This is a genomic window from Nocardia sp. NBC_00508 (assembly GCF_036346875.1).
In the GTDB taxonomy this organism is placed as follows: domain Bacteria; phylum Actinomycetota; class Actinomycetes; order Mycobacteriales; family Mycobacteriaceae; genus Nocardia.
In genome coordinates this window covers 5961250-6018124 of sequence record NZ_CP107852.1, presented here as the reverse complement: position 1 = coordinate 6018124, position 56875 = coordinate 5961250, and the positions used below count along the sequence as shown (strand labels likewise).

Sequence of the window (56875 nt, the reverse complement as noted above, 5' to 3'; positions counted from 1 at the left end):
CTCGATATTCCAGCGGCACCGCGAATGCGGGCGTCGCGCTTTCCGCCTACCGTCTCTGGTTTCCGCTCGTCCTGAACGTCTACCGGCCGCCGACCGGTCCGGTGCCATGATTCGATCGAGACGACCGCACCGGCGCCGATCGGGCGGAACGGGAGGTGTCCTTCAGGTCGACGCCTGAACCACCGTCCGGCAATGACGACGGGGCACCGAGAACGCGATGTCGGCGCGTGCCCGGTGCCCACTTCTGCCGCAGGGACCTCGATCAGCTGAGGCCGAAGTCGAGTCCGAACATCAATTTGAGCCAGTTGGCGAATACGCCGAGGCCCACACCGAGATCGATGCCGAAGGAACCCATCGATCTCATCTCCTTCCACGATCGAATCTGCGTATCCCCGACCCTCATTACTTATCGCTGGTCAGGGCACCTCTGTTGCATCGATAACCGGCGCTGAGCTTGTCGGTCACCGCATCGCGCGTCTGTGCGCCGCCGCCATGATCGGCTTGGCGATCGGCCCGACCGCTCCCCGTTCCGGCACACGCGAACTTGCCGACAGCCGCCGCCCAGGGCTGATCAGGAGATCGCGGGCTCGGGACGCGCGCGGCGTTGCAGCAGCCCGACCATCGGCTCGACCACTCGCGCCGTGATCGGGCCGAGCACCGCCATCAGCAGCACGTAGGTCGAGGCCAGGGCGGTGAGCTGCCCGTCCATCGCGCCCGAACTCACCGCCAATCCCGCGATGACGATGGAGAACTCGCCTCGGGCGACCAGTGCCGCACCGGCCCTGGCCCGGCCCATACGGCGGATGCCCTGCCTGGCCGCGGCCCACCATCCGGTGGCGACCTTCGTGACCAGAGTGACGACCGCGAGCGCGATGACCCAGCCCAGCACGGGCGGAATAGCCCGCGGATCGGTGTTGAGCCCGAAGGCGACGAAGAAGATCGCCGCGAACAGGTCGCGCAGCGGCTCGAGCAGTTTCGCCGCCTCGTGCGCGGTCGACCCCGAGATCGCGATGCCCAGCAGGAACGCCCCCACCGCCGCCGAGACGCTCAACGCCGACGAAACGCCCGCCACCAGCAGCGCTCCGCCGAGCAACGTCAGCAGGAAGACCTCGCGGTCGGCGCTGTCCACGATCGCCGAGACGTGGCGGCCGTAGCGCAGTGCCACGATGAGCACCAGCGTGATCGTCAGCAGCGCCAGCCCCAGCGCGCGCATCCCGCTGACCCAGCTCAACCCGGCCAGCACCGTGGTGAGGATCGGCAGGTACACCGCCATCGCCAGGTCCTCGAACACCAGGATGGACAGGATCACCGGGGTCTCGCGGTTGCCGAGGCGGCCGAGATCGTCGAGGACCTTCGCCACGATCCCCGAGGAGGAGATGTAGGTGACGCCCGCCATCGTGATCGCTCCGGGGATGCCCCAGCCCAGCATCAGGGCCACCAGCGCGCCCGGTGTCGCGTTGACCACGATGTCGACGATTCCCGCTGCCCAGGAGCGGCGCAGGCCGGTCACCAGTTCCGTCGCCGTGTACTCCAGGCCGAGCAGCAACAGCAGCAGCACCACACCGATCTCGCCGGCGACATGTCCGAATTCGTGGGCCGCCTCGAGTTTCACGACACCGCCCTGCCCGAACACCAGCCCGCCGACCAGATACAGCGGAATCGGTGACATACCGATGCGTCCCGCGACGCGACCCAGCATGCCGAGGGCGAAGAGAACCGCTCCGAGCTCGATCAGGGCGAGCGCGGTGTCCGTCACGTCAGCCGTGCGTCAAGATCTTCGCGGCGGCATCGAGACCCTCCGGGGTGCCGACGACCACGAGCAGGTCGCCCGCGGTGAAGGTGAAATCAGGACCTGGCGAGGGATGCAGCTGTCCCGCCCGCATGACCGCGACGATGGAGACCTTCGTGCGAGTGCGCATCTGGGTCTCGCCGAGGGTGCGCCCGTCGTAGGGGGACTCGTCGCCGATCGGTAGCTGACGAGTGGTGATCCCGGGCAGGTCGCGGTGATCGTCGTTGAGCTTGGCGACCAACTGCGGCGCGCCGAGCAGATTGGCCAGCACCGCCGCCTCGTCGGTGCTCAGCGGGATCTGCGCGGCGCAGGCATCCGGGTCGTCGAGCTTGGAGACGATCAGGTCGATGTCACCGTCACGGTGGGCGACCACGCCGATTCGGCGACCGGAGCGCACTTCGAAATCCTTGCGGACTCCGATGCCGGGTAGTGCGGTGACGTCGACGTTCACGCCTTCCAGATTAGCCGGATGTCCGAGTTGGTAAACCGTTCGGTCATCACTTCGGCCGATGGCGCGTCGCGTGCCCTGTGCTGTGATGGAGGCGTGCGGCGGTGGTCGGAAATCCCCGAGGGAACGCGGGACGCGCTCGGCGCGGTGATCGCGTTCGTCGCCGGCACGGTGCTGTACCTCACGGGACTGTCCACGATGACCGAGCGCGGCACGCTACTGTCGCTGTGGGTGCGGTTCGGCGTGCTGCTGGCGCTGTGCCTGGCGACGTATTTCCGCCGCCGGAATCCGATGGCGGCCATGCTCGGCGGACTGGTTCCCTTGGCGGTGGACACCTGGCTCGGCGCGACGGTACCGGTGTGGATCATCTACGCCGACCTGATCTATTCCGCCGTGCTCTACGCCGGGCGCCTGGCGTCGCGAATCACGATGCTGTGCTGGTCGTTGTTCTCCACGCTGGTCGTGGTGCTCACGCTGGCGCTGACCGGCGACCTGCGCGCGGTCTCGCTGGCGCTGGTGGCGGTCTTCAGTTTCGTGGCGACGCCGATCTGGTGGGCGAACTCCGTACGCACGCACCAGCAGATCGCGGCGGCCGAGCGCACCCGCGCGCAGGCGTTGACCCTGGTCGCCGAACTCGACCGGCGCGCGGCCATCGCGGACGAACGCACCACCATGGCACGCGACCTGCACGACGTGATCGCCGGTCACCTGTCGGCCATCGCGATCCATTCCGAGGCGGCGCTCGGGGTGCTGGCCCGCCGCGACGCCGACCCCGCGTTGGCCGGAATCATGCGGTCCATCCGTTCCAACAGCGTCAACGCGCTGCAGGAGATGCGCACGATGATCGGGTTGCTGCACAGCGACGGCCGCGCCGCGGACGAGGTGGCCGCGCCGCGCAGGCTCGCCCAGCTGTCGATCCTCGTGGATGCCGCACGGGCCGCGGGGATCTCGGTGCGGGTGCGCGAGTCGCTCGACGGCGCGGCGCTGCCGAGCGCCGTCGACCAGGCCGCCTACCGGATCGTCCAGGAGGCTTTGACCAACGCCATGAAACACGCACCGGGACAGGAGGTCTCCATCGACGTGCGGGCCGAGGACGAGGAGTTGCGCCTCTCGATCCGCAACCCGGCCGCGCCGGCGCGGCCACACCATGCGGCGGCGGACGCCGGGCATCGCGGTCTGGTGAACATGCGCGAGCGTGCGGCCGCGCTCGGCGGAAGCTTCCGCGCCGGGCCGGATTCCGGCGGCTGGGCAGTGCTGGCCCGGCTGCCGCTCGGATCCGCGAGCGCGTCATGACGATTCGAGTGGTGATCGCCGACGACCACGCGGCGATCCGCGCGGGGCTGCGGATGATCCTGGACGTCGAGGACGACATCGAGGTGGTCGGCGAGGCCGCCGACGGCGATATCGCGGTGGCGCAAGCCAAGGCGCTGCGGCCGCAGGTGGTGCTGATGGACGTGCGGATGCCCGGCATGGACGGGATCACCGCCACCGAACGGATCACCGCTGATGGTTCGGCCAGGGTGCTCATCCTGACCACGTTCGACCTGGACGAGTACGTCTTTCGCACGCTGCGCGCCGGCGCGGCGGGGTTCGTGCTGAAATCCGCGTCGGGGCAGTCGCTGGTCGAGGCCGTGCGCGCGGTCGCGGCGGGTGACGGCGTGCTGGCCCCGGAAGTGACGAAGGCCGTGATCTCGGCGTTCGCCGCATCGAATCGGACTGCGGTGCGACAGGTTCCGGCCGGGCTGGACGAACTCACCGAGCGGGAACGCGAAGTGCTCGACTGCCTCGGCGACGGTCTGTCCAACGCGCAGATCGCGGGCCGGTTGTTCATCGGCGAGACAACTGTCAAGACGCACGTCTCGAGAGTGCTGATGAAACTCGGTGTGCGGTCACGGGTTCAGGCCGCGATCCTCGCCCGCGAAATCCGCGGCCGATGATCACTCGGCGAGTGGGGCGAATGTCCCGTCCGCGCCGGGCTGGTAATCCTCCACCGCGGTGACCGCCGCCACCGGCAGCGGACCGTAGAGATGCGGGAACAGCATCGACTCCGGATCGGTCGGCACACCGGGCTCCCATTCGATCGGCGAGCCCACCCGGCCGGGGTCGATGCGCAGCAGCACCAGATCGCGCCGTCCCGCGAACAACCGGTTCGCGGGCAGGTGCACCTGCTGCGGCGCCGAGAGGTGAATGTACCCCACCTCGCGGAGCGAGGGCGCGCGGTACTCCCCCGTTTGCCGGGCGGAAAGCCACTCCCCCGAAGCACATAGGTGAACAAGCGTGTGAGTGTCGTAGGTCACGGGTAATCTCCCGGTAGACAACTGGATCGGCCGATCGAGGAAGTGATCGAGTGCACTTCGGCAACCTGACCTGTGGCGTTCGCCCGTAGCGAAATCCCTGGTCGTGTTATCGAAAACACACTGGATAACTCGCGGGAACAAAGTCCCCCGTCCCGAACGTCTGACAGAGTAGTCATACCCCTGCTGGGAAGTAGCGGTAGCGAGCTCGTGGTGAGTGACCACGGGCCCCACACCAGGTGAACGGTCGTCGGGACCGGGAGCCAGGACGGAGGAGTCATGCCAGGAACCCTGACAAGCACCCCACTGACCGCGGTCGATCGTTGCGACCGTTGCGGGGCCGCGGCCCGAGTGCGTGCCGTACTTCCCGCGGGTGGAGAGTTGCTCTTCTGCCAGCACCACGCGAACGAACACATGGATCGGCTGCGTGAGCTGGACGCCGTGATCGACACGGAGTCCGCTCCCACACCCTGATCCGCTCCTCGCGTCCTGACACAACAGCATCGGACAACAGAACACCGTTACCACCGGCAGCGGGCGACCCACAGGTCGCCCGCTGCCGGCGTGTTCGGCGAACGCTCAGTGGGCGGACAAGGTGCCGAGGATGCCGTCCAGCAGCCTGGCCAGCCCGTAGTCGAAGGCGCGGTCCGGGTCGGCGGGCGCCTGGTACAGCTCGCCGACCGCCGCACCGACCCGCGACGCAAGCGGGAACTCGGTCGGCGGCATGACCTCGGTGAGCAGCGGGCCGTGCACCTCCCACCAGCGCGCGTCGCTCATCCGGCGAGTCTCGCGGGCCGCGGCGACCGACATGCGCGCGTTGCCGGTCGCGAACTCCGACAGCACGGCGATCACCCGGTCCATCGCCACGTCCGACAGACCGATTCCGTCGACCGCGGCGAGCTGCCGTTCGTAGCGGCGCATCCGTCCCGGGCCGAGCACCAGACGCCAGGGAGGTACCTCGAGCAGCCAGGGGTGCGCGATCAGCTCCGCCCGAACCTGGCGGGCCAGCGCCGCCATGCGCTCGCGCGGCGGCTGTTCACCCGGAATCGCTGCGTCCTCCTCGGCCACTGTGTCGACCATGAGGACGGTGAGCGCGTCCTTGCTCGGCACGTACGTGTACAGACTCATCGGCCGCAGGCCCAGCCCCGCGGCGACGGCGCGAATGGAGACCTTCTCGTAGCCCTCCCGATCCGCGAGTGCCACCGCTGCCGCGACCACCGCGTCGACGCTGACCGTCTGCTTCGGGCCGCGCGCCGCCTGGCGCGTGGGCAGCTCATGGCGCCACAGCAGGCTCATCACCTGTTTCGCCTGTTCGACGGAGGCTCGCTCGCTCACGACCACGCCTTGCTCACACTCGGCTCCGTGTGCGCGTGACTGCGCGCGGTGCTGGACTCACGCGCGGACGCCCGACGGCGTCCGCACGACGCCGGGCCTCAGGTCGGTCGCGCGCGAGAGCGCGCTGTCTGTCCGGTTCACTCGCTCCCTCACGGCGCTCCACGGAACAAATCCAGTACAGTGTACGTTGTCATCGTACTCCGTACGGCATACGTTGATTTGAGGGGCCTGCTCTGTCCAGCACACACGCCACTTACCTGCCCGATCGGCACATGTTCGCGCTGTGGACATGGGCAGGACGCGGGGCCGGACCGGCGCCGCGCGACCACGGCGACCGCGAGACACTCGCGCTGGCCCTCCCGGTCGGCGCCGACGGCGGACTCGAGGTCACCGATGTCGACGTCACGCTGGTCGACCCGGAAGATTTCGTGGATCTGGCGGTCGAGCACCCCGGATGTTCGATCCTGATCTGGCAGGACATCCTGCGTGCGGTCCGCGCCGACCCGGGCACGGAAGCATACGACCTTCCCGACCTGCCGATAGCCGCCCATGCCGTGCCGGATGCGTCCGCCACCTCCATCGTGTCGGCGCACCGCGCAGTGCGGGTGCTGCGTGACACCGAGGCCGTCGCGGCAGACCTGCGTGCGACGCTGAAGGCGCGGCTACGGCCCTACCAGGCACGCGGGGTCGGCTGGCTGCGCGAAACCGCCGACGCGCACGGTGGCGCGGTGCTCGCCGACGAGATGGGGCTCGGCAAGACCGTGCAGACCATCGGCTTCTTGCTCGACCGCGCCGAGGCCGGCCCGCAACTGGTGGTCTGCCCGACCTCGCTGGTCGGCAACTGGGCGCATGAGATCGGCCGGTTCGCGCCGGGACTGCGCGTGCTCCCGTGGCGCGGCGGCGAGATCATGGCCGACGCGGCCACCGTCGTCGTCACCGGTTACCCGACCTTGCGGCTGCACGGACGCCTGCTGACGGGACGGCGCTGGGCGACGGCCGTCTTCGACGAGGCGCAGGCGGTGAAGAATCCGCGCACCCAGGTCGCGAAGGCGGCGCGCGCGATCGACGCCGCCGCGACGATCGCGCTCACCGGTACGCCGGTGGAGAACCATCTCGACGAGCTGTGGGCGTTGCTGAACCTGGCGGCGCCGCGGTTGTTCGGGCACCGGACCCAATTCCGGCGACGATTCGTGCGGCCGATCCAGGACGGGTCGGCGACCGCGGCGGCGCGCTTGCGCGACACCATCGAACCGGTCGTGCTGGTACGCAAGAAGAGCCAGGTCGCGGCGGCGCTGCCCGCGAAGATCCACAGCGACCTGCTCTGCGACCTCACCGCCGAGCAGGAGCGGCTCTATGATCAGCTGCTCGCCCGGGCCGTCGACGACGGATTCGGCGCCGGCATCGAGCGCCACGGCCGCGTGCTCGCCGCGCTGACCTCGCTCAAGCAGGTGTGCAACCATCCCGGGCTGGTCACCGGCGAACTCGGCGAGCTGGCCGGCCGATCCGGAAAGCTCGACCTGTGCACCGACATCCTGGCCACCAATCTGGATACCGCCAGCCCGACACTGGTCTTCACCCAGTACCGCCGGACCGGTGAGCTGCTCGTACGCCATCTCGCCGAACAGTTCGGGGTGACGGCGCCGTTCTTCCACGGCGCGCTCGACCAGGCCGAACGCGCCGAGATCGTGTCCCGGTTCCAGGCCGAGGACGGGCCGCCGATACTGGTGCTGAGTCTGCGCGCTGCGGGCACCGGCCTCACGCTGACCCGCGCCGCCGACGTCATCCACTTCGACCGCTGGTGGAACCCCGCGGTGGAGGCACAGGCCTCCGACCGCGCCCACCGGATCGGCCAAACCCGCACGGTGACCGTCACCACGCTCACCTCGGCCACGACCGTGGAAGAGCACATCGCGGGCATGCACGACCGCAAGGCGGCGCTGACCGACCTCGGCGACGCCACCGGCATCGCGGCGCTCTCCGCGCTCGGCGACGATCAGCTGATCGAGGTCCTGCGTCGTAAAAGGGAGAACTGATGGCGGACAACGAATTCGGCTACACCGCATGGGGTATGGACTGGGTGCGCCTAGCCGAGCCGCTGCGCCAGACCCGACCGGATCCCCTGCTCCCGCGCGCCCGCAGCATCGCACGCAACAACGGCGTGCAGGCCACCGTCGAGGGACGGGTCGTGCGCGCCACCATCCACCGTGGTGGCCAGGCCTCGTCGACCCACCTGGAGGTGGCGCCGCTGACCAGGACCACGATCACCGCCATCGCCGCGATCGTGCCGGACCCCACCGTGCTGACCGACGACATGCACCGCGCGATCGCCGCGGCCGGAATCCCGCCGGCCCCGGTCCTGGCGGGCACCGACTGCTCGTGCACGGCGCGGTCGGCGCGATGCGTGCACGTGCTCGCCGTCTGCTACGAGATGGCACGCAGGGTCGATGAGAACCCCCGGCTCGCCCTGGAGATCCAGGGCTATTTCGCCGCGGCGCCGCAGGATTCGCACGTGTCCGCGCCACCAGCGCGATGGACGCTGATCAGCGCGCTCGATCCGTCCCGGTTCTTCACGACAACGCCGAGATGAGCGGCCCGGCGCGTCGAGCATCACCTCGTCGGACGCGCTCACCGCGGCCGTCTGGCCCGGAAGCGGAAACTCGATGCGCCCGTATCGATCTCGACGTCGGTGAAGCCGATCCGGCACAACCGGTCGGCGGCGGTCTCCGGCGGCACGGGCACGCAGGTGTCGCCGAGGTGCATGAGCCGGAACAGGCGGCCGTCGAGCCCGTCGCTGCCCGCGAACAACCCGCCGGGTCGCAACACCCGCATGGCTTCGGCGAACAACGCGTCCTGCCTGCCCGCCGTCGGCACGTGATGCAGCATGGTGAAGCAGACCACGGAATCGAAGCGCCCTGGCGGCAAGGGCATCTCAGCGCCGTCGCCGTCGATCACGATGATCGCCCGGCCGTGCCGGACACGGAGCCGGGCGGCCAGCGCCGGGTCGCCTTCGGCGCGCCGACCATGTTGCGCGTGACCCGACTGCTCCATGAGCTTTTCGACCTGCTCACCGCAGCCGACACCGGCCAGGAGCGACGGGGGCGCGCCGAGGCGGTGGTGTTCGACCTGTTGGAGCCGGTCGAGGTGATTCCGGTCGGCGCGCATCCGCCCGGCGATCCCCGAGCACGGCAGGTGGCCGACGCGCTCGCCGCCGATCCGGCCGACCCGCGCACGCTCGCGGAGTTCGCTGCCGCCGTCGCCGTCAGCCCGCGCACACTGGCCCGGCTGTTCGTGTCGGAGACCGGTCTCGGCTTCGGCCAGTGGCGCACGCAGATCCGGCTGGCCGCCTCGCTGCCGCTGCTCGCCGCGGGGCTGCCGGTCGCCCGGATTGCGGGCCGCGTCGGTTACGCGACACCGAGCGCGTACGTCGCGGCGTTCCGGCGGGTGGTCGGGGTGTCGCCAGGGCGGTATTTCGCCGGGTGATCAGGCGTTGGTGCCGCTGTCCACGGTGAGGAACGCGCCGGTGATGCTGCGGCCGGACGGACCGGCCAGGAAGGCCACCGTGGCCGCGACGTCGTCGGCGGTGCCGAAGCGGCCCAGCGCGGTCAGCTCGCGCTGCTGCGCGGCGTGGTCGCCGTCCTCGGGATTCATCTCGGTATCGGTGGAGCCGGGCTGCACGAGATTCACCGTGATCGCGCGCGGACCGAGTTCACGAGCCAGTGCCTTGGTGAAGCCGTTGAGCGCGGACTTGCTCAGGTTGTAGAGCGCAAGGCCACCGAAGGGCGCGTGCTCGGCCAGGTTGGTGCCGATGCTGATGATCCGGCCGCCGTCGGTCATGTGCGCGACCGCCGCCTGCGCCCCGACGAACGCCGCGCGGGCGTGCACGTGCAGCGCGTTGTCGATTTCGGCGACGGTGAACTCTTCGAACGGCTTGGCCGGGAAGATTCCGGCGTTGTTGACCAAGATGTCCAGGCCACCGAGTTCGGACGCGGCCCGGTCTACGGCCGCACGCACCGCGGTGGCGTCGGCGCTGTCGGCTTGGATCGCGATGGCTCGGCGCCCGAGCGACTCGACCTCGCCGACCACCGTTTTCGCCTGTCCCTCGGCGTGCTGGTAGGTCAGCGCGACGTCCGCGCCCGCGCCCGCGAGACGGCGCGTGATCGCCGCTCCGATTCCGCGGCTACCGCCGGTCACCAGCGCGACCTTGCCCGTGAGGTCCGACATCGGTACTCCTCCAAGTTCTGTGTCGATCAGTACATAAATAGCCAAGCGCATCGGCCGCACCGGTGTCAATGGGTATATTTAACGATCGACACAGAAAGGTTCCGCCATGGCCGAACGAGGACGACCGCGCGCGTTCGACCGCGCCGAGGCGTTGCGCTGTGCCATGGAGGTGTTCTGGGAGCACGGCTACGAGGGTTCCTCGATGAGCGATCTCACCGCCGCGATGGGCATCAATTCCCCGAGCCTGTATGCGGCGTTCGGCGGCAAGGAGGCGCTGTTCCGCGAAGCCATCGACCTTTACGGACGAACCGACGGCGGCTACACCGATCGCGCCCTGCGCGAGGAGCCGACCGCACGCGGCAGCATCGAGGCGATGTTGCGGGACAACGCAGTCGCGTATACCGAGGAGAACAAACCGCACGGCTGCATGGTCGTGCTCGCGGGCTCCACCTACACCACGCGCAATACGAACATCCGCGACTTCTTGATCGGCAAACGCCGCGAGACCACCGACGACATCCGTCGACGCCTCGATCGCGGTGTCGCCGACGGCGATCTGCCCGCCGGCACCCACACGGCGGCCCTGGCGAGTTTCTACACCACGGTCCTGTACGGCCTGTCCATCCAGGCGCGAGACGGCGCTTCCCTGGCCGAACTCAGCGCGTCCATCGACTGCGCCATGGCCGCCTGGCCCGTCCCCATCTGAGGCTGATTCCGCTGCGGCACGGCTACTTCCGGCGCAAGGCCGCGATACGCTCGCCGAGTTGTTCCGCGGTGGCCAGCGCCGTCGGCGGACCGCCACACTCGCGACGCAGCTCGCCGTGGATCACGCCGTGCGGTTTACCGGTGCGGTGGTGATGCATCGCCACCAGACTGTTGAGTTCGCGGCGCAATTCGCCGAGCCGGTCGGCCGTGGCGACACGTTCCGCGGCGCTGGCCACCTGTGGACCGGGCTCGGGCGCCAGCGCGGCCGCACCGCGTTCGCCGACCTGCCTCGACTGCCGCTCACGCAGCAGCGCGCGCATCTGCTCGGCGTCGAGCAACCCCGGGATGCCCAGGTAATCGGCTTCCTCGTCACTGCCGGCGAAGGTGGCGGTGCCGAACGAGGAGCCGTCGTAGATCACCTGGTCGAGTTCGGCGTCGGCGGCCAGCGCGACGAAGGACTTGTCCTGCTCGCCCGGCTCGTCCTTCTGCTTGTTGGCCTCGACCAGCAGATCGTCTTCCAGCCCGTTCTTCTCCCGGTGCGGCTTGCCGATGACATGGTCGCGCTGCAGCTCCAACTGCGCGGCCAGATCCAGCAGTACCGGCACCGACGGCAGGAACACGGTCGCGGTCTCGCCCGGCTTGCGGGCACGCACGAAGCGCCCGATCGCCTGGGCGAAGTACAGCGGCGTGGCGGCGCTGGTCGCGTACACACCGACGGCCAGGCGCGGCACGTCGACACCTTCCGACACCATGCGCACCGCGACCATCCACGGCTGGGTGCTGTTGCCGAACTCCGCGATCCGGTTCGAGGAGGACGGGTCGTCGGAGAGCACCAGCGCCGGCTTCTCGCCCGAGATGTGTTCCAGCAGTTCGGCGTAGTCGCGGGCACGCTCCTGATCGGTGGCGATCACCAGCCCACCGGCGTCGGGCATGCCGGAGGCGCGTTTCTGCCGCAGCCGGATGTCGGCGGCGCGCAGCACGGCCGACATCCAGTCACCCGCCGGGTCCAGCGCGGTACGCCAGGCCCGGGCGGTCTGCTCGGCGTTCAGGGGTTCACCGAGGCGTGCGGAGTACTCCTCGCCCGCGCTGTCACGCCAGTGCGCCTCACCGGAGTACGCCAGGAAGACCACCGGCCGCACGACGCCGTCGGCGAGCGCCTCGGCGTATCCGTAGGCGTGGTCGGCACGGGACTTCGGGAAGCCGGACTCGTCGGGTTCGTAGACGACGAAAGGGATTTGGCTGTCGTCGCTGCGGAACGGCGTACCGGTCAGCGCGAGGCGGCGGGTGGCATCGCCGAACGCCTCAGCCGTCGCCTCACCCCAGCTCTTCGCGTCGCCCGCGTGATGGACCTCGTCCAGAATGACGAGCGTCCTGCGGTTTTCGGTGCGCACGCGATGCCGGAAGGGATGCGCGGCCACCTGCGCGTAGGTGACCACGACACCGTGGTAGTCCCCCGAGGTGCCTCCGGTGGCGTTGGAGAACCGTGAGTCCAACGCGACCCCGGCGCGAGCCGCGGACTGCGCCCACTGATGTTTGAGGTGTTCGGTCGGAGCGACCACGGTGATCTGGTCCACGGTGCGGTCGGCCAGAAGTTCCGCCGCGACGCGCAGCGCGAACGTGGTCTTTCCCGCCCCTGGGGTGGCGACCGCGAGGAAGTCCCGGGGTTTGGTGGCCAGATATTTTGTCAGCGCACGTCGCTGCCAGGCACGAAGAGAGCCGCTGACGGCGGTGCTCGCTGCTTTCGAGTCGCCCGGCGCACTCGCTTCTCCCGCCACAGCGGCGCCACCCGACCCAGTCACGCAGACACCCTAGCGGCCCGGCCCGGCGTGTCGCCAAACCGGCGCGACAGGCGCGACGGGCATCACACGGCCACCAGCCAGGACGCTGGAAGTTCACCCGACGCGCATCGACACGTCGCACCCGCACCCCGATGCGGATCGATGAAGTGCGCGATGCTGTATGCACGATGACCGATCACCGCGCCCGCCCGGGCGATCCGCCGCGGACCGACGCACCGACGGACCGCGCCGTCATGGTGCGCGCGCGGACCTGGGCGGACCGGGCGGGCGCCACGGCGGCGCACGCGGGCAGGCACACGGTCACTCTGGTCGTACGGGTGGCGACGAAGGCTTGGAAAGACTCGATATTCGCCAAGTCGGCGGCGGCGGCGTTCTGGCAGACACTCTCGCTGGCGCCGCTGTTACTCGGGGTGCTCGGCAGTCTCGGTTACGTCGGCGGATGGTTCGGACCGGACACGGTACAGATTGTCGAATCCAAGATCATCGTGTTCAGCCAGGAGTTGTTCCCCGCGAGCGTGGTGTCGGACCTCATCGAGCCGACGCTGCAAGATGTGCTCGGCCGGGGGCGCGGCGCGGTGGTCTCGGTGGGCTTCGTGCTCTCGCTGTGGGCCGGTTCGTCGGCGATGGCCACCTTCGTCGACGCGATCGTCGAGGCTCATGACCAGCAGGACGCGCGGCATCCGGTGTGGCAGCGCATCTTCGCGCTGCTGCTGTACATGCTGTTCCTGGTGGCGGCGGTGTTCATCCTGCCGCTGGTGGCGCTGGGACCAGCGCTGATCGGGCGGGTGCTCCCCGCCGCGTGGCGGGCGACGGGACTTCAGCTCCTGGACTTCTTCTACTACCCGGGCGTCGGCCTGCTGCTGATCGTCGGGCTGACCACCCTGTACAAGCTGGCGCTGCACGCCTCGCTGCCGTGGCACCGTCTCTTCGGTGGCGCGCTGGTAGCCGGGGTGTTCTTCATGACGGCGAGTGAGCTGCTGCGCCGCTACCTGTCCTGGGTCACCAGGACCGGTGTCACCTACGGCGCGCTGGCGACTCCCATCGCGTTTCTGCTGTTCACGTTCTTCCTCGGCTTCGCGGTGATCCTCGGTGCGGAGTTCAACGCGGCGGTGCAGGAGTTCTGGCCCGCCCGCGCGACGCGCATGGAGCAGGTGAAGGAGTGGATCGCCAACCAGGTACGCGGCGAAGGAGGCGTCGAGGCGCCGGCCGAGGGCGAGGCCGCCGCGGACCCGGACAACGCCGGACCCGGCCGCTCCCTGGCCACCGTCGACCGGCGAGGAGCGTCGCCCTCGTCCCTGGAATAGGGCCGGACCTCACTCGCCCTTGCGGAGGCCGTCGTAGACCTTCTTGCACTCCGGGCACACCGGAGAGCCGGGCTTGGCCGAGCGGGTCACCGGGAAGACCTCTCCGCACAGCGCGACCACGTGGGTGCCCATCACGGCGCTCTCGGCGATCCTGTCCTTCTTCACGTAGTGGAAGAACTTCGGGGTGTCGTCGCCCGTCGTCTCGTCGGTCGTCGTGTCCGGGCGAACAATGGTGTCGGTGCTCACGCATTCCATGATGCCGCATCGCTGGACCAGCGGCTGACCACGGTGGCGCGGGCCGCCCCCGATGCCGAGAACGTTTGCCGGGAGCCCGGCCCGTGCGCGGATGGATCCCTAGTGGGAGACTCAGGAGTATGCAGCGCAACGGCGACTCCCCCTCCGCCGACGGCCGCGACCGCGAAGAGCAGCCCGACCTGACGATGCCGACGCAGCCCAGCGGTTCCGCCGGATATTTCCCAGGCAGTGACGACAAACACCCGGCATTGATCACCGAGGCGGCGCCGTCGCTGGAAGATCAGCACCGCGCTCGGGTGCGCCGGTACACGATCATCATGGCGTTCCGCATCCCCTGCCTGGTCCTGGCGGCCATCGCCTACAGCACGTTCGGCAGTCCCCTGCTGTCCATCCTGATCATCGTCGCGTCCATCCCGTTGCCCTGGATCGCGGTGCTGATCGCCAACGACCGCCCACCCCGCCGCAAGGACGAGCCCAGCCGGTGGGACCGTCCCCGCACTGCCCTCGAGTCTCGCCCGCACAACGCCATCGACGGCTGAGGCCGCCCCCGCCGCTGAACTCACCGAATGTCAGGACGGTTGCGGGGCGCGGCGCACCACCGCCGACATCATCGCTGCGGTGCCACACAACGCGCCGGCGATATACCACGCCAGGTCGTAACTGCCTTGGAGGTCACGGATGACGCCCGCGCCGGTGGCCGCCACCGCCGAGCCGATCTGGTGCGAGGCGAACACCCAGCCGAACGCGACCGGGCCGTCGGCGCCGAACAGCTCGCGGCACAGCGCGACCGTCGGCGGCACCGTGGCCACCCAGTCCAAGCCGTAGAAGATGATGAACACCCACAGACTGGGCTGGGTGTCCGGACCCAGCAACGCGGGCAGGATCAGCAGCGAGAGGCCGCGCAGCGTGTAGTAACCGATCAGGAGGTAGCGCGGGTCGACCCGGTCGGTCAGCCAGCCCGACGCGATGGTGCCCGCCACGTCGAAGATGCCGACGACCGCCAGCAGGCTCGCCGCGGTGGTCGGCGGCATGCCGTGATCGTGTGCCGCGCTGACGAAATGGGTGCCGACCAGCCCATTGGTCGATGCGCCACAGACCGCGAAACCGCCTGCGAGCAACCAGAATCCGGGTCTGCGCGCGATCGTGCCGAGCACGGTCAGCGCACGCGAGGCGCCACCGGCCGCGGGCACGCGCAGCCCGGCCGGACTGTCCGGCTCGGCCCCGTAGGCCCGCGCGCCGACGTCGCTCGGATAGTCACGGATGAACAGCAGCACCAGTGGCGCCACAGCCAGCGCGGCGACGGCGACGATCAGCGACGGCAACTGCCAGCCGTGCGCGTGCGCCAGCGCCGACACCACTGGCAGGAAGATCAACTGCCCGGTCGCGCCCGCGGCGGTGAGCACGCCGGTGACCAGGCCCCGCTGGCGCACGAACCACCGACCGGTGATGGTCGCGACGAAGGGCATCGACATCGACCCCACCCCGACACCGACCAGCAGGCCCCAGGTCAGGATCAGATGCCAGGGCTGGGACATGAAGACCGTCAGCCCGCTGCCCGCGGCGACCAGCACCAGCGCGCAGGCCACGACCCTGCGGATGCCGAAGCGGTCCATCAGCGCCGCGGCGAAGGGCGAGATCAGTCCGTAGAGCAGGAGATTCAACGAAACGGCGGTACCGATGGTGCCGTGCGACCAGCCGAACTCCTCGTGCAGCGGATCGAGCAACACGCTCGGCACCGACCGGAAGGCGGCGGCGCCCAGCAGCGCGATGAAGCCGACACCAGCGACCAGCCATGCCGGGTGCAGGCGGTGGCGGGACGCGGAGTCGACGGGAACCGGGGTCGGCGTCTGCAGTTCGGTCACCCGCTGAGCCTGCCGGAACGTTGCGTCCGCAACGAGTGGCTGGAATGCCACATACCATCAAATTCGTGCCATTCGACGGGGCGTCGCTATGTTCTCGACAACGTGCGTGGGGGTCCCTAATGTGCATCGAAGCCGTCCGCACGATGATCACCCACTTCGGTATGTTGCGGGGAACGAGACAGGAGCGAACATGATTCGGTGGATCTGGGTCTTCCTGGACCGCCCGACGCAGCGCTTCGACGACTGCGCGAAATTCTGGTCCACGGTGACCGGGACCCAGCTCTCTCCCCGGCGCGGCCCGGACGACGAGTTCCTCACCCTGCTACCCGACCCGGCGCTGTTCGCCGCCGCGAGCATCAAGATGCAGGCGGTGACCGGCCTGGGTGGCGTCCATCTCGATCTCGACGTCGACGACATCCCGTCCGCCGTCCGCACCGCGCTCGACCTGGGCGCCGAACTCGTCGCCAACCATCCTCACTACGCCGTGCTGCGCTCCCCCGGTGGCCAGACGTTCTGCCTCACCCCGAGCGGCCGAGCCACGAGCACGCCCGCCCCCGCCATGCGGGCGCCCGACGGCACACTGTCGCGCCTGGACCAGGTGTGCCTCGATATCGGCCCCGCCGATCACGAGGTCGAGACCCGTTTCTGGAAGTTGTTGACCGGCTGGACGTTCCAGCCCGGCAGGCGGCCGGAGTTCACCCGGCTACGCTCGGAGGAGCAGCTGCCCGCGCACCTGCTTCTGCAGCGCCTGGGTGAGAACCGCCCGACCAGCGCGCACATAGACCTGGCCGCGGAGGACATCGAGGCCACCGCCGCCTGGCACGAATCGCTCGGCGCGACCGTGGTGCAACGTCGTGAGCACTGGATCGTTCTGAGCGACCCCAGCGACGCGCTGTACTGCGTGACCGCGCGCGACCCGAACGGTATCTGAACCGCTTCCGGCACAGCACTACTCGCATCCGCGGCGCGACCTACCGTTGCCGACACGCCCCCGGCAGGCTCAGTGCGCTCGCGTCCACTGGCCTTGTGACTCGTTGCGGCCCAGTGATTCTCTTCCGGCCAGCCGGCGTGGATCGCCGATCAGCGCGCTGCACGGGTCTGTCGACTGTGGCGCGGCCTCGGCCGAAGCGCGCGGTGCTGTGACACGAGGGCACCTGGTCTATGCCAGGTGGTCGCGGTGGCAGAGTACCGATGTGCCTGCGAACCGATCGACCACCACCGGATCACTGCTCGCCGCGCTGTGCCCGGACCTGCGAACCGCCCTGACCAGGGTCGGCTACGACGCCGACACCCTGCTCGCGGTGCTCGGCGACGCACACGCGGCACTGGGCCGCTCCGAGCCGGTTCCGGTGCGCAGGGCGGCACGCGACGCAGGCGAACTCGGTGCCCTCATCCGCCTGCTGCTGCTCGGCGACGCGCTGCCCGCACGGGAGGTCGCCGCCGCACTCGCGCCGGTGGATGTGGACCACGCGGTCGCCGCGGGGCTGCTCGACCGCCACGGCGACACTGTGCGGGCGGCGCTGGACCTGCGGCCGCTGGACGCGGGTGCGGGCACCCGATGGATTCTGTCCGATCTCGACGACGCGATGCGCAGGCGCACGCTGACCGAGGACCACGTGCTCGGCGTCGGCCACGCCTCACTCTCGCTGCTGCGCGCAACACCCACCGGCCCGGTCGGCACGGTGCTCGACCTCGGCACCGGTTGCGGAGTGCAGGCGATACACGCTGCCTCCTACGCCCAGCAGGTCACGGCCACCGATGTCAACGCCCGCGCGCTGTGGCTGGCCGAAGCCACGGCAGCACTCAACGACGTGGACATCGAACTGGTCGACGGCTCCTGGTTCGAGCCGGTCCGGACCAGACGCTTCGATCAGATCGTGGCCAATCCGCCGTTCGTGGTCGGCCCCGCTCGCATCGAGCACACCTATCGTGACTCCGGCCTCGCGCTCGACGGTGCAAGCGAACTGGTGATCTCCCAGGCAGCCGACCTGCTCGCACCCGGAGGCACCGCTTCGATGCTGGCCGCATGGGTGCATGTCGACGACGAAGACTGGCGTGGGCGCGTCTCGTCCTGGTTGCCGGCGCACGGTGTCGACGCCTGGGTGGTGCAGCGCGACGTCGCCGATCCCGCCCTGTACGTCGGCACCTGGTTGCGTGACGCGGGCCTGGACCCGCGCGATCCGGCGGCGCAAGCCCGTGCGGAGCGCTGGCTGGACGCCTTCGCCGCCGCCGATGTCGAGGGCATCGGGTTCGGTTTCGTCTACCTGCGCGCCATCGACGGTCCGACCGAACTGCTCGCCGAGGACCTCACGCACGGCTTCGACGACCCACTCGGCGAGGAGGCGGTCCGGTATTTCGAGCGCTCGGCCTGGCTGCGCGCCGTCGCCGGTGACGAGAACCTCGCCTGGTCCTCCCGCTTCGTGGTCGACCCGGCGACCGCGCTGGAGCGCGTGTATCTGCCCGGGGCCGACGGCTGGGCGCCGGAGGTGGCGCGGCTGCATCGCGGCGACGGCCCGCGCTGGCAGCACGAAGTGGACGAGACCACCATCTCGCTGCTGGCGGGAATGCGAGCCGACGGCCTGCCGTTATATGAGCTGGTCGAACTACTGGCGCTCGCCCACGGTTGCGAGGAGGTGACCGCCGAGTTCGCGGCCGACGCGTTGTCCGTCGTCACCGGACTGGTACGTCACGGATTGGTACGGGCCGTGTAACCGTACGGCAACTGCGCGGCGGCCGGCGCCGGTCCCGGCCGGGGGATCGCTCCGCGACGCGGTGCTTCTCAGGAACTTCTCAGACGAGATGGCAGAAAACTGCAGCTCAGAGCGGTTTATGTGCGCCGTAACGGGGAACTTTCTTCCTGTCGGGTCCGTTGATCGGAGTGAGACACCACCGACAGGAGGCAAGTCATGACAAGCCCCGCCACCACTCGTGTGCGCCCCAGCGATTCGGACCTCGACGCCCAGAGCCCCGCCGCCGACCTGGTACGTGTGTACCTGAACGGGATCGGCCGGACCGCGCTGCTCACGGCTGCCGACGAGGTCGAGCTGGCCAAGCGCATCGAGGCGGGCCTCTACGCGCAGAATCTGCTGGAAACCGGTAAGCGGCTGTCGACCAGCCGGAAGCGGGATCTAGCCCTCGTCGTGCGCGAAGGTCAGGCCGCCCGGTCGCATTTGCTCGAAGCCAACCTGCGCCTTGTTGTCTCGCTCGCCAAGCGCTACACCGGCCGCGGAATGCCGCTGCTCGACCTCATCCAGGAGGGCAACCTCGGGCTGATCCGGGCCATGGAGAAGTTCGATTACGCCAAGGGCTTCAAGTTCTCCACCTACGCCACCTGGTGGATCCGGCAGGCCATCACTCGCGGCATGGCCGACCAGAGCCGCACCATTCGCCTGCCCGTCCACCTGGTCGAGCAAGTGAACAAGCTGGCCAGGATCAAGCGCGAACTGCACCAGCAGCTCGGCCGGGAGGCCACCGACGAGGAACTGGCCGTCGAGTCGGGTATCCCGGTGGACAAGATCTCCGATCTGCTCGACCACAGCCGTGATCCGGTGAGCCTGGATATGCCGGTCGGCAACGACGAAGAGGCGCCGTTGGGCGACTTCATCGAGGATTCCGAGGCCACCTCGGCCGAGTCCGCCGTCATCGCCGGTCTGCTGCACCACGACGTGCGCAGCGTGCTCGCCACCCTCGACGAGCGCGAACAGCAGGTGATCCGGCTGCGTTTCGGGCTGGACGACGGCCAGCCGCGCACCCTGGACCAGATCGGCAAGCTCTTCGGCCTCTCGCGCGAGCGAGTGCGTCAGATCGAGCGTGAAGTCATGTCGAAGCTGCGCAAGGGCGAGCGGGCCGACCGGCTCCGCGCCTACGCCAGCTGATCGTCCCCGGCGCCGGTAGCTCGCAGACAGCTCCGGCGTTCGGCTCGGTGCCCCCTCCGCGGAGGGCACCTTCCCGCGCCGACCGGTGACCGTGCGTGCCCCTCCGGGCGTCGCACGAGCCGGTCGGCGGTGTCGTATCTGCTCTGCCCGCCTCGCCGAAGCGACCTCAACCCAGCCGACGCGGACCGGTGTCGAAACGGCTCGGTTCCGGGCCGATGCGGCCACGGGCGTACAGGATCTCGGCCGAGCTGGGTGAGGCCAGTACCGGGTCGAAGGATAGTTCGCGCATCTCCGGTAGGTCGTCGAAGAGGGCCGAAATGCGCTGGGCCAGCTCGGCGAGGGCGGCTTTGTCGACCCGCGGGCTGGCCGGAGTACCCGACAGCAGCGGGGCAGCGCGCGGTGCGTCGATCAGCGCGGTGGCCTCGTCGGCGGTCAGCGGCAGCGCCCGGTAGGCGCGGTCGCCGAGGAGTTCGATGATCAGGCCGGACAGGCCGAACTCGATCACCGAACCGAAGGACGGATCGTCCTGCACGCGCAGGATGCAGCCGACGCCCTTGGTGGCCATCTTCTGGATGTGCAGCACCGGATCACCGCACAGCTCGGCCAGATCGGTGTACCCCTGTCGCACCGCCTCCGGCCGCCACAGGTCGAGCCGGACGCCGGTGAGATCCGCCCTGCGCCGCCACAATTCGCCGGTCGCCTTGGCCGCCACCGGGTAGCCGAGTTCCTCCGCGGCCGCGACCGCCTCGTCGGCGGTGCGCACCTCGCGAAACTCCACGACCGAAATGCCGTAGCAGGCAAGCAGTTCCACGGTCTCCAGATCGGTGAGCCGGCGACCGCCCGATCCGGCCATCCAGTCCGCCACCAGCTGGCGGGCGCGGTCGGTGTCGATGCCGTGCGGCCGCACCACCACGGACACCGGCCTGGTCCGCCATTCGGCGTAGCGCCGCACCCGGGCCAGTGCCCGTGCGGCGCGTTCGGGATCGGGATACGACGGAATCGACCCGTGCACCGCGGTGGCGCCCGGGCCGCGCACGGCGAGCAGGTTCGGAATCCCTTGCTCGGCGACGAACGTGGTGAGAATCGGTTTCTCGGCCTCGGGCACGGCGGCCGCCGCCGCGCGGATCGCGTCGGCGAATCCGGCGGTCGGCAGTGCCACCGGCGGCGCGAAAACGACGATCACGGCGTCGACCTCGTCCGACCGCAGGACCGCGACCAGCGCGTCCAGATAGGCGCCCGGCGTGGCCTGCGGGCCGAGATTCACCGGATCGCCGACCTGCAGGCCCTCGCCCTTGGCCGCGTCGACAGCCAACCAGTTGAGCGCCGTGCTGTTGCCGACCACCGCCAGCCGCTCGCCGCGCGGCAGCGGTTGATAGCCGAGCAGGGCGGCGCAGTCGAACAGCTCGGAGATCGAGTCGACCTGCACGATGCCTGCCTGCGCGAACAGATCCCGCACGATCGACCGGTCCATGTCACCGGCCTGCTGTGCGACCGAGCGGCCACTGCTCACCGCGACGATCGGTTTGGTTCTGGCCACCCGGCGCGCGATCCGGGAGAACTTGCGCGGATTGCCGAAGCTCTCCAGGTACAGCAGCACTACGTCGGTGTCCGGATCGCTGTCCCAGTACTGCAGCAGGTCGTTGCCGGAGACGTCGGCACGGTTACCCGCCGACACGAACGTCGACAGGCCGAGTTTGCGCGCCGCCGCCTCGCCGAGGATGGCCGCGCCCAATGGTCCCGACTGACAGAAGAATCCGATCCGTCCCCGTCCGGGCAGTACCGGGGCCAGGGTCGCGTTCATGGACACCCCGGGGTCGGTGTTGGCGATGCCGAGTGCGCTCGGTCCGACCACCCGCATGCCGTGACCGCGGGCGGCGGCGACCAGTTCGCGTTCGGCCGCCACACCGTCCCGGCCGGTTTCACCGAACCCCGCGGTCAGCACCACGAGTCCCTTGACGCCCTTGGCCATACAGTCGTCCAGGACCGACCCGATCGCCGCGGGCGGCACCGCGACCACGGCGAGATCGACCTCGTCGGGGATCTCCCTGACCGTCGCGTACGCACGTACCCCACGCACCGATTTGCGGTGCGGGTTCACCGGGAACACCGGCCCCTGAAAAGCCCCGGACAGCAGGTTCGCCAATACCGCTCCGCCGACCCGCCCGGCCGCCGGGGTGGCGCCGATGACCGCGACCGACCGCGGCGCGAGCAGATTGCCCACGCTGCGTGCCTCGGAGGCACGTTCGCGCGAATCACGGACCGACAACAGCGCTTCGGTGGGGTCGATGGCGAACTCCAGATGCAGCACCGACCCGTCCCTGCTGCGCTCGACCTGATAGCCCGCGTCACGGAAGACCGTCACCATCACGGTGTTCTCCGCGAGTACCTCGGCGACGAAAGTTTCGATCTTGTTCTCGGCGGCGGCGCCGGCCAGGTGCTCCAGCAGAATCGAACCGAGCCCGCGCCCCTGATGCCCGTCCGCCACCACGAACGCGACCTCGGCCGCCCGCGGCCCCACCCGGTCCAGCAACTCGTAGCGGCCCACCGCCACGATCGCCTCGCCCAGTTCCAAGACCAACCCGACTCGGTCGCGGTAGTCGACATGCGTGGTCCGGTACAGGTCCTTGGGCGAGATCCGCGGATACGGACCGAAATACCGCAGATACCTGGTGCGGTCGGACAGCGCGCTGTGGAATTCCTGCAGGCGAGCGGCGTCGTCGGGCGTGATCGGACGCAGCCGCACGACGCCGCCGTCGGAGGCCAGCACATCGGCGAACCAGTGCTGCGGAGGCGGAGCGACTGGGACGTCGGTGTCGGGGAAGTCAGTCACGAGGGTCCTCCGGATCGAGGCCCAGCAACCCGAAAGTCGCTCGGCGGGTGGCCAGCACGGCCATGTCGACAGCGCGTTGGGCGCGGTCGAGCCGCACGTCCCCAGTCTCCCCGGTGCCGCCGGGACCATCCCATGGACGGTAAGCAACGTCACCGCCATCTCCCATGGTGCGCGGGGGATCCGCCTGCGGAGCCTGGGCGCGGATTCCGTCGATCCAGTCCCCCGGTATCGGTGTCGCGGGGTCGATGCTGCGATCCAACGCGGTGGCCAGCAGGTGCGTCCACGCTCGTGGCACCACCCGGACCAGGCCGTATCCGCCTCCACCGACGGCGAGCCAGCGCCCTTCGGCGTACTGGTCTGCGAGGTCGCGCATCGCGCGGAACGCCGCGCGCTGACCGTCGACGGTGAGTTCCAAGTCGGCCAGCGGGTCTTCCCGATGCGTGTCCACCCCGCACTGGCTGACCACGATCTGTGGACGGAACGCGGCAACGGCACCGGGAACCACCGCATGGAAACCACGCAGCCACTGCGCATCCCGGGTGCCCGGCAACAGCGCCAGGTTGATCGACGTGCCCTCCGCCGCGCCCGCGCCGGTTTCCTCCGGCCAACCGGTGTTGGGCCACAGGGTCGCCGGATGCTGATGCAGCGAAATGGTCAGCACGCGGGGGTCGCGGTAGAAGGCGCGCTGCACACCGTCGCCGTGGTGAACGTCCACATCGAGGTAGGCGATGCGGTCGAAACCGTGGTCCAGCAGCCAGGAGATCGCCACCGCTGGGTCGTTGTAGACGCAGAACCCGGCGGCCGAATCGGCCATCGCGTGGTGCATGCCGCCGCCGATGCTCACCGCACGCTTGGTGCGTCCCTCCGCGATCTCACGGGCCGCGGTCAAAGTGCCGCCGACGATCGTCGACGCCGCCTGATGCATGCGTGGAAATACGGGATTGTCCGGCGAACCCAAGCCATAGGGCGGCGCGGCGGGCGAACCGACCGGCGGCACGGCGTGTTCGACCGCGTCGAGGTAGTCGGACGTGTGAATACGCAGCAGGTCCTGGCGTCCCGCGCCGGCGGGTTCGAGCAGCTCGACACCCTCGAGCAAGCCGAGACTTTCCGCCAGCGCCATGGTGAACTTCAGGCGGGCCGGTTTCATCGGATGCTCCGGGGTCCAGGCGTAATCCAGAAAGCGATCGGTCCAGACGACAGTTGCCGGTCGGCTCGTCCCGGACGACGCCGGCGCCGGAGCTTCGCCGCGCGGTGCAGTGGCCATACTCGCAACGCTAGCGGGAAGCATGGGACCCCGCGGAACGTTCCTATGCAGTACAAATACAAGCAAGTGCGACCACGGCTGTCTGCCGTGCGCCGAGCGGGTACCCGCGGCGCCGCCGGAGATGTCGTGCGCAGCGCGGAGCGACACGATCCGGCATACGGCGGTGTCGGCGTGCGTGGGTAGAATTCGTGCCGACGAAGGGGTTAACAGGTGAAGGATCTGGTCGACACCACGGAGATGTATCTCCGTACCATCTACGACCTCGAGGAGGAGGGCGTGGTGCCCCTGCGCGCCCGGATCGCCGAGCGCCTCGAGCAGAGTGGCCCGACGGTGAGCCAGACGGTCGCGCGGATGGAGCGCGACGGGCTGCTGCTGGTCGCCGGAGACCGTCATCTGGAGCTGACCGAGAAGGGTCGCAGCATGGCGGTGGCCGTCATGCGCAAGCATCGGCTGGCCGAACGGCTGCTCGTCGACATCATCGGACTCGACTGGCAGAACGTGCACGCGGAGGCCTGTCGCTGGGAGCACGTGATGAGCGAGGACGTCGAACGACGCCTCGTCGAGGTCCTCAACCACCCCACCACGTCCCCGTACGGCAACCCCATCCCGGGTCTGGACGAACTGGGCGTCGTGCCGCCCGCCGCCACCGACGAGAAACTGGTACGGCTGTCGGATCTGCCGCAGGGGCAGGTGCACGCCGTGGTCGTGCGCAGGCTCGCCGAGCACATCCAGACCGACCCGGAGGTCATCGGCCGGCTGCGCGAGGCGGGCGTCGTGCCGGACGCGCGCGTCACCGTCGAGAACAAGCCGGGCTCGGTCGTCATCACCGTGCCGGGGCACGACGGTTTCGAGCTGTCGGACGAGATGGCGCACGCTGTCCAGGTGAAGCTGGTCTGACGCGTGAAACTTCTGGTCACGGGTGGCGCGGGCTATGTCGGCGGCGTCTGCGCACAGGTTCTGCTCGAAGCCGGGCACGAGGTCGTCGTGGTCGACGACCTGTCCACGGGCAACGCCGACGGCGTGCCCTCCGGCGCCCGCTTCGTCGAGGGCGACGTCGCGGTGGCCGCTCCTGCGTTGCTGGCGGCCGAAAACTTCGACGGTGTCCTGCATTTCGCGGCACAGTCGCTGGTCGGCGAGTCGGTGCAGCAGCCGGAGAAGTACTGGCACGGCAACGTGGTGAAGACGTTCGAGCTGCTGGAGGCGATGCGCCGCGCGGGCACTCCGCGGCTGGTCTTCTCCTCGACCGCGGCCGTCTACGGGGAACCGGAGCAGGTGCCGATTACGGAGGACGCCCCGGCCCGGCCGACAAATCCGTACGGCGCGTCGAAGCTGGCCATCGACCATGCCATCACCTCCTATGCGATCGCGCACGGGCTGGCGGCGACCAGCCTGCGGTATTTCAACGTCGCGGGCGCCTACGGTGGTCTCGGCGAGAACCGGGTGGTGGAAACGCATCTCATCCCGCTGGTGCTGCAGGTCGCGGCCGGGCACCGCAAGGCGATCTCGGTCTTCGGCACCGACTGGCCCACCCCGGACGGCACGGCGGTCCGCGACTACATCCACATCCGCGATCTGGCCCAGGCCCATCTGCTGGCCCTGGCGAGCGCGGAAGGCGGCACCCACCGGATCTACAACCTCGGCAGTGGTACCGGATTCTCCGTGCGCGAAGTGATCTCGGCGTGTGAGCGCGTCACCGGTCTGCCGATCGCCGCGCAGGACGCACCGCGCCGTCCCGGCGACCCGGCGACGCTGATCGCCTCCAGCGAGCGCGCCATCGCCGAACTCGGCTGGCGGCCCGAGCACAACGACCTCGACGAGATCGTCACCGACGCCCGGGCTTTCCTCCAGTCGCTCGGTTCCCGCGCGCACAGCGCACAGTAGCCGGCGCCGCACCGCCCGAGTCAGCCACACACCGGCTCGGGCGGGCGCAACCACACCGGTCCGGCCGAGCCGACGCCGCGGTGCGGGCAACGGGCTTCCGGACGAAGCGTGGATTACGCGACCCTCGGTGCGGTAGTCCGAAATCTCGTTCCGGTAATGACGCGCCGCCGACTCGGCACCCCACACGCCCAGCGTGTTCACGGCGCCGGCGTGCCGAGGTCGACGCCCAGGTCCGCGGCGGTCTGGTAGCCGCTGCGGGCCAGTCGCCGCAACTGTTCCGGACGCATCCCCAGACGCAATGAGGTATCGAGCAACACCGCCATCGAATGTCCCGGATCCGCCTCGAGCGCGGCCTCCAAGGCGATGCCCGCCAGCGGCCCGTCACCGCGAACATATGCGCTGTAGCCGAGCAGCGCCGCCGCTTCGGCGCGATCCGGACCGGACAGTGCGCGGGTCAGCGCTCCCCACAGCGCCTCAGCCGCGGCGGCATGATCGCCGACGGCCAAGGCGAACATCGTGTCCCGGACGGCCCGATCACGCAGGGCGGCAGCCAGTTTCGCGAGTTCGGGCGCCATCAGCGCCGTGCCGGACGCGACGTTGGCGATCTGCCACAGCACGTAGTCGAGCGCCTGCCTGCTGTATTCGTTCGGATCACCACGACGCGCGGCCCGCGCATAGCGCTCCCGGGCGAGGGCAAGCGCATTATCCAAGTGTGCCGCCACTTCGGTACGCGCCGACGGATCCACCACGACCAATTCGGCGAGTTCGGAGCGGGAGCCGCGGATCGGCCTGCCGTCCAGCACATGGGTCAGTGCGACCATCGAGGAGGCCGGATCCCGGAGCGCTCCCCGCTGGTCCGGCCCCGCCAGCGTCCACCAGCGCTGCCCAGCGGCGATCTCGCGTACTACCCATACCCCGGCGAGCGCGATGTCGGACATCGCCAAGCGTCTACCCAGTGCGCCGACCAGCACGTCGAATCGTCCGGCGGCGCAGCGATGGCGGTCGGGGTGGGCTTCAGGTTCTTCGGCGCGATCGTCGACCAGGACCGCCAGTACTTCGGCCCGCTCGTGTCCGCAGATCCGGGTGACGGCCGCGGCCAGCGTCCCGGACCGCACCCGCCGTCCTTCGGGCGAATCCAGGTCGAACCGCACCACCGCGTCGACCACCGCGGCGTGCCCGACTCCATGACGCAGGACCAGCACCACCACCGACCGCTCCGGAGTGAACCCCAGCATCGCTGGTACGGCAGCAATCAGTTCGCCCGGATCGTCCACGCACACAGCGTGTTCCGGCACATCCCGGACGAAGGGCGGAGGCTCGTCGCGACACCGGGCTTGTCGAGCCGGATCGACGTGGGTAGGCCCATCGGCCGCCACGGTTGCCCTGGCTTCCGTTGTCTTCGACAACGTCCTCCGCGCAACGGCATCGACAGAGCCGGGTCGTGCGGCACCGGAAGAAGCGGGGCAGGTCGACGCACGTCGGCTACGCAGGCCCGGCCGGAGCGCGCTGCGCCGGTCCGCGGGCTCGGAATCGACCGGTTCAGGAGCGGGAAAGGGTGTCGCGGAAGTGGTCATGCGCCGAGTCTGCCGGTCCGCGCTCTCGATCAACCGGCGACGACCTGGCGGTTTCGGCCTGCCTGGGGAATTCGCTTCGTGTTGTGCACGATCCGCCTACGTGGCCGTAGCGACCGCGATCGATGTCGGTGGAGGCTGCTACCGTGCCGCCGGGGCCGGTCCAGGATCAGCCGCCACTACCCCTGTCGCACCTTTAGCACGGCCGTCGAGAACAGTGCGTCCAGCGAAGCAGTATCCGGTTCCCCGTCGTCGAAGGACATGTACGTCACCGAGATTCGCACATCCCCGAGCTGGGCGAGGAGTGTCCGCATGGATTGGGTCAGCCCGGGACCGCCCGACTCCGGCCGCACGGTCCTGCGCAGCGCCACGGTATCGTCGGCGTCGGCCGGTGGCGGCGCATCCATCTCGGTCAGCACCGTGGTCGTGGCGCCCGCGCGAGTCACCCGCACCGATCCGCAGTGCGCCAGCCTGGCGCGCAACGATGCCAACGGCTCGTCGGTGCGTGCCAATTCGACGGTCAACGTGGCCCGCGTGGCCTCGTCCGTACCGACCGCCATCGCCGTCCGATCAGGTCCGAAATCCTGCTGCGGCGGTACGCACCGGGCGGGCTGCACACTGGCACCGCGTCCCATGCCGTCCAGATCGCCTGCCGCCTGGGCCACGGCCTCCTGCGGCAGCACCACCGCGGGATACCCCGCGGGGAACTGCTCCGGATCCGGCAGCAGCGTCGGCAGTTCGGCGCTCACCTGCCGGGTCACCGTGGTCGGCGCCGACGAAGCGGGGCGTCCCGGCACCGTCGACCCGCACCCGGCGAGCAGGATGGCGCACACGACGGGCATCGTCCAGCCCAGTCGCCTGCGCGTCGAATCCGCCATCGTCACGCACTCACTGTGCCAAACTCCCGGCGCGCAGCCGGAGATGCCACGCCGCCGGGCCGGGAATGCGCGGGCCGCCGATGCTGTTGCCTCGGAGTACGGGTCGGTGTCCGGCCGTGCACGCTGACCGTGATCGGCATAGGGGACAATGGACAGTGGTCCCCGTCTCGGCCGACTGCTCATCCCGCACTACCACCACTGGTGGCGAACGATCGGGCAGGCAACCACACTGGCGCGTGAGGTGCGCGTCCGAGCCGCAGGAACCGCGCAGGAAGGAGTACGCGATGGACTACGAGTCGCGAATGTACGAACTGGAGTTCCCCGCTCCGCAGCTGTCGTCCGCCGACGGCGCGGGCCCGGTCCTGGTGCACGGACTGGAAGGCTTCACCGACGCCGGACACGCGGTGCGCCTGGCCACCACGCACCTGCGCGAGAGCCTCGAAAGCGAACTGGTCGCCTCGTTCGATGTGGACGAGCTGCTGGACTACCGCTCGCGGCGCCCGCTCATGACGTTCAAGACCGATCATTTCTCCGAGTACGCCGAGCCGGAACTCAACCTCTGGGCGCTGCGCGACACCGCGGGTACCCCGTTCCTGTTGCTCTCGGGCCTGGAACCGGACCTGCGCTGGGAAAAGTTCACCACCGCGGTGCGCCTGCTCGCCGAACAGCTCGGCGTGCGGCGCAGCATCGGGCTGAGCGCGATTCCCATGGCGATTCCGCACACCCGCCCGCTCGGGGTGACCGCGCATTCCTCGAATCGCGATCTGATCTCCGAGCATCAGCGGTGGCCGGGCGAACTCCAGGTGCCGGGCAGTGCCTCGTCACTGCTGGAGTTCCGGATGGCCCAGCACGGCCACGAGTCGGTCGGCTTCTCGGTGCACGTCCCGCACTACCTGGCGCAGACCGCCTACCCGGAGGCCGCGCAGACCCTGCTCGAGAACGTCGCCGACAACGCGGGCCTGGAATTTCCGCTGGCCGCGCTCGGTGAGGCCGCCGCACGCGTGCGCGAACAGGTCAACGAGCACATCGCGGGCAATGTCGAGGTGGAGACGGTAGTGCACGCCTTGGAGCGGCAGTACGACAGCTTCGTCACCGCGCAGGAGCGCCAGTCGAGTCTGCTGGTCGGTGACGGCGAGCTGCCCAGCGGTGACGAGCTGGGCGCCGAGTTCGAACGATTCCTCGCCGAGCAGGGCGGCTACAACGGCGACGACAAGGACGAGCAGGACTGACCTCCGGCGCGGTCGGAGTACCGATCGCCCCTGCACGAGCCGCCGATAGCGAGGCCGTAGGGTGGTCGGAGTGGATCTGACCGAACTGCTCGACATCCCGGGGACCGACGCCGATGCGCTGTACGAGTCGTTCGGGATGTGGGCCGCCGAGCAGGGCACCCCGCTGTATCCGGCCCAGGACGAAGCGCTGCTGGAGCTGGCGTCCGGATCGAACGTCATCCTCGCCACGCCAACCGGTTCCGGAAAATCGCTGGTCGCGGTCGGCGCACACCTTTTCGCCCTCACCCAGGGCATACGCACCTACTACACCGCGCCGATCAAGGCGCTGGTGAGCGAGAAATTCTTCGCCCTCTGCGAGGTGTTCGGCGCCGAGCGCGTCGGCATGGTCACCGGTGACGCCGCGGTGAACCCGGAGGCGCCGATCATCTGCGCCACCGCGGAAATCCTGGCCAATCTGGCGCTGCGCGAGGGCGCGGACGCCGCCGTCGGCCAAGTCGTGATGGACGAGTTCCACTTCTACGCCGATCCCGACCGAGGCTGGGCGTGGCAGGTCCCGCTGCTGGAACTGCCCCGGGCCCAGTTCCTGCTCATGTCGGCGACGCTCGGCGATGTCGACTTCTTCGCCCGTGACCTGCAGCGCCGGACCGGCCGCTCCACCGCGATCGTCGCGGGCACCGAGCGCCCGGTGCCGCTGAGCTTCTCCTACGCCCGCACCTCCATCACCGAGACCCTGGAAGAACTGGTCACCACGCACCAGGCGCCGGTCTACGTGGTGCACTTCACCCAGGCCGCCGCGCTGGAGCGTGCGCAGGCGCTGACCAGCGTGAACTTCGCCACCCGCGCCGAGAAGGACGCGATCGCCGCGGCGCTGGGCGAGTTCCGGTTCGCGGCGGGCTTCGGCAAGACGCTGTCCCGGCTGATCCGGCACGGCATCGGCGTCCATCACGCGGGCATGCTGCCGAAATACCGCCGCCTGGTGGAGCGACTCGCCCAGGACGGGCTGCTGAAGGTGGTGTGCGGCACCGACACCTTGGGCGTCGGTATCAACGTGCCGATCCGCACGGTGCTGCTCACCGGTCTGACCAAGTTCGACGGCGTGCGTACCCGACGGTTGAAAGCCCGTGAGTTCCACCAGATCGCGGGTCGCGCGGGCCGCGCGGGCTACGACACCATGGGCACGGTCGTGGTGCAGGCCCCCGACCACGAGGTGGAGAACACCCGGCTGCTGGCCAAGGCGGGCGACGACCCGAAGAAACAGCGCAAGGTGCAGCGGCGCAAGCCGCCGGAAGGCTTCGTCTCTTGGAGCGAGGACACCTTCGACCGCCTGGTCACGGCCCAGCCGGAGCCGATGGTGTCGCGCTTCGCCGTCACCAACGCCATGCTGCTGAACGTGATCGCCCGGCCGGGCAACTGTTTCGACGCCATGCGCCACCTGCTCGAGGACAATCACGAACCGCGGCCGGCCCAGCGCAGGCACATCCTGCGCGCCATCCGGCTCTATCGCGCGCTGCGCGACGCCGGGGTGGTCCAGCAGCTGCCGGAACCGGACGCGCACGGCCGCCGCGCCCGCTTGACCGTCGACCTGCAGCGGGACTTCGCGCTCGACCAGCCGCTGTCGCCGTTCGCGCTGGCCGCGCTGGAGCTGCTGGACAAAGACTCTCCGAGCTATACCCTCGACGTAGTGTCGCTCATCGAATCCACGTTGGAGGATCCGCGCCAGCTGCTGATGGCCCAGCAGCACAAGGCGCGCGGGGAGGCAATCGCCGAGATGAAAGCCGACGGCATCGACTACGACGAGCGGATGGAACTGCTCGAAGAGGTGACCTGGCCCAAGCCGCTGGCCGAGCTGATCGAACCGGCCTACGAGACCTACCGCGCCGGGCATCCGTGGGTGTCGGAGTTCGCGCCCGCGCCGAAGTCGGTGGTGCGCGACATGATCGAGCGCGCCATGACCTTCGCCGAGCTGATCTCCTTCTATGAGCTGGCCCGCTCGGAGGGCGTGGTGCTGCGCTACCTTGCCGACGCCTACCGCGCGCTGCGGCGCACGGTGCCCGAGTCCGCGCGCACCGAGGAACTCGACGACATCACCGAGTGGCTCGGCGAGCTTGTCCGCCAAGTGGATTCGAGTCTGCTGGACGAATGGGAACAGCTGACCAATCCCGGCGCGGAGACCGACGCCGATCAGGTCGCCTTCGGTGCGGAGACGGTGCGCCCGATCTCCGCGAACGAGCGCGCCTTCCGGGTCATGGTCCGTAACGCGATGTTCCGCCGCGTCGAACTGGCCGCGCTACGGCGTTGGGACGACCTCGCCGAGCTGAGCCCGGGCCTGGACTGGGCGGACGCGCTGGCCGACTATTTCGCGGAGTACGAGCGGATCGGAATCGGCCCCGACGCCAGGGGCCCGCAGCTGTTCCAGGTGGAACGAAGACCGGGATTCTGGCAGGTGCGGCAAGTGCTCGAGGACCCGGCGGGCGACCATGGCTGGTCGATCGACGCGGTGGTCGATCTCGCCGAGTCCGACGCCGCCGGCGAGGTCGTCTTCGACGATGTCACGGTGTCCGCCGGCTGAGCCCGCACCGCCTGCCGGTCCCGCATCCACGCAGGTCAGCATTCGATCCCGGCATCAGGACGGGGTTCGGCGACTCTGCGGCGAATCCAAGGTTTGACGGATTCGTTTCTGGGTAGGGGCCGCTGATACTCTCTCCCCCGCTGCCCAAGCGAAAGATCAACTATGCCCGAATCGCCGTACCTTGTCATCCACCCCGAGCGTGTCCGCGAAAATTACCGCGCGCTCGATGCCGCCTTGTCCGGGGACCGGGGCGCCGCGACGCGGATCCGCTTCGCCGTCAAGGCGAGCCCGGTGCCGGAGATCGTGCGCCTGCTCGGCGAGGAGGGCGCGGAGTTCGACGTCGCCAGCATCGGCGAGATCGACCTGTGCCTCGGGCTCGGGGTGGCGCCGGAACGTTTGTGCTACGGCAACCCGATCAAGAAGGGCGCCCACATCGCCCTGGCCTACGCGCAGGGCGTACGCCGCTTCGCCTTCGACACCGAAGACGATTTGCTGCGGATCGCCGAGCACGCGCCCGGCTCCGAGGTGGAGTGCCGCTTCCTCGCTTCGGCGCCGGAGTCGCGCACCCCGTTCGGCACGAAGTTCGGCTGCACCCCGGGCGAGGCGTTCCGGCTGCTGGTCCGGGCCAGGGATCTCGGGCTGGTGGTCACCGGACCGTACTTCCACGTCGGCTCCCAGCAACTGGACCCCACCGCGTGGCGGATCGGCATCGAACAGGCGGGCCGGATCGTGGAAGCGTTGGCGGACAAGGACATTCCGGTCGGCTGGGTGAACATCGGCGGTGGGCTGCCGATCTCCTACGCCGATTCCGCCCCCGCACTGGGTGAGATCGCCGCGGCGGTGAACCACGCCGCGGCCGAATTCCTTTCCGGGAAAACCGGATTGGTCGTCGAACCGGGCCGCGCGCTGGTCGGTTCGGCGGGCACGATTCACGCCGAGGTCGTCGGCGTCCGCACCGCGCCGGACGGACGACGCTGGGTGTATCTCGACATCGGCCGCTACAACGGAATGGCCGAGACCGAGAACGAGTACATCGCCTACCGGTTCGTCACCGACCGGGACGGCGACCCCGTCGACGAGGCGGTGGTAGCCGGTCCGACCTGCGACGGCGACGATGTACTGTATCAACGCACGCGAGTCCTCCTACCGACCACGTTGCGAGCCGGTGATCGCATTCGAATCCCCGACACCGGCGCCTATACCGCGAGCTATTCGTCGGTGTCCTTCAATGGTTTTCCGCCCTTGACCGTTCATGTCTCGGGCGCTGAGCGAGAGTGAGTTTGCCCATGACGGCGGAATTCACCGGCTGGCATGTGCTGGCCGAGTTCGGTGGTGTCGACGCAGCCCTCTGCGACGATCTCGAACGACTCGAATCGGCGTTGCGTGAGTCTCTGATCGCGGCGGGCGTCACCATCTGCGATGTCGTACACAAGAAGTTCGAACCGCAGGGGGTGACCGTCCTCGCGCTGTTGTCGGAGTCCCACGCCTCGATTCACACCTATCCGGAGTCCGGCGACATCTTCGTCGACGTCTTCACCTGCGGCAGCATCGGCGCGGGGGCCTCGAAGGCGGTCGAACTGCTCCGGGATAAGTTGTCCCCCAGGGACGTTCGAATGCAGGTCATCCGCAGGGGACACGGCGGCCAGCGAATCGAGGAACCGGTGGGCGCGGGCCTGACCCGTATCTGGGACCTGCACGAGGTGATCGTCGACACGCACACCCCGTTCCAGCACATGGTCATCGCGCGCACCGACCAGGGCATCAGCCTGTTCTCCGACGACGACCGCCAGTCCACCGAGTTCTCCCAGCTGACCTACCACGAGGCCATGATGGTCCCCGCCTTCACGCTGGCCGAGAAGCTGGACAACGTGCTCATCATCGGCTCCGGCGAGGGCGTGGCCAGCCAGATGTCGGTCGCCGCGGGCGCCACCCACGTCGATCACGTCGACATCGACCAGCTCGAGGTCGAACTCTGCGCCCGGCACCTGCCCTACGGCTACACCAGCGACGAACTGGCCGCCGCGGTCAAGGGCGAGGGGCCGGTCACGGTGCACTATGCCGACGGCTGGGATTTCCTCGCCTCGGCAGCGCAGGCGGGCACCCGCTACGACGTCATCGTGATCGACCTGCCGGACGAGCGCGTCGAGGACGCGCAGCACAACCGGCTCTATGAGGCGGAGTTCCTGTCCCGATGTCGCGCGCTGCTCGCGCCCGGCGGCGTGCTCAGCGCTCAGGCCGGATGCGCGACCATGTGGCGCAACGAGACGCTGAAGCGGTCCTGGCAGCGCTTCCATGAGCAGTTCGGCACCGTCGTGCACTACGGCAGCGACGAACACGAGTGGTCGTTCCTGTTCGGTCTGGCCGAACCGATCGACGACCCGGTCAAGGGCATGACCGATCGCTTGGCGCTGCTGCCGTACCAGGCCGAGACCATCGACGCGCGGGCGCTGGTGCGCGGCGCGATCGAACCGCACGCGCTGCGGGTGTAGGCAGGGCTGCGTCCGAACGCGCCGGTCGGAACCGGCGCGTTCGGCATGTCAGGTCCGGGCGGCGTCAGACGCGCGCCGGGTCCGCGGCCGGCTGTTCCGGCTGCTCCGGCAGTTTCCGCCCCCGGAGTCGTAGACGATCCAGGCCAGGATCGGGAACGCGGTGACCGCGACGGCGGCGGCGAGGAACAGCGCGCCTTGCCAGTCGGCCACGCCGTCGGTGAAGAATCCGCCCTGCGCGACCATCCACCAGCCGACCGCGCCGCCGAGCACCATCGGCACCGCGACGCCGGTCGCCGAGGTGGCCCCGGCCTGACGCAGGTGCTTGCCGAAGATATCGAGCTGAAAGGAGCTGCCGACCAGGAACATGTACAGCACCAGGCCGAGTTGGCCGACCACGTAGATGGCGGTCAGGTTCGGGTGGACGATGCTCGTGCCTCCCACCGCGAGCTTCGTCGGGAACAACCACTCCTGCGCCTGCGGCCACGCCCAGCCGAGCACAGATGGCCCGAGCAGGAAGCCCGCGATCATGATGGCGACCACCTGCACTTGTCCCAGCCGCCGCAACAGCGGCCAGAGCAGGCGGTAGGTCACGAGGATGACCACGATCTGTAGGAAGAAGTGGGTCGAGATCTCCAGTAGCGATGGCATCGCAGCTCCCCTCCGTCGAGCTGTGTCGGTCGTACCAGGATCTCGGCTGCGGGTGGAAACGTAACGGCCATGGTGTGACGTTTGCGTGACGAGTTCGGGCGCCGCCGCTCATGCGAGCTCGACGACGCCCAAATCGTATGTCCACGTGGGGGTTTCGCGGTTCAGGATTGCTGTTTACGCCACTCTTCGACGTTCATCCCGCCGACGCCCCAGTCCGACAGCGCGACCTCGTCGATGACGACGAAGGTGCTCGCGGGCGCCTTGCCGAGCACGTCGTGCAGCAGATCGGTAACGCCCTTGATCAGTCGTGCCTTCTCCTCGCGCGTTACGCCTTCGTCGGTGACTTTGATGTTCACGTATGGCATCAGGCTGCCCTTCCCGAGATGAACCCGCCGTCGACGGGGAAGATGTGTCCGGTGGTGAACGCGGCGTCGGCGAGATAGAGCACCGCGGCGGTGGTCTCGGCGACTTCGCCGATGCGGTTGAGCAGCGCCAACCTGCCGGAGGCCGCTTCGTCGCCGTCGCCGAACAGCGGGGTGCGGATGATGCCGGGGGCGACCGCGTTGACCCGGATGCCGTCGGCCGCGAGTTCGGCGGCGAGGCTGGTGGTCAGCGCGTGCACACCTCCCTTGCTGATCAGCGCCGCCGACGCGGGCAACCCCGCGAGGGCGTGGTCGATCAGCACCGTGCCGATGTTCACGATGCTGCCGCCTCTGGCCTGCTCCAGCAGCCGTCGCACCACGGCCTGCGTGGTGAAGTAGGTGCCCTTGAGGTTTCCGTGCAGATATCGGTCCAGGTCCGGCTCGGTGACCTCCACGAAGGGTTTGGCCCCGAAGATGCCCGCATTGTTGACCAGCACGTCCACGCCGCCGAACCGCTCGACGGCGGCCTGGACCAAGGCGGCACCCGTCGCAGGCGCGCCGATGTCGCCGACCACCGTGGCCGCCTGCTCGGGCGCACCGAGTTCGGCGGCGACCCGGGAAAGCTTGGCAGTGTCTCGCCCGTGGAGCACGACGTTGTCGCCGCGTTCCACGAACGCCCGTGCGATATCGCGCCCGATCCCACTGGAGGAACCGGTCACGATGACCGTCTTCGCCATTTCTCTCCTTCTCTCGTGAAATACGACCGGTCGTCTTTGAATGAGTAAGAGAAGGCACCGGCCGGAACAACCCTGACTCAGGGCAGGAAATAGTCGCCGAGCAGGCGATCCAAGCACTTGTGCAGCGGCGCGATGGTGCGGTCGATCTTCATCCTGATCACCGCGCCCTCCCATGATTCGAGCAGCAGGTCGGCCAGTTCCGTGGCATCGATATCGGCGCGGATCATGCCGAGCCGCTGCCCATGCGCCAGCTGCTCGGCGACGCGGTCACGCCATGCACCCCACGCGGCCGAGAGCGATTCCCGCAGCAGCTCGCTGCCTTCCAGTTCGCCGCCCAGGTTCGCGATGAGGCAGCCGCCGGTGAAATCGGCCGCGACGAAATCGTCCATCAGTCGCCCGAAGAACGCCCGCAGCCCGCTCACCGGGTCGGACGCGGTTGCGAACGCCTCGGTCAGATTTCGCTGCACGCACAGCGAGTGGTGCTCGACGATCGCGCGACCGAAGCTCTCCTTGCTGTCGAAGTAGTTGTAGAACGAGCCCTTCGGCACGCCGACCTTGTCCAGGACCTGTTTGAGCCCGGTGCCGTGATAGCCGTTGGTCAGGAACCCCGCGGCGCCCTCCTCGACCAGAAGTCGCCGGGTGTCTTCACTACGTCGCGGTCGCGCCATGGCTCGACTATACGACCGGTCGTCTTGAAATTGCAAACCGGAGACCGCGCTGGCGGATCATTCCGACGCTCCCTCGGCCGATGCGGAATACGGAGCGATGCGCCACCGGGCGGAACGCGCGGCGAACTGCGTGAGATGCTCGGCCGCGAAGCGATCCCGTTGCCAGTCCGCCGGATCGGCGGCGGCCGTCCAGACGTAGGTCCACACCGGACCGCTCCCGACGCGCACCCTGCGCAGGTCGTATTCGTCGTCTTCGAACGCGTCGAGGACCGCCCACTCCGCCGGGGCGAGACCGCTGAGCACCGCGCCACGGGTCAGTCGGCGCGGCGCGGCGACCAAGCCGGGGTATATCCGGCTCGGCAGCGCAGCCGCGCGCCAGCCGGTCAGCTCTGTAGGCTCGAGCGACGGGATTCTTCCGAGCAGTACCTGCAATACTTCGGGAAACTGCAGCGTGCCATAGACGAACAGCGCGTGATCGCACCCGAACAGACCACCCAGTCGCCCGGTACCCAGCGCCGCCGATTCCACCCCAACCGCTCCTTTCGCCCTGTTCCCACTGTGCCTGCCCCGCGCCCCTCGATGCAGAGCCGACCGACACCTACATCGGACGCTGGGCGCGGATGATGGCGGACAGATACTCATAATCGTCGGCTCGGGCGCTGGAGGCACGAAAGGCAAGCCCGATAGTGCGGCTGGGTGCCGGGTCGGCGAAATGCGCGACATCCAATGCGCCGCCCGCGGTTTCCGCAGCGACGGCCATCTGCGGGATCAGGGTCACCCCGAGCCCGCCCGCGACGCACTGCACGACGGTCGCCAGCGAGGCTGCCCTGGTGTCGCCGACCGCGGCGGGGTGGACATCGGCCGACCGGCACGCCTCCAGGGTCTGATCGCGCAGGCAGTGCCCCTCGTCCAGCAGCAGCAGCGGCTGGGCGTCCAGCACCGACGCCGCCAGGTCCGCACGGCCGGCCAACTCGTGGCCACGCGGGGTGACCAGCACGAATTCCTCGGTGTAGAGCGAGATCTCGACCAGGCCGGGCATATCGGTGGGGACAGCCAGCAATGCCACGTCCAAGACGCCGGTGCGCAGCCCGTCCAGCAGCCGGGCGGTCTGGTCCTCGATGATCTGCGGGCGCAGGTCGGGCAGCCGTTTGCGCAGTTCGGGCAGCAATCCGGGGAGCACATAGGGGGCGACCGTGGGGATGATGCCCATCCGCAGGCTGCCGCCGAGCCCGTCTCCCGTCGCCGAGGCGACGAAGCGATCGGCGGCCTCCAGCGTGGCCATCGCCTTGGGCAGCAAGCGCATCCCGGCGGCGGTCACCAGCACTCGCCTGGTACTGCGTTCGATCAGCTGGATCCCGAGCCCCTGTTCGAGCGCCGCGAGTGCCTGCGATAGCGTGGGCTGGCTCACACCGAGCCGGGCGGCCGCGGTGCCGAAATGGCGGTATTCCGCGATCGCCACGAACGCACGCAGCTGTGACAGGGTCGGCTGATAAGTCTGATCAGTCACGCCTATCAGTGTAGTGCGACTGATCACCTTTACCTTTTACTGACCCTTCGGCAAGATCATCGGCGAGCTTTCACGCGGTCCGAGCGCCGAGCCCGGAGGCGGTAGCTTGCGTAACCCGCGAAGACCGCATATCGAATACAGCGCTAGCCAACCAACACTACGAGGAGACGAGCATGGCCCTGCTGACCATCGGCGACCAATTCCCGGCATACAACCTCACCGCGGTCATCGGCGGTGATCTGTCGAAGGTCGACGCTCAGCAGCCTGACGACTACTTCACCCGGATCACCAGCGACGACCACGCGGGCAAGTGGCGGATCATCTTCTTCTGGCCGAAGGACTTCACCTTCGTGTGCCCGACGGAGATCGCCGCGTTCGGCAAGCTCAACGACGAGTTCGAGGACCGGGACGCGCAGGTGCTCGGCGCGTCGGTCGACAACGAGTTCGTGCACTTCCAGTGGCGCGCGCAGCACGAGGACCTGAAGACCCTCCCCTTCCCGATGCTCTCCGACCTGAAGCGTGAATTGGCCGCGGGTGCCGGCGTACTCAACGCCGACGGCGTCGCCGACCGCGCCACGTTCATCGTCGACCCGAACAACGAGATCCAGTTCGTCTCGGTCACCGCGGGTTCGGTGGGCCGCAACGTCGACGAGGTGCTGCGGGTGCTGGACGCGCTGCAGTCCGACGAACTGTGCGCCTGCAACTGGAAGAAGGGCGACCCGACCATCAACGCCGGCGAACTCCTGGCCGCCAGCGTCTGAAAGTCCTGCCGCGCCAGGGCTTTCCGGCGCGCCACCGAGACCATCGAGAAACCACCTGTCCCCGTACGGGATCGACCTGAGCAGAGGAATCGCCGCATGAGCATTGAGAACCTGAAGAACTCCCTTCCCGAGTATGCCAAGGACCTCAAGCTCAACCTGTCATCGATCGCCCGCACCACCGTGCTGAGCGAGCAGCAACTGTGGGGCACCCTGCTGGCGTCGGCGGCAGCGGCCCGGTCGACGACCACGCTGCGCGAGATCGCCGAAGACGCCGCCGACGTGCTGTCGGCGGAGGCGTACAACGCCGCGCTCGGCGCCGCCTCGATCATGGGCATGAACAACGTGTTCTACCGGGGCAAGGCGTTCCTCGGCGGTCGCTACGACGACCTGCGGGCCGGGCTGCGGATGCAGATCATCGGTACGCCCGGCGTCGACAAGGCCGATTTCGAACTCTGGTCGTTCGCGGTCTCCTCGATCAACGGCTGCGCGCACTGCCTGGAGGCGCACGAGCACACGCTGCGCGAAGCGGGTGTGTCGCGCGAGGTGATCTTCGAATCGCTGCGGGCCGCGGCCATCGTGGCCGGGGTCGGCCAGGCGGTGCAGTCGACCGAGGCGCTCGCCACCGCCGTGATCTGACGTCACCGCGAAGGAGCCCCGTGCCGCGGTACGGGACTCCTTCGCGTCTCCGGTGTGGCCTGGGACACAGCTCGTTTCCGGGCATCCGAGTAGGCTCAGCGAGCATGGGGACACAGGTTGACGTGGTACGAGTGTTCACCGACGCCGCCGGGCGGTTCGGCAATGAGCTCGGCATCGCACGGGCCGCGGACGTGGCGACGGCCGACCGGCAAGCACTGGCCGCGAAGGCCGGATACAGCGAGACCGTCGTGGTCGAGGAGCCGGTCGACGAGATCGTCACGGTCCGGATCTACACACCGACGGTCGAGCTCCCGTTCGCCGGGCACCCGTCGGTGGGGACCGCGTGGTGGTTCGCGGCCAAGGGCATGCCGGTGCGGACGCTGGACGTCCCCGCGGGCCCGGTGGCGGTGGAACTCACCGACGGGCTGACCTGGATCACCGCGCGCGGCGAATGGACGCCGACCTTCACCTTCCACCAGCTCGCCGACGTCGAGGAACTCGCCACCCTCCGCGCGCACGAGTTTCCCGGCGGCCCGCACTATCTGTGGAGCTGGACCGACGAGCATCGCGGCATGCTGCGCTCACGCATGTTCGCGCCGACCATGGGGATCGTCGAGGACGAAGCGACCGGCGCCGCGGCCGTAGCGCTCACCGCGCTGCTGCGGAAGAGCCTGCTCATCACCCAGGGCAAGGGCTCCCAATTGTTCACCCAGTGGGACTCCGACGGCTGGGTCCGCCTGGGCGGGCGCGTTGTCGCCGACCAACCGGTGGAGATCTAGACCCTGCTCACGGCAGCGCCACGCCGACAATCGGCACGGCGCTCGGCGCGTCCGAACCGCCTGCCGGTTCGACGCTCACCGCAAGCAGCTCGCCCGACCGGAATCCCGTCACGAACGGCCGATCGGCCGACGGCAGATCGCTCAGTACTCCGGCCGACCGTGGTTGCCCCTCGGCGCCGACCAACCACACCTGGTACACCTGCCCCAGCGGCGGCGGCGGAACCTGGTCGAATACGACGACAGCGCGGCCGAGCTGCGGCGCGATCTCCACCACCAGCAGGCCGCCGCCGGTGACCGCCCCGTGCACGGTCCGCACCTCTTGCTGGACTTCCACCTGGTTCGCGGCGGTCGGGGATGGCGGTGCGCCGGCGAATCGCGTGGTGACCACGGTCGCGCCGAGCACCAGGCACGCGGCGGCCGCGATCGCCACCACCCACCGCCGGGGCCGACTCCACGACGAGATCCGGGTGACCGCGGTTCCGGCGCGGCGGTCGGGTAGTGCCGCCAGGATGCGGCGTTCCAGCTCCGGCGGCGGCGCGTGCTCATCGAGCACGGCCAGTCGGCCCATGATCTCGCGCACTTGCCAGACGGTGTCGGAGAACGCCTGGCGCACGGCCGGGTCCGCGGCCGCCAACCGAGCATCGATGTGCCTGCGTTCGATATCGGCGACCGCGTCCAGTCCGCACGGATAGGCGAGGTCGATGAGGTCCGCGTCCAACCGCGGCGAGGTGTCAACCATCGGTGGCCTCCCCGGACAAGCATTTCTCCAATCGTTTCAATCCGTCGCGGATGCGGGTCTTGATCGTGGGCAGTGGGACCGAGAGGTGGTCGGCGACCTCACGGTAGGTGTGCCCGCTGTAATACGCCAGCACGATCGCTTCGCGCTGAGTGGGCGTCAGCATGTCAAGGCAGCCCGCCACCTGCTGTTCTTCGATGCGCTGCGCCACCGATTCGGCGACGACGTCGTGCGCGCGGCCCAGCTGCTCGTGCGCGTAGACCAGCTCGCGGCTGGTGGCCGAACTCTCCGCGCGGACCCGGTCCACCGCACGCCGGTGCGCGAGCATCATGATCCAACCGACCGGGCTGGCCAGCGTGGCGTCGTAGCGGTCGGCCATCGACCACACCTGGAGGTAGACCTCCTGGGTCACCTCTTCCGCGGCGGCGTGGCTGCGCAGGATGCGCACCGTCAGCCCGAATACCCGCGGACTGGTCAGCTGGTAGAACTCGGTGAACGCGCCGCGATCGCCCGCTCCTGTCGCCGCGAGCAATTCCGCCAGTTTGCGGGTCGCGTGGCCGGCTCGCGCTCGGGCGTCTCCAGCGGCGGGCAGCGGGCACGCAGGCATAGGGTCGTCGGGTTCATCCCGCTCCCGCGCCGGATAGCCGGACCGATGTGATGAAGCAGAACCGTGTTCGTTGCTCATGGCCGAATCCCCTGCCTGCATGAACAGGGGTTCGGTATGCACGACGGACCGGATTGGTCCGCAGGGTCAACCCGCGACCGCGGCGACCAGCATGTAGGCCGTGCCCGCGTCCATCACCACATGCGGCACCGCCGCCCACGGCCTTGCGGGCCCGGTGAGTGCGGCGACGCATCCGCCGGAACGAATCAGCAACCCGAGCGGTCCACGCGGCTGCGCAGCCCACCCTGTGCGGGCGGCGAAGGCGACGAGCAGCGCGTCGACCAGAAACAACGCGGCCAGACCCAGCGCGGGACCGGCGGCAGGGCCGCCGCTGTGGCCGGCGGACGTGTGGCCGGACATCGCGTAGAGCATCGCGGCGGTGGCCACGATGTGGTACCCGAGCGGGACCAGCCGGTCGGCAGGCAAGGGGTGGCCCTGCGCCGCGTACTCCGCGGCGCGGGTCACCAGCAGCCCGGCGAAGACCACCACCATCGCCGTCAGCACACCACGCAGCGCGTGCGGGCTCGCACCAGAGGGAAACAGCAGCATGCCGAGCATGACCAGGCACATCACCACGTGCGCGGCGTCGGATTCGGCATGCTCGACCGAAGCATCGTGTGGCAGGGGCGATTTCACGGCAACGTCGGCGAGATCCACCTGGCGGCCGGGTAGCGACACCGCGACCGCTGTCACCCGCGCCAACACGATCGCCGCCGCGATCATGAACGCCGCCACCACCATCCACCGCAATACGGCATACTCTTGCACGAACTGCGCCACACCCCACCACCTCTCATCACGGCGACCACGGTCGTCGCCTTTCCCATGTTCGCATCCCGAAGCGGTAAGGGTGCCCTTTTTGGTTGCCGCACATTAACGTTCGACGCGCCAGAGAGGGCTGAATCACCATTGGCCGCAGGGTGGCCGAGCACACCGACAGCCGACGCCCCTCGTCGGCCGACGAGCGTCACGGCAAATTCGAACCGCGCCAAGCAAACTCATGCCATCCGCGCGACCCGGTGCCGATGACGCGAAAAGAGCTGGCACGGCAGTAGGCCACGACCCGGCGCATGCCCGGCCGAGTCGCCCTGCCGGTGGGGCGGAGACCACGCGGCTGTATCCGTAGCTCCGAATCAGCCTCGACTGGGCGCCACGCCGGACGGCACGCCATGATGGACGAATGCCCCACCCGTCCGAGCGCGCCACCGACACAGCGAACGGCGAGCTACGCATCGTCACCGACGACCTGACCGGTCCCGCGATCGCCGCCCTGCTCACCGAACACCTCGCCGAGATGGCCGCGCACTCGCCCGCGGAGAGCATGCACGCGTTGGACCTGGCCGCGCTACGCCACCCTCGCATCACGTTCTGGACCGCATGGGACGAGCGGGCCCTCGCGGGCTGCGCCGCACTGAAGCACCTCGACGACTACCACGCCGAGATCAAATCCATGCGCACCGCCGCGACACACCAGCGCCGCGGCATCGCCTCTACCCTGCTGCGCCATCTCGTTGCCGAGGCCACCACCCGGGGTTACCGCCGTCTCAGCCTGGAAACCGGCGCGCAGGACTTCTTCCGGGCCGCCCAGCGTCTCTACACGGCCCACGGCTTCGACTACTGCGCACCGTTCGGCGACTATCGCCCCGACCCCAACAGCGTGTTCATGACCCGCACACTGTGAACGCAAGGTGACGGACCGTGGGCGAACGTGAGGCATTCGCGGGGCAATCAACTACCACCGCTGCAACAGAAGTCGGCGATGGCTCCGCGAGCAGTCACTTGTGGCGCTACCCGTCCGACTGCCACCAAACCCACAGTAAACACCTGGCCGCTGCCGCTACCACGGCGCGCGCAACCACACGGCACCACTCCCGTTGTCGAGCGAAGCGAGATCGAGCACTGCCCGTTCGCGGCCCGGCTCGCGTCCGAGTGGCCGCCGCGTCCGCGACGAAGTCGCCAGCGGCGGTCGCTCGAAGCGAGCAATGAGGGGGGTCGCGGACACAGACGGGCAGCTCCGAACCTCTGCAACCACTCGGCCCAACCCCGGCTTTCGAGCGAAGCGAGATCGAGCACTGCCCGTTCGCGGCCCGGCTCGCGTCCGAGTGGCCGCCGCGTCCGCGACGAAGTCGCCAGCGGCGGTCGCTCGAAGCGAGCAATGAGGGGGGTCGCGGACACAGACGGGCAGCTCCGAACCTCTGCAACCACTCGGCCCAACCCCGGCTTTCGAGCGAAGCGAGATCGAGCACTGCCCGTTCGCGGCCCGGCTCGCGTCCGAGTGGCCGCCGCGTCCGCGACGAAGTCGCCAGCGGCGGTCGCTCGGACGCGAGCCACAAAGGGGCCGCGAACACGCAGCGCCGCAGGCGCTGCAAATCAAACAGAGCCCAGTGCGCGAGCGAATCCGTCGACCAGTTCGGACACCTGGTCGTCGGTCATGACGAACGCCGGGGAGATCTGCATAGCTCCCTGGCCCGCGGCGCGGCCGGAGATGCCATGCGCGCGAAGCGTTTTCACCAGCGACGGACCCTCCGCGGGGTCGGCCAGCTGGATCGCGGCGACGGCGCCGAGCCCGCTGCGGACCTCGGCGACCCGGGGATGCTCGGCGAGCACCGAGAGTTGGTCGTGCAGGCTGGATTCCAGGCGCAGCGCGGCATCGAGCAGGCCTTCGCGCTCGATGATGTCGAGGTTCGCCAGTGCGGCGGCCGCGGCACCCGCGTGACCGCCGTAGGTGTAGCCGTGCCGCCACCAGACGCCGCCCGCGAAGAACGGTTCCGCCACGTGTGGTGCGACGAAGACCGCGCCCATGGGCAAGTATCCGGAGGTGAGGCCTTTCGCGGTGGTCATCAGGTCGGGTTCGAGCGCGTAGCGGGAGGAGGCGAACCATGCGCCGCCGATGCGGCCGAACCCGGTGACCACTTCGTCGGCGACGAACAGGATGTCGTGGTCGCGGCAGATGCGGCGCACCTCGGCGAGATAGCCCTCCGGCGGCAGGTAGACGCCGCCCGCGCCGATGACGGGTTCGCAGAAGAACGCGGCGATCCGCTCGGCGCCGACCTCCTCGATCAACGCGAGCAGGGCCTTCGCGTCGTCCCACGCGATGGTCCGCGCCGCGGGCATCAGTTCGCCATAGCCCGCGCGGTTCCCCGGTATGCCCGCCAGGGCCGTACCCGCGACGTGCATGCCGTGGTAGGCCAGCTGCCGGCCGACGACGATCGTCTTGCCGGACTGTCCGCGTTCGTGCCAGTAGCGGCGGGCGAGTTTGGCGGCGGTCTCGACGGAGTCGGAGCCGCCGGAGGTGAAGAAGATCTTGCTGTTCGGCACCGGGGCCAGGCTCGCGAGCCGCTCGGCGAGTTCCTGGGTCGCCGGTTCGGTGATGTCACCGAAATTGGAGTAGTGCGCGATCGTGCGCAACTGCGCGGCGACGGCGTCGGCGATCTCGCCGCGACCGTGGCCGACATTGGCGAACCACAGGCCCGCGGTCGCGTCCAGGTAGCGGTTGCCCGCCTGATCGAAGATGTAGGCACCGTCGCCGCGGGCGACCACGAACGCGCCGTCTCGCTCCACGGCGCCCATGTCGGCAAAGCCATGCCATAGCGCGCTCATGTCCTCCACCTTTACCTTGGTCTCGTGCCCCGGCGGGTGCCGCGACGCCACGCCGAACGCTCGATCAGGGCGAACGCCATCGAACCGCGCGGCTCACGGCACGGCCACCTGCCGCGCCGGCATCCGCATTCTCTCGGCCGATCTTCGCACATCGACGACGACGAGAGCGGGCTCGAGCAGGCGCCTGGCACCCGCTCGGCAACACTGGCACCCGCTCGGCACGCGCGCCCACCGCCTGGGAGAAATATCCGTTGGCGGGTTTCGCTAGGCTGGTCGATGCAATGACCAGGACAGCCGCCACCGATTCCCGCGAACTTCGCACCCGTCTGGCGAATCTCTCCCTTCGCGACGAACACCGGCTGCGGCGTCGGCTCGACCGGGCCCGCGACGGCGACCTGAGCGCGGTCGCAGCCGAGATCGCGGCGGCCGAACTCCGGGTCGAGGCGCGCCGCGCCGCGGTGCCGCAGGTCCGTTATCCGGAGCAACTGCCGGTCAGCGCCCGCCGCGACGACATCGCCGCGGCCATCGCAGCACACCAGGTCGTGATCGTCGCGGGCGAGACCGGTTCGGGCAAAACCACCCAGATTCCCAAGATCTGCCTGGAGCTCGGCCGCGGCATCCGCGGCACCATCGGGCACACCCAGCCGCGCCGACTGGCCGCGCGCACCGTGGCCGAGCGCATCGCGGAGGAACTCGGCACCGAACTCGGCGACGTCGTCGGCTACACGGTCCGCTTCACCGACCAAGCCTCCGAGCAGACGCTGATCAAGCTGATGACCGACGGCATCTTGCTCGCCGAGATCCAGCGCGACCGGCTGCTGCGCCGCTACGACACGATCATCATCGACGAGGCGCACGAACGCAGCCTCAATATCGACTTCCTGCTCGGCTATCTCGAGCAGCTGCTCCCCCGCCGGCCCGACCTCAAGGTGATCATCACCTCGGCGACGATCGATCCGGAACTGTTCGCCAGGCATTTCGCGGACGAGAAAGGCACCCCCGCACCGATTGTCGAGGTCTCCGGTCGCTCGTACCCGGTGGAGATTCGCTATCGGCCGCTCGCGCTGGAGCTTCCGGCCGCCACCGGCGACGAGGACGACGAGGACACCAGGATCGTCGACCGGGACCCGGTGGACGCGATCGGTGACGCGGTCACCGAATTGTTCGCCGCGGGCGATGGCGACGTGCTGGTGTTCCTGTCCGGTGAACGGGAGATCCGCGACACCGCCGACGCGCTACGGGATCTGAAGTTGCCGCGCACCGAGATCCTCCCGCTGTACGCCCGGCTGTCCACCGCCGAGCAGCATCGGGTGTTCGCCCCGCATACGGGGCGGCGGGTGGTGCTGGCGACCAACGTCGCCGAGACCTCGCTGACGGTGCCGGGTATCCGGTACGTCGTCGACCCGGGGACCGCGCGGATCTCGCGGTACTCGATGCGGACCAAGGTGCAGCGCTTGCCGATCGAACCGGTGTCGCAGGCGTCGGCGCGGCAGCGGTCCGGCCGTTGCGGCCGGGTGGCCGACGGTATCTGCATCCGGCTGTACTCCGAGGACGACTTCGAGTCCCGGCCCGCCTTCACCGAACCCGAGATCCTGCGTACCAACCTGGCCGCCGTCATCCTGCAGATGACCGCGCTCGGACTCGGTGACATCGAGAACTTCCCGTTCGTGGAGGCTCCGGACCGTCGCGCGATACGCGACGGCATCGCCCTGCTCGAAGAACTCGGGGCACTCGCGCGCGACGGCAAATCCACACCTCAGGCGAATATCGCTGTGGCACAGCCAGATACGCGACAACGGGATGGTGACCGCCCAGACAAGGTAAGCCACCGTGACGGCGACACCCGTTTGTCGCTGACGCCGATCGGGCGCGAGATGGCCCAACTTCCGGTCGATCCCAGGATGGCGCGAATGCTGGTGGAAGCGCACCGCAACGGCTGTCTGGCCGACGTGCTCGTCATCGTCGCGGCGCTATCGATCCAGGACGTGCGGGAGCGTCCTGCCGAGCACCAGCAGGCCGCCGACACCAAGCACGCGCGGTTCACCGTCGAGGGTTCGGACTTCCTGGCCTACCTGCGGCTGTGGGAGTATCTCGGCGGGCAGCGCAAGACGTTGTCGTCCAACCAGTTCCGGCGCATGTGCCGGGAGGAGTTCCTGCATTACCTGAGGATCCGGGAATGGCAGGACCTGCACGGGCAACTGCGCACGATCACCAAGGGCCTCGGATGGTCGGCTCATGCGGACGGATCGGCCGCCACCCCGCGCCGCGGCGACGCCGAGGCCGCGACGCCGGATCGCAAGTCCGACAACCGAGCACGCCGGAATGAGCCGGCACGCACGCGGGGCGACGGAAGATCAGGCGCCGGCCGCGGCCGGTCCGCCACCGCGGCAGCGAGCGACAACGACGATGCCCCCTGGGATTCCACCGCCATTCATCAGGCGCTGCTGGCGGGCATGCTGTCGCACATCGGGGTCAGGGAGGCGGAGTCCAGGGAGTTCCTCGGCGCGCGCAACGCCAAGTTCATGATCTTCCCCGGTTCGTCGCTGGCGAAGAAACCGCCCCGCTGGGTCATGGCAGCCGAGCTGGTCGAGACATCGCGTCTGTGGGGCCGGATGACCGCGAAGGTCGAGCCCGAATGGGCCGAACGACTCGCGGGCGAGCTGGTCAAACGAATCTATTCCGAGCCGCACTGGTCGGCCAAGCGGGGCGCGGCGCGCGCCTACGAGCGCGTCACCCTGTACGGCATCCCGCTGGTCACCGGCAGACCCGTCGATTACGGCCGCATCGATCCCGAGTTGTCGCGTGAGCTGTTCATCAGACACGCCCTGGTCCAGGGCGAGTGGCAGACCCGGCACGAGTTCTTCCACCGCAACCGCGCGCTGCTCGACGACGTCGCCGACCTGGAGCACCGGGCGCGCCGCCGCGACATCCTCGTCGACGACGAGGCCTTGTACGCGTTCTACGACAAACGCCTGCCCGCCGATATCGTCTCGGTCCGTCACTTCGACAGCTGGTGGCGCACCGCACGACGCACGGACCCCGCGCTGCTGGACTTCTCGACCGACACGGTGATCAACGAGGGCGCCGCCGCCCTGGACCCGGCGGACTTCCCCGACTCCTGGCGTCAAGGCGAGCTCAGCTTCCCGCTCACCTACCAGTTCGAGCCGGGCAACGACGACGACGGCGTGACGGTACGCATCCCGGTCGAACAGCTCGCGCACGTGCGGGCCGTCGGTTTCGACTGGCTGGTGCCCGGAATGCGCGATGAGCTCGCCGCGGCGCTGATCAAGACATTGCCGAAGACGTTGCGCCGCACTGTCGTCCCCGCGCCGGACTTCGCCGCCGCCGCCCTGGCCGCTCTGACTCCGCGCGCCGAGCCGCTGCGCACCGGATTGGCGCGCGAGCTGTCCCGATTGGGTTCGGTCTCGATCGCCCCCTCCGACTTCGATCCCTCCGCGCTGCCCGATCACCTGCGCATGACCTTCGCCGCCGTCGGCGGCGACGGTACGGCGATCGCTCGCGGCAAGAGCCTCTCCGCACTGAAAACGCGGTTGGCCGAACAGGTTTCCGCCTCCGTCGCCCGGGCCACGGCGGGTGCGGAACGCCCGCCCGCAACGGTGTGGACGTCCGAGTCGCTCGGCACCCTCGCGCCGACAGTGCGCCGGGAGGTGGCCGGTCAGACCGTCACGGGATATCCAGCGCTGGTCGCGGAAGGCGACGGCGTAGCGGTCCGGGTGCTGAGCTCGCCTGCCGAACAGACCGCCGCGATGCGCCTGGGTACCAGGGCGCTGCTACTGCGTGCGCTGCCCGCCTCGGTCCGCACCGCTACCGCGGGTCTATCGCCCACGGACCGGCTCGCGTTGAGCCAGAACCCGTACGGCTCGCTGGAGGCGCTGATCGAGGACTGCCGCGCGGCCGCCGCCGACGAGCTGCTGGCCGGCGCCGGTGGTCCGGTGCACAGCCCGGCGGAGTTCGATGCGCTCGTCGCCCGGATTCGTCCGGACTTCGCCGCCACGGTAGCGCGCTTCGTTCGCCTGGTTGTGCCGATTCTCGCGGCGGCCCATCAGGTTTCGGTAGCACTGGCGCGGACGAGCGAGCGCGACATCGCCGACGACGTGCGCGACCAGCTCGACAACCTGGTCTTCCGCGGCTTCGTCGCCGAGTGGGGCGGCACCAGGCTGCGTGAGCTTCCCCGCTACCTGCAGGCGGCGCAGCTGCGCCTGGAAGCGTTGCCCGGCTCGGCGGTTCGCGATCGTCAGGGCATGGCCGAACTCGATCGGGCGCTGGCCGCCTACGACCGCCTGCTCGGATCGCTGCCCGAACACCGCAAGCACGCGCCCGCGGTCGCGGACCTCTGGTGGATGATCGAGGAATTCCGCGTCAGCCTGTTCGCGCAGAAGCTCGGTACCCCGTTCCCGGTGTCGGCCAAGCGAATCGAAAAGGCCATCGCGGCGATTCGGCGCTGAGTCAGTCGGCGGCCGACAGCGCCTCGGCGCGGGCCTGCCGCATCTCCCTGATCTCGCGTTCGAAATCCTCGGCCGAGGTGAACGATCGGTAGACCGAGGCGAACCGAAGGTAGGCCACCTCGTCCAAATCACGCAGCGGCCCCAGGATGGCCAGGCCCACCTCGTGGCTGGGCACCTCCGGAGAACCCTTGGCGCGCACCGTGTCTTCGACCTGCTGCGCGAGCAGGTTCAGCGCGTCGTCATCGACCTCGCGGCCCTGGCACGCGCGGCGTACGCCACGGATGACCTTCTCGCGACTGAACGGCTCGGTGACCCCGCTGCGCTTGACCACGGACAGGATCGCGGTTTCCACCGTGGTGAACCGCCGACCACACTGCGGGCAGGCGCGGCGACGGCGAATGGCCGCGCCTTCGTCGGCTTCGCGCGAGTCCACGACCCTGGAGTCCGGGTGTCGGCAGTACGGGCAATGCATCCGAGAAATCCTTCGTCGATGCGCGTGCTCGCGTCCGGACCGGCCACCGATCGCGATGATCGTTCCGGCGAGCACGTGTACAGGAGGTCTATACCCCGGCACCAAGTATTCCCCGTTCGACACGCGGAATACCTGCATAACACTTCGAGAATACCCGTCTGGGTGCCCGGATCGTCCCACTCCCTCCCGGCTACCGCGGGATCGATCGGCTCATCCGGCGATCTGCCAGTGCGCGGTCAGGTCCGTGAGAAGGTCCGGCAACCGTGCCGCCAGGCGGCCGCGGGCGAGTTTGCTCCGGAGCGGCTCGCCGAGGACCGCGCCCGCCAGAACGGCGTCGGTTTCCATGTCGATGTGGCGCGGCACCAGGTCACCGGTGATGTACTCCCAGCGGGTCGCGCGGTCGGCCCAGTTGAAATCGGGCAGCGGGGCGCGCAGCGCCAGGCTGCGGCCCGACACATCGACGCGAACCACCGTGGGGGCGAACACGCCGGGTGCGCGGACGCCCGGGACGCCGGGTTTGCCCACGACGGTGCTGACATAGGTCAGAACGCGGCCGATGGGTGCACGGCCCGCCGCCGTTTCGTCCCACTGGTCGGCGACGATGTCGTTCTGCTCCCGGTCGGTCATCCGGATCAACGCGTCGATGTAGCCGTCCCGGGTGCCCGCGGCGATCGACTCCCAGGCCGCGTGGATGCCGTCGTCGAGCACGCCCGCCGCGTACATCTCGTCGATCCCGCGCATGCCCAGCGCGGCGTACGCCTCGTGCATCGGCACCAGGTCGGTGAAGATGTGCTTTTGCATGATCATCAAGCGGGTCTGGTACCAGGTGACGTCCTCGGCGCTCAGCCGGGAGCCCTCGGTGGCCAGCAGCCGGATGTCCTCCGGCAGCGCACCCACCAATTCCGCCGGGGTGGCGCGCAACAGATCGGCCATGGCGTTGCCGAGCTGATGGATGCCCGGCACGTCCAGGACGATCCCCGCATCGCCCATGTCGAAGAATCCGGAGGCGAACGATCCGCCCGCGATCCCGGCCAGGCCCGCCCAATAGAACTCCGGATGCCGCGTGGCCAGCCGCAGATAGTTGACGTACACCTGGCTGAATGTGCGTTCGTTCGCCCGCGGGCCACGACCGGGATCCCAGGCCGCCAGGTCGATGGCGGCGTTGCGGGTGGCGACCACCAACCAATACTGGTGTAGCAGCGTCGCGTAACGGCGTGGAGCCACGCCGTCGGTCCGCGCCTCGTGCACCGCCTGCGCCAGAATCGATTCATCCAGCGGCAGAAGTGGATTCAGGCCACCCCCGCCCGCGCCGTCACCATTGACGGAGGGCAGATCGAGATAGGCCGCGTAGACGGGTTCGGCTTGCGCGGTCTGCTGCGTGCCGAGTCCGAAGACGAGGCACAGCGACAACGCGGCGGCGCGAGCGAAGAGGCGGACCGAGCGGCCGGCGGTGCGACGTGTCATGTGCTGAAAAGTCCCGACATCGTTCGGGCAGTGTTGCCCAGATCACTTTCTCAGCACGGTAGCAACACGTTCTAGTTTGACGATCAACAATTCCGGCCGCCTCCAGTGGCCGCTTTCCCCGGTCAGCGCGGGTGCGCCTCGCCATGCCCCTCCGCGCCGTCCACCACCGCGGGGGCCGATCCACCGGATGCGCCACCCCAGTCGCCCGAGCGCGCGTGCGCCAGCGCGATGAGCCCCGCCACCACCAAGGCGGTGAGCAGCGCCGCGACGGCTAGCGCGGCGAACCCGATCTGCGCCTGCTCGACGCGACGCATCGGATGCACTCCGGAGGCCTGCGTGCGCACGAAAGCCCTTGCGCCGGTGCCATATCCGGCCACACCGCCATCAGGACGCGAATCGCGCGGGCGCCGATCGACCGCGGACCGATGCGTGGGCGTCAACGCCCTCGAGCGCGTACCGCCACACAGCACTCGCCGGGCGGTGTCATACCCCAGATCGTCCTCCGCCGGATCGAGATCGACGACGCGGCGAGCGAGCGCCGCGTCCGTCCCGCCGATCGGTGGGGTGGTCTCGCTGATCGCAGTACTCATCGGACAAACCTCCGTAGTGGGTGCTCCGCCGCCGTTCGAGCCGATGCTCGCTGTTCGAACACATGTTCACCGCATATTCGATCATGTGTTCGAAGAACTGATGTTCGATTTCTACCACGGCCCGCCGACAAAGTCAGCAGAAACACCCCGACATGCGTCGAACAGATGTTTGATACATCGGCGTTACCGGACTAGATTCGAAGGACCGAAGACTTGACAAGCCAGGAACACACGCGCCGGGCGGGCCGGCCGGGGCACAGCAGGAAAGGGCGGTTGCGGTGAGGCACACAGACGACACGGGGGACGAGACCGAAATCGGCGCCGACTCGACGGGTGCCGGGGCGGAACTCACCGTGCGTCAGCGCAAGGTGCTGGAGGTGATCCGGACCTCGGTGAGCGAACGCGGCTACCCGCCGAGCATCCGGGAGATCGGCGACGCCGTGGGGCTCACGTCCACCTCGTCGGTGGCCCATCAGCTGCGGGCCTTGGAGCGCAAGGGCTACCTGCGCCGCGATCCGAATCGGCCACGCGCGGTGGACGTCCGGGGCCTGGACGAAGCGGTGCGGTCCGTGACCAGCTTGCCGGGCGCCGCGGCGGACGACGCCGACGCCGAGCGGCCGGTGCCGACGTTCGTCCCGGTGCTGGGCCGCATCGCCGCCGGTGGTCCGATCCTGGCCGAGCAGGCCGTAGAGGACGTGTTCCCGCTGCCGCGTGAACTGGTCGGCGACGGTTCGCTGTTCCTGCTGAAGGTGGTCGGACAGTCCATGATCGACGCCGCGATCTGCGACGGCGACTGGGTGGTCGTACGGCAACAGAACGTCGCCGACAACGGCGAGATCGTCGCGGCGATGATCGATGGCGAGGCCACGGTGAAGACCTTCAAGCGCACCGGCAAGGACGTCTGGCTGATGCCGCACAATCCGGTCTTCGAGCCGATCCCCGGCAACGACGCCCAGATCCTCGGCAAGGTCGTCACGGTCATCCGCAAGATCTGACCACCCGGGTGGCGAAAGACCAAGGGCCGCGCAGGGATCGCGCGGCCCTTCGCCATGCCGGACCGCACCGTAGGCGAGCCTCCGCGGCACGACGTCATCGCCGCTCATCGTTGCTGCCGTGGTGAGGCATGCCGGATGCTTCGGGCCCGCCGGTCGAGCCCGGGTACATCAGGTGGTGAATACGCAACTCTGGTAGCTCTTGTCCGTGTACGTGCTGGAATTCGGGTTCAGATAGTCGGAATCGCCCTGACCATCACGCCGCGTATAGAGGCGAACGGTGGCATTGGTCCGGTTGTCCACCGAACCTTTTCCGATGTCGATGTTGTAGGTCCGGTACTCGTCCGGATTTTCGATCTCACCGGGGTAGCCCGAGGCATTCTGGTAGGAGAAGGTTCCGACAGCCATGTTCTTACCTCCGATTCTCGACGCCAGAGAACAACTTTCCTCACCGAGACACCGGCCGCGCCGCTGCGCGGGCGAGCCGCCGATTGGTGGCCTCCAACTGACGCACCGTCCCCGCTTCCAGAGCGGGCACTTGCGCTTCGTCGAGGCGTCCGCATAGTCGCCCCCAGTGCACCGCGACCCGCTCCCCTCCCGACACGTCCGGCACGGCCGCATAACCGTCCACCCGAATCGGCATGTGCCGCACCGTTTCCGGTGACAAGCCCAGACGCTGTCCGTCCCAATGGAGTCTGCGACAACGCAGCGCGATCTCGGTATCGGTACGGTCGAGCACCGTTCCCCAGGTGATCCGGCAGCTGTCGAGCACGTGCAGAGGATGCTCCGAACCGTGGCCGAGCAGCCGCGACCACGGGTATACGCCGAAGACGTGGAAGCAATGGTTGGCCGCAGCCTCCTCGGACAGCTGGGGGTTCAAGTGCGTCCAGTACCCGCCCGCGACCGGGCCGAGGAGTGCCAGCAGCTCGGCGGTGAACTCGGCGGGCTCCAGGGCAGCGCCCACCCCGCCGCCCAGCCAGTAGGACTCGACGAGGCGGCGATCCAGCGGATCGGCGATGCCGGTCATCCTCGCCATCACCTGGAGATAGGGCCATGCGCCGGTGAACCGGCGCGCCACCGCACGCACCTGCTCGTCCGACCCGTCCCGCAGTGCGGCCGCGTCGGGTGGCCCGCAGTAGCCGAGCCGATTGGGCGCGTAGGCGTACCGGGCGAACATCTCCGCTCCGCCACCGGACATCAGCAGGACCTTTCACCGATTTCGAATCCGCCGGGTCAGCAGATTCGCGGAAGCTGTTCGCCTGCGGGCAGATCCACCACGCGGGTGCCGCCGAGCGCCGTGCGAGCCACCACCATCCCGGGATGCTCGGCGACGCACTGGCCGATTGCCGCGGCCTGCGCACCCAGCGGGTGTTGCCGCATGGCCGCGAGCACGCGGTCGGCGTCCTCGGGAGCGACGAATGCCAGGAGCTTGCCCTCGTTGGCCACGTACATGGGGTCCAGCCCGAGCAGCCCACAGGCATCGCGCACCGCGTCGGGCACCGGAAGGCGCCGCTCGTCCAGCGCCACACCGGTATTCGCGGCGCGGGCGATCTCGTTCAGCGACGCCGCGACGCCGCCACGGGTGGGATCGCGCAGCACATGTACATCGGCGCCGGTGGCCAGCATCGCGGCCACCAACCCGTGCAGTGGCGCGGTGTCGCTGAGCACGGTGGTACCGAACTCCAGTCCCTCGCGACAGCTGAGCACCGCCACGCCGTGCACGCCGATATCCCCACTGACCAGCACGACGTCACCTGGGGTCGCGCGCTGCGGCCGGATGTCCACATGGGGGTCTACCAGACCGATTCCGGTGGTGTTGAGGTAGATCCCGTCACCGTGCCCGGCATCGACGACTTTGGTATCGCCGGTGACCAACTGGACCTCGGCCGCCAAGGCCGCGGTGCCGACGTCCTGCGCGATGCGGGCGATGTCGGCGAGCGCGGTGCCCTCCTCCAGGATGAACGCGGTGGACAGCACCATCGGGCGCGCACCGGACATGGCCAGGTCGTTGACCGTGCCGTTGACCGCGAGCTCGCCGATCGTGCCGCCGGGGAACACGATCGGCTTGACCACGAACGAATCGGTGGAGAAGGCCAGCCGCGCGCCGCCGAGCGTGACCACCGCGGAGTCGCCCAGATCCGCGTGCGCGGCCGCGCCGAACGCGGGCAGGAACAAATGCTCGATCAGCTCGCCGGACATGGCACCGCCGCCGCCGTGGCCCATCACGATGTTCGGCGAGTCCCGCAGCGGCATCGGGCAGACCCAGCCCTCCATGTCGATCGTCGCTGGGGCGGCGCCTTCCTCACGCATGAGCCACCGCCGCGGGCAGATCCAGCCGCCGGTACAGGTAGTAGGCCGCGCACGCGCCCTCGGAGGAGACCATGGTGGCGCCCAACGGGTTTCGCGGCGTGCACTGCTTGCCGAAGGCCGCGCATTCGTTCGGTTTGATCAATCCCTGCAACACTTCGCCGGAGCGGCAGATCGTCGACTCGGCGGTGTGCAGGTCTCCGACGGCGAACCGGTGTTCGGCATCGAATTCGCGGTAGCGCTCCGACAGCTGCCAGCCGCTGCGCGGGATCACGCCGATGCCGCGCCAGGCCCGGTCGGTGACGTCGAAGACGTCCTGCAGCATGGCCTTCGCCGCGGGGTTGCCCGCCGCGGACACCGCGCGCGGATAGGCGTTCTCCAGTTCGTGCCTGCCCGATTCCAGTTGCAGCACGGTGCGCCGGATGCCCTCCAGGATGTCCAGCGGCTCGAAGCCGGTGACCACCATCGGGACCCGGTACTTCTCGGCGAGCGGCGGGTATTCGTGGGTACCCATCACGGTGCAGACGTGTCCGGCGGCGAGGAAGCCCTGCACCCGGCAGGTTGGCGATTCCATGATCGCGGCGATGGCCGGTGGGACGAGCACGTGCGACACCAGTAGCGAGAAGTTCCGGATGCCGAGCCGCTTCGCCTGGTACACGGTCATGGCGTTGGCCGGGGCAGTGGTTTCGAAGCCGATGCCGAAGAACACGACTTCGCGGTCGGGATTCTCCTTGGCCAGGTTGAGCGCGTCCAGCGGCGAGTAGACCACCCGGACGTCGCCGCCCTCGCTCTTGACCTGGAACAGGTCCTTGGCGCTGCCGGGCACGCGCAGCATGTCACCGAACGAGCAGAAGATCACCCCCGGCCGCGCGGCGATCTCCAGCGCCT

Annotated in this window: 54 protein-coding genes (1 of these 54 cut by a window edge); 24 read left to right on the top strand and 30 right to left on the bottom strand. The window is 69.1% G+C overall.

The window, feature by feature from the left end:
• Positions 1 to 571 precede the first annotated feature (571 nt).
• Together OHA40_RS27000 and OHA40_RS26995 are read right to left on the bottom strand one after the other, a co-directional pair.
• Positions 572 to 1756 carry a cation:proton antiporter gene (locus OHA40_RS27000; RefSeq protein WP_330229655.1) on the bottom strand — a complete coding sequence of 395 codons (1185 nt, stop codon included), beginning with the start codon at positions 1754 to 1756 and terminating at the stop codon, positions 572 to 574.
• 1 nt (position 1757) lies between these two features.
• Positions 1758 to 2240 carry a cation:proton antiporter regulatory subunit gene (locus tag OHA40_RS26995; protein WP_330229654.1) on the bottom strand — a complete coding sequence of 161 codons (483 nt, stop codon included), beginning with the start codon at positions 2238 to 2240 and terminating at the stop codon, positions 1758 to 1760.
• 18 nt (positions 2241 to 2258) lie between these two features.
• Here OHA40_RS26995 and OHA40_RS26990 point away from each other — a divergent pair, with 18 nt between their 5' ends.
• Together OHA40_RS26990 and OHA40_RS26985 are read left to right on the top strand one after the other, a co-directional pair.
• Positions 2259 to 3530, top strand: coding sequence for a sensor histidine kinase (locus OHA40_RS26990; RefSeq protein ID WP_330229653.1), 1272 nt, complete (start codon positions 2259 to 2261; stop codon positions 3528 to 3530).
• Complete coding sequence (locus OHA40_RS26985) at positions 3527 to 4174, top strand: response regulator transcription factor (protein ID WP_330229652.1); 648 nt, start codon at positions 3527 to 3529, stop codon at positions 4172 to 4174. The genes OHA40_RS26990 and OHA40_RS26985 overlap by 4 nt, the downstream gene beginning before the upstream one ends.
• On the opposite strand, the gene OHA40_RS26980 is transcribed toward OHA40_RS26985, so the two are convergent.
• Positions 4175 to 4534 (bottom strand): DUF952 domain-containing protein, encoded by a 360-nt coding sequence (locus OHA40_RS26980; protein ID WP_330229651.1) that lies wholly within the window; start codon positions 4532 to 4534, stop codon positions 4175 to 4177.
• Positions 4535 to 4810: 276 nt separating this feature from the next.
• Between OHA40_RS26980 and OHA40_RS26975 the strand changes: the two genes are divergently transcribed.
• Positions 4811 to 5005: a DUF7455 domain-containing protein gene (locus tag OHA40_RS26975; RefSeq protein WP_330229650.1), complete on the top strand. Its 195-nt coding sequence runs from the start codon at positions 4811 to 4813 to the stop codon at positions 5003 to 5005.
• A gap of 105 nt (positions 5006 to 5110) precedes the next feature.
• On the opposite strand, the gene OHA40_RS26970 is transcribed toward OHA40_RS26975, so the two are convergent.
• Positions 5111 to 5827, bottom strand: a complete 717-nt coding sequence (locus OHA40_RS26970; RefSeq protein ID WP_330234400.1) for a TetR/AcrR family transcriptional regulator — start codon at positions 5825 to 5827, stop codon at positions 5111 to 5113.
• A 311-nt stretch (positions 5828 to 6138) separates the two neighbouring features.
• On the opposite strand from OHA40_RS26970, the gene OHA40_RS26965 reads away from it, so the two are divergent.
• Positions 6139 to 7899 (top strand): DEAD/DEAH box helicase, encoded by a 1761-nt coding sequence (locus tag OHA40_RS26965; protein ID WP_330229649.1) that lies wholly within the window; start codon positions 6139 to 6141, stop codon positions 7897 to 7899.
• On the top strand, positions 7899 to 8453 hold the full coding sequence (locus tag OHA40_RS26960; protein ID WP_330229648.1) for a hypothetical protein: 555 nt from the start codon (positions 7899 to 7901) through the stop codon (positions 8451 to 8453). Before OHA40_RS26965 ends, OHA40_RS26960 begins: the two co-directional genes overlap by 1 nt.
• Before the next feature lie 38 nt (positions 8454 to 8491).
• Here OHA40_RS26960 and OHA40_RS26955 read toward each other — a convergent pair whose 3' ends face one another.
• On the bottom strand, positions 8492 to 8914 hold the full coding sequence (locus OHA40_RS26955; protein WP_330229647.1) for a class I SAM-dependent methyltransferase: 423 nt from the start codon (positions 8912 to 8914) through the stop codon (positions 8492 to 8494).
• Here OHA40_RS26955 and OHA40_RS26950 point away from each other — a divergent pair.
• Positions 8897 to 9346, top strand: coding sequence for a helix-turn-helix transcriptional regulator (locus OHA40_RS26950; protein WP_330229646.1), 450 nt, complete (start codon positions 8897 to 8899; stop codon positions 9344 to 9346). The two genes, OHA40_RS26955 and OHA40_RS26950, sit on opposite strands and share 18 nt — an antisense overlap.
• On the opposite strand, the gene OHA40_RS26945 is transcribed toward OHA40_RS26950, so the two are convergent.
• A complete protein-coding gene (locus OHA40_RS26945; RefSeq protein WP_330229645.1) occupies positions 9347 to 10087 on the bottom strand; it encodes an SDR family NAD(P)-dependent oxidoreductase in 741 nt (246 codons plus the stop codon).
• A gap of 106 nt (positions 10088 to 10193) precedes the next feature.
• Here OHA40_RS26945 and OHA40_RS26940 point away from each other — a divergent pair, with 106 nt between their 5' ends.
• Complete coding sequence (locus OHA40_RS26940) at positions 10194 to 10793, top strand: TetR/AcrR family transcriptional regulator (RefSeq protein ID WP_330229644.1); 600 nt, start codon at positions 10194 to 10196, stop codon at positions 10791 to 10793.
• Between the two features lie 22 nt (positions 10794 to 10815).
• Here OHA40_RS26940 and OHA40_RS26935 read toward each other — a convergent pair whose 3' ends face one another.
• The gene (locus OHA40_RS26935; RefSeq protein ID WP_442944082.1) at positions 10816 to 12567 is read right to left on the bottom strand and encodes a DEAD/DEAH box helicase; all 1752 of its coding nucleotides are present in this window, start codon (positions 12565 to 12567) and stop codon (positions 10816 to 10818) included.
• Between the two features lie 257 nt (positions 12568 to 12824).
• Here OHA40_RS26935 and OHA40_RS26930 point away from each other — a divergent pair, with 257 nt between their 5' ends.
• Complete coding sequence (locus OHA40_RS26930) at positions 12825 to 13895, top strand: YihY/virulence factor BrkB family protein (RefSeq protein ID WP_442944081.1); 1071 nt, start codon at positions 12825 to 12827, stop codon at positions 13893 to 13895.
• 9 nt (positions 13896 to 13904) lie between these two features.
• Here OHA40_RS26930 and OHA40_RS26925 read toward each other — a convergent pair whose 3' ends face one another.
• Complete coding sequence (locus OHA40_RS26925) at positions 13905 to 14150, bottom strand: DUF3039 domain-containing protein (protein WP_442943822.1); 246 nt, start codon at positions 14148 to 14150, stop codon at positions 13905 to 13907.
• Positions 14151 to 14335: 185 nt separating this feature from the next.
• On the opposite strand from OHA40_RS26925, the gene OHA40_RS26920 reads away from it, so the two are divergent.
• A complete protein-coding gene (locus tag OHA40_RS26920) occupies positions 14336 to 14689 on the top strand; it encodes a DUF3099 domain-containing protein (protein ID WP_330234398.1) in 354 nt (117 codons plus the stop codon).
• 30 nt (positions 14690 to 14719) lie between these two features.
• On the opposite strand, the gene OHA40_RS26915 is transcribed toward OHA40_RS26920, so the two are convergent.
• Positions 14720 to 16012, bottom strand: a complete 1293-nt coding sequence (locus OHA40_RS26915; protein ID WP_330229641.1) for an MFS transporter — start codon at positions 16010 to 16012, stop codon at positions 14720 to 14722.
• A 190-nt stretch (positions 16013 to 16202) separates the two neighbouring features.
• On the opposite strand from OHA40_RS26915, the gene OHA40_RS26910 reads away from it, so the two are divergent.
• The 3 genes from OHA40_RS26910 to OHA40_RS26900 all read left to right on the top strand — a co-directional run bounded on the left by OHA40_RS26910 (position 16203) and on the right by OHA40_RS26900 (position 19887).
• Complete coding sequence (locus OHA40_RS26910) at positions 16203 to 16943, top strand: VOC family protein (protein WP_330229640.1); 741 nt, start codon at positions 16203 to 16205, stop codon at positions 16941 to 16943.
• A gap of 262 nt (positions 16944 to 17205) precedes the next feature.
• Positions 17206 to 18723, top strand: coding sequence for a class I SAM-dependent methyltransferase (locus OHA40_RS26905; protein ID WP_330229639.1), 1518 nt, complete (start codon positions 17206 to 17208; stop codon positions 18721 to 18723).
• A gap of 195 nt (positions 18724 to 18918) precedes the next feature.
• Positions 18919 to 19887: a sigma-70 family RNA polymerase sigma factor gene (locus tag OHA40_RS26900; RefSeq protein WP_330229638.1), complete on the top strand. Its 969-nt coding sequence runs from the start codon at positions 18919 to 18921 to the stop codon at positions 19885 to 19887.
• A 166-nt stretch (positions 19888 to 20053) separates the two neighbouring features.
• Here the strand turns inward: OHA40_RS26900 and OHA40_RS26895 are convergent, their stop codons facing one another.
• A complete protein-coding gene (locus tag OHA40_RS26895) occupies positions 20054 to 22717 on the bottom strand; it encodes a bifunctional acetate--CoA ligase family protein/GNAT family N-acetyltransferase (protein WP_330229637.1) in 2664 nt (887 codons plus the stop codon).
• Positions 22710 to 23981, bottom strand: a complete 1272-nt coding sequence (locus OHA40_RS26890) for an acetoin utilization protein AcuC (RefSeq protein WP_330229636.1) — start codon at positions 23979 to 23981, stop codon at positions 22710 to 22712. The genes OHA40_RS26895 and OHA40_RS26890 overlap by 8 nt, the downstream gene beginning before the upstream one ends.
• 210 nt (positions 23982 to 24191) lie before the next feature.
• Between OHA40_RS26890 and OHA40_RS26885 the strand changes: the two genes are divergently transcribed.
• The gene (locus OHA40_RS26885) at positions 24192 to 24878 is read left to right on the top strand and encodes a metal-dependent transcriptional regulator (protein WP_330229635.1); all 687 of its coding nucleotides are present in this window, start codon (positions 24192 to 24194) and stop codon (positions 24876 to 24878) included.
• 3 nt (positions 24879 to 24881) lie between these two features.
• Complete coding sequence (gene galE, locus OHA40_RS26880; protein ID WP_330229634.1) at positions 24882 to 25862, top strand: UDP-glucose 4-epimerase GalE; 981 nt, start codon at positions 24882 to 24884, stop codon at positions 25860 to 25862.
• 197 nt (positions 25863 to 26059) lie between these two features.
• On the opposite strand, the gene OHA40_RS26875 is transcribed toward galE, so the two are convergent.
• The gene (locus OHA40_RS26875; protein WP_330229633.1) at positions 26060 to 27136 is read right to left on the bottom strand and encodes a DUF4192 domain-containing protein; all 1077 of its coding nucleotides are present in this window, start codon (positions 27134 to 27136) and stop codon (positions 26060 to 26062) included.
• Positions 27137 to 27612: 476 nt separating this feature from the next.
• Positions 27613 to 28311: a DUF5642 family protein gene (locus OHA40_RS26870; RefSeq protein ID WP_330234397.1), complete on the bottom strand. Its 699-nt coding sequence runs from the start codon at positions 28309 to 28311 to the stop codon at positions 27613 to 27615.
• Between the two features lie 284 nt (positions 28312 to 28595).
• On the opposite strand from OHA40_RS26870, the gene OHA40_RS26865 reads away from it, so the two are divergent.
• From OHA40_RS26865 to speD, 4 genes are all read left to right on the top strand, one after another.
• Positions 28596 to 29540, top strand: a complete 945-nt coding sequence (locus OHA40_RS26865) for a PAC2 family protein (protein WP_330229632.1) — start codon at positions 28596 to 28598, stop codon at positions 29538 to 29540.
• Positions 29541 to 29610: 70 nt separating this feature from the next.
• Entirely contained in the window at positions 29611 to 32109 is a 2499-nt protein-coding gene (locus OHA40_RS26860; RefSeq protein ID WP_330229631.1) for a DEAD/DEAH box helicase, read from the top strand.
• Between the two features lie 162 nt (positions 32110 to 32271).
• On the top strand, positions 32272 to 33387 hold the full coding sequence (locus OHA40_RS26855; protein WP_330229630.1) for a type III PLP-dependent enzyme: 1116 nt from the start codon (positions 32272 to 32274) through the stop codon (positions 33385 to 33387).
• An 8-nt stretch (positions 33388 to 33395) separates the two neighbouring features.
• Positions 33396 to 34598 carry an adenosylmethionine decarboxylase gene (speD, locus tag OHA40_RS26850; RefSeq protein ID WP_330229629.1) on the top strand — a complete coding sequence of 401 codons (1203 nt, stop codon included), beginning with the start codon at positions 33396 to 33398 and terminating at the stop codon, positions 34596 to 34598.
• 48 nt (positions 34599 to 34646) lie between these two features.
• Here the strand turns inward: speD and OHA40_RS26845 are convergent, their stop codons facing one another.
• From OHA40_RS26845 to OHA40_RS26820, 6 genes are all read right to left on the bottom strand, one after another.
• Positions 34647 to 35246, bottom strand: a complete 600-nt coding sequence (locus tag OHA40_RS26845) for a cation:proton antiporter domain-containing protein (protein ID WP_330229628.1) — start codon at positions 35244 to 35246, stop codon at positions 34647 to 34649.
• A gap of 161 nt (positions 35247 to 35407) precedes the next feature.
• Positions 35408 to 35611: a tautomerase family protein gene (locus OHA40_RS26840; RefSeq protein ID WP_067473115.1), complete on the bottom strand. Its 204-nt coding sequence runs from the start codon at positions 35609 to 35611 to the stop codon at positions 35408 to 35410.
• Positions 35611 to 36345, bottom strand: coding sequence for an SDR family NAD(P)-dependent oxidoreductase (locus OHA40_RS26835; protein WP_330229627.1), 735 nt, complete (start codon positions 36343 to 36345; stop codon positions 35611 to 35613). Before OHA40_RS26835 ends, OHA40_RS26840 begins: the two co-directional genes overlap by 1 nt.
• Positions 36346 to 36422: 77 nt before the next feature.
• Entirely contained in the window at positions 36423 to 37013 is a 591-nt protein-coding gene (locus OHA40_RS26830; RefSeq protein ID WP_330229626.1) for a TetR/AcrR family transcriptional regulator, read from the bottom strand.
• Positions 37014 to 37070: 57 nt separating this feature from the next.
• Positions 37071 to 37541, bottom strand: coding sequence for a gamma-glutamylcyclotransferase family protein (locus OHA40_RS26825; protein WP_330229625.1), 471 nt, complete (start codon positions 37539 to 37541; stop codon positions 37071 to 37073).
• A 70-nt stretch (positions 37542 to 37611) separates the two neighbouring features.
• Entirely contained in the window at positions 37612 to 38520 is a 909-nt protein-coding gene (locus OHA40_RS26820; RefSeq protein WP_330229624.1) for a hydrogen peroxide-inducible genes activator, read from the bottom strand.
• Positions 38521 to 38693: 173 nt separating this feature from the next.
• Here OHA40_RS26820 and OHA40_RS26815 point away from each other — a divergent pair, with 173 nt between their 5' ends.
• From OHA40_RS26815 to OHA40_RS26805, 3 genes are all read left to right on the top strand, one after another.
• Entirely contained in the window at positions 38694 to 39281 is a 588-nt protein-coding gene (locus OHA40_RS26815) for a peroxiredoxin (protein ID WP_330229623.1), read from the top strand.
• A 96-nt stretch (positions 39282 to 39377) separates the two neighbouring features.
• Positions 39378 to 39917, top strand: coding sequence for a carboxymuconolactone decarboxylase family protein (locus OHA40_RS26810; RefSeq protein ID WP_330229622.1), 540 nt, complete (start codon positions 39378 to 39380; stop codon positions 39915 to 39917).
• Between the two features lie 104 nt (positions 39918 to 40021).
• Positions 40022 to 40696: a PhzF family phenazine biosynthesis protein gene (locus OHA40_RS26805; RefSeq protein ID WP_330229621.1), complete on the top strand. Its 675-nt coding sequence runs from the start codon at positions 40022 to 40024 to the stop codon at positions 40694 to 40696.
• Positions 40697 to 40703: 7 nt separating this feature from the next.
• Here OHA40_RS26805 and OHA40_RS26800 read toward each other — a convergent pair whose 3' ends face one another.
• The 3 genes from OHA40_RS26800 to OHA40_RS26790 form a co-directional block, all read right to left on the bottom strand.
• Positions 40704 to 41435, bottom strand: coding sequence for an anti-sigma factor (locus OHA40_RS26800; protein WP_330229620.1), 732 nt, complete (start codon positions 41433 to 41435; stop codon positions 40704 to 40706).
• Positions 41428 to 42117 carry an ECF RNA polymerase sigma factor SigK gene (gene sigK, locus OHA40_RS26795; RefSeq protein ID WP_330229619.1) on the bottom strand — a complete coding sequence of 230 codons (690 nt, stop codon included), beginning with the start codon at positions 42115 to 42117 and terminating at the stop codon, positions 41428 to 41430. The genes OHA40_RS26800 and sigK overlap by 8 nt, the downstream gene beginning before the upstream one ends.
• A gap of 66 nt (positions 42118 to 42183) precedes the next feature.
• Positions 42184 to 42876, bottom strand: coding sequence for a DUF5134 domain-containing protein (locus OHA40_RS26790; protein ID WP_330229618.1), 693 nt, complete (start codon positions 42874 to 42876; stop codon positions 42184 to 42186).
• Positions 42877 to 43276: 400 nt separating this feature from the next.
• On the opposite strand from OHA40_RS26790, the gene OHA40_RS26785 reads away from it, so the two are divergent.
• Entirely contained in the window at positions 43277 to 43777 is a 501-nt protein-coding gene (locus OHA40_RS26785; RefSeq protein ID WP_330229617.1) for a GNAT family N-acetyltransferase, read from the top strand.
• 689 nt (positions 43778 to 44466) lie between these two features.
• Here OHA40_RS26785 and OHA40_RS26780 read toward each other — a convergent pair.
• On the bottom strand, positions 44467 to 45696 hold the full coding sequence (locus tag OHA40_RS26780) for an aminotransferase family protein (RefSeq protein WP_330229616.1): 1230 nt from the start codon (positions 45694 to 45696) through the stop codon (positions 44467 to 44469).
• A gap of 281 nt (positions 45697 to 45977) precedes the next feature.
• Between OHA40_RS26780 and hrpA the strand changes: the two genes are divergently transcribed.
• The gene (hrpA, locus tag OHA40_RS26775) at positions 45978 to 50162 is read left to right on the top strand and encodes an ATP-dependent RNA helicase HrpA (protein WP_330229615.1); all 4185 of its coding nucleotides are present in this window, start codon (positions 45978 to 45980) and stop codon (positions 50160 to 50162) included.
• A 1-nt stretch (position 50163) separates the two neighbouring features.
• Here hrpA and nrdR read toward each other — a convergent pair whose 3' ends face one another.
• The 3 genes from nrdR to OHA40_RS26760 all read right to left on the bottom strand — a co-directional run bounded on the left by nrdR (position 50164) and on the right by OHA40_RS26760 (position 52688).
• Positions 50164 to 50634: a transcriptional regulator NrdR gene (gene nrdR, locus OHA40_RS26770; RefSeq protein ID WP_330234396.1), complete on the bottom strand. Its 471-nt coding sequence runs from the start codon at positions 50632 to 50634 to the stop codon at positions 50164 to 50166.
• 210 nt (positions 50635 to 50844) lie between these two features.
• A complete protein-coding gene (locus tag OHA40_RS26765) occupies positions 50845 to 52098 on the bottom strand; it encodes a hypothetical protein (protein ID WP_330229614.1) in 1254 nt (417 codons plus the stop codon).
• Positions 52099 to 52220: 122 nt separating this feature from the next.
• Positions 52221 to 52688: a hypothetical protein gene (locus OHA40_RS26760; protein ID WP_330229613.1), complete on the bottom strand. Its 468-nt coding sequence runs from the start codon at positions 52686 to 52688 to the stop codon at positions 52221 to 52223.
• A gap of 278 nt (positions 52689 to 52966) precedes the next feature.
• Here OHA40_RS26760 and lexA point away from each other — a divergent pair, with 278 nt between their 5' ends.
• On the top strand, positions 52967 to 53683 hold the full coding sequence (gene lexA / locus OHA40_RS26755; protein WP_442943821.1) for a transcriptional repressor LexA: 717 nt from the start codon (positions 52967 to 52969) through the stop codon (positions 53681 to 53683).
• A gap of 168 nt (positions 53684 to 53851) precedes the next feature.
• Here the strand turns inward: lexA and OHA40_RS26750 are convergent, their stop codons facing one another.
• The 4 genes in view from OHA40_RS26750 to hypD are tightly spaced (at most 40 nt apart) and all read right to left on the bottom strand, a layout consistent with a single transcriptional unit that may run on beyond the window.
• A complete protein-coding gene (locus tag OHA40_RS26750; RefSeq protein WP_330229612.1) occupies positions 53852 to 54088 on the bottom strand; it encodes a hypothetical protein in 237 nt (78 codons plus the stop codon).
• A gap of 40 nt (positions 54089 to 54128) precedes the next feature.
• Positions 54129 to 54878, bottom strand: coding sequence for a DUF6390 family protein (locus tag OHA40_RS26745; RefSeq protein WP_330229611.1), 750 nt, complete (start codon positions 54876 to 54878; stop codon positions 54129 to 54131).
• A 35-nt stretch (positions 54879 to 54913) separates the two neighbouring features.
• Positions 54914 to 55990: a hydrogenase expression/formation protein HypE gene (gene hypE, locus OHA40_RS26740; protein ID WP_330229610.1), complete on the bottom strand. Its 1077-nt coding sequence runs from the start codon at positions 55988 to 55990 to the stop codon at positions 54914 to 54916.
• Positions 55983 to 56875, bottom strand: partial view of a hydrogenase formation protein HypD gene (hypD, locus tag OHA40_RS26735; RefSeq protein ID WP_330229609.1) — the 3' portion only. 220 nt of this gene lie beyond the right edge of the window; the window shows 893 of its 1113 coding nt (coding positions 221-1113); its start codon lies beyond the right edge, outside the window; it ends in the stop codon at positions 55983 to 55985. Before hypD ends, hypE begins: the two co-directional genes overlap by 8 nt.

Excerpts from the sequence above, each read along its gene's own strand:
- hrpA (WP_330229615.1), top strand. The coding sequence starts at position 45,978 with ATGACCAGGACAGCCGCCACCGATTCCCGCGAACTTCGCACCCGTCTG.
- OHA40_RS26760 (WP_330229613.1), bottom strand. The coding sequence starts at position 52,688 with ATGAGTACTGCGATCAGCGAGACCACCCCACCGATCGGCGGGACGGAC.
- OHA40_RS26970 (WP_330234400.1), bottom strand. The coding sequence starts at position 5,827 with ATGAGCCTGCTGTGGCGCCATGAGCTGCCCACGCGCCAGGCGGCGCGC.
- OHA40_RS26805 (WP_330229621.1), top strand. The coding sequence starts at position 40,022 with ATGGGGACACAGGTTGACGTGGTACGAGTGTTCACCGACGCCGCCGGG.
- sigK (WP_330229619.1), bottom strand. The coding sequence starts at position 42,117 with ATGAGCAACGAACACGGTTCTGCTTCATCACATCGGTCCGGCTATCCG.
- OHA40_RS26800 (WP_330229620.1), bottom strand. The coding sequence starts at position 41,435 with ATGGTTGACACCTCGCCGCGGTTGGACGCGGACCTCATCGACCTCGCC.
- OHA40_RS26840 (WP_067473115.1), bottom strand. The coding sequence starts at position 35,611 with ATGCCATACGTGAACATCAAAGTCACCGACGAAGGCGTAACGCGCGAG.
- OHA40_RS26830 (WP_330229626.1), bottom strand. The coding sequence starts at position 37,013 with ATGGCGCGACCGCGACGTAGTGAAGACACCCGGCGACTTCTGGTCGAG.
- OHA40_RS26900 (WP_330229638.1), top strand. The coding sequence starts at position 18,919 with ATGACAAGCCCCGCCACCACTCGTGTGCGCCCCAGCGATTCGGACCTC.
- OHA40_RS26865 (WP_330229632.1), top strand. The coding sequence starts at position 28,596 with ATGGACTACGAGTCGCGAATGTACGAACTGGAGTTCCCCGCTCCGCAG.
- OHA40_RS26945 (WP_330229645.1), bottom strand. The coding sequence starts at position 10,087 with ATGTCGGACCTCACGGGCAAGGTCGCGCTGGTGACCGGCGGTAGCCGC.
- OHA40_RS26920 (WP_330234398.1), top strand. The coding sequence starts at position 14,336 with ATGCCGACGCAGCCCAGCGGTTCCGCCGGATATTTCCCAGGCAGTGAC.
- OHA40_RS26985 (WP_330229652.1), top strand. The coding sequence starts at position 3,527 with ATGACGATTCGAGTGGTGATCGCCGACGACCACGCGGCGATCCGCGCG.
- OHA40_RS26780 (WP_330229616.1), bottom strand. The coding sequence starts at position 45,696 with ATGAGCGCGCTATGGCATGGCTTTGCCGACATGGGCGCCGTGGAGCGA.
- OHA40_RS26750 (WP_330229612.1), bottom strand. The coding sequence starts at position 54,088 with ATGGCTGTCGGAACCTTCTCCTACCAGAATGCCTCGGGCTACCCCGGT.
- OHA40_RS26815 (WP_330229623.1), top strand. The coding sequence starts at position 38,694 with ATGGCCCTGCTGACCATCGGCGACCAATTCCCGGCATACAACCTCACC.
- OHA40_RS26925 (WP_442943822.1), bottom strand. The coding sequence starts at position 14,150 with ATGGAATGCGTGAGCACCGACACCATTGTTCGCCCGGACACGACGACC.
- OHA40_RS26990 (WP_330229653.1), top strand. The coding sequence starts at position 2,259 with ATGTCCGAGTTGGTAAACCGTTCGGTCATCACTTCGGCCGATGGCGCG.
- OHA40_RS26835 (WP_330229627.1), bottom strand. The coding sequence starts at position 36,345 with ATGGCGAAGACGGTCATCGTGACCGGTTCCTCCAGTGGGATCGGGCGC.
- OHA40_RS26845 (WP_330229628.1), bottom strand. The coding sequence starts at position 35,246 with ATGCCATCGCTACTGGAGATCTCGACCCACTTCTTCCTACAGATCGTG.
- hypE (WP_330229610.1), bottom strand. The coding sequence starts at position 55,990 with ATGCGTGAGGAAGGCGCCGCCCCAGCGACGATCGACATGGAGGGCTGG.
- OHA40_RS26810 (WP_330229622.1), top strand. The coding sequence starts at position 39,378 with ATGAGCATTGAGAACCTGAAGAACTCCCTTCCCGAGTATGCCAAGGAC.
- OHA40_RS26965 (WP_330229649.1), top strand. The coding sequence starts at position 6,139 with ATGTTCGCGCTGTGGACATGGGCAGGACGCGGGGCCGGACCGGCGCCG.
- OHA40_RS26855 (WP_330229630.1), top strand. The coding sequence starts at position 32,272 with ATGCCCGAATCGCCGTACCTTGTCATCCACCCCGAGCGTGTCCGCGAA.
- OHA40_RS26930 (WP_442944081.1), top strand. The coding sequence starts at position 12,825 with ATGGTGCGCGCGCGGACCTGGGCGGACCGGGCGGGCGCCACGGCGGCG.
- nrdR (WP_330234396.1), bottom strand. The coding sequence starts at position 50,634 with ATGCATTGCCCGTACTGCCGACACCCGGACTCCAGGGTCGTGGACTCG.
- OHA40_RS26890 (WP_330229636.1), bottom strand. The coding sequence starts at position 23,981 with ATGGCCACTGCACCGCGCGGCGAAGCTCCGGCGCCGGCGTCGTCCGGG.
- OHA40_RS26745 (WP_330229611.1), bottom strand. The coding sequence starts at position 54,878 with ATGTCCGGTGGCGGAGCGGAGATGTTCGCCCGGTACGCCTACGCGCCC.
- OHA40_RS26910 (WP_330229640.1), top strand. The coding sequence starts at position 16,203 with ATGATTCGGTGGATCTGGGTCTTCCTGGACCGCCCGACGCAGCGCTTC.
- OHA40_RS26975 (WP_330229650.1), top strand. The coding sequence starts at position 4,811 with ATGCCAGGAACCCTGACAAGCACCCCACTGACCGCGGTCGATCGTTGC.
- OHA40_RS26955 (WP_330229647.1), bottom strand. The coding sequence starts at position 8,914 with ATGGAGCAGTCGGGTCACGCGCAACATGGTCGGCGCGCCGAAGGCGAC.
- OHA40_RS26870 (WP_330234397.1), bottom strand. The coding sequence starts at position 28,311 with ATGGCGGATTCGACGCGCAGGCGACTGGGCTGGACGATGCCCGTCGTG.
- OHA40_RS26940 (WP_330229644.1), top strand. The coding sequence starts at position 10,194 with ATGGCCGAACGAGGACGACCGCGCGCGTTCGACCGCGCCGAGGCGTTG.
- OHA40_RS26785 (WP_330229617.1), top strand. The coding sequence starts at position 43,277 with ATGCCCCACCCGTCCGAGCGCGCCACCGACACAGCGAACGGCGAGCTA.
- OHA40_RS26765 (WP_330229614.1), bottom strand. The coding sequence starts at position 52,098 with ATGACACGTCGCACCGCCGGCCGCTCGGTCCGCCTCTTCGCTCGCGCC.
- speD (WP_330229629.1), top strand. The coding sequence starts at position 33,396 with ATGACGGCGGAATTCACCGGCTGGCATGTGCTGGCCGAGTTCGGTGGT.
- OHA40_RS26960 (WP_330229648.1), top strand. The coding sequence starts at position 7,899 with ATGGCGGACAACGAATTCGGCTACACCGCATGGGGTATGGACTGGGTG.